Genomic DNA, 57,671 nt, shown 5'->3' on the forward strand with positions numbered 1-57,671 from the left:
TTCTATCATTTTCTCTAGACGTTTTTCACGTGTTTTTTCTTGTTTCACAGAAAAAAGATTACGTGCCCAATCTTTTTGGTATCCAGGCGTTAAACTTTGATAAAACTTAAGTTCATTCGGATGATTAGCTAATAATGCTTCAACATCTTTAATTCGATCTGCATAATCGGCAACACATTGACTCATAGCAGATGTTTTTGTTGTTTTTTTCTTTTCACGTTTTAAACCAACAACAGTAAAGACTTCATCCATACTTACCATTCGTGCAAATTTAATATCGCTTTCTCCCACATAACCATCTTCTCCAACGTTTAATGCCGGAAACATTTCATCACGGTGAATAAACGTACTATAACGCGCATTACCTTTTTTCGGATATGCGAAGAATACGTAACCTTTTTCAATTAGTAATTCTTCATTACTAATAATAAAATTCGTTTGTTTCACCATTTCATCAAGCGTTTCTACAAATATAAAGATAGCATCGTGTTCTTTTGAGAATGCAGTTTCTTTACCTGTAAAAATGTCATAATCACTTGGTTCGTTAATAATGACCATATTTGTATACTTATTAAGTTTCAATTTATCAATAACTGACATAATAATCTTCCTTTACATTCAAAATTCATTGTACATACTTTTTCGTACTGTTCTAGTGTATTATATGTATTAAGAAAATCAAACTTTAAATCGTATTATTCTGCTGCAAAAGAACATAATTCTTTACTAGATGGGGTGGTTTTATGCCATATGTAATCCGAGATGAAGGGCTAGTTTTACAAGGGGATGATGGAAAAGGACCAATTTTTCATACATATGAAGAAGCTGAGGAAACATTAAAAACATTAACTATACCGAAGTTTCCGAAATATATTAGAAGAAAACCATTTACACCAAAAATAATAAAGATAGCCGCTTCTGAATAAGAACCGGCTATCTTTATTATTCATAACTTAATAGCAAATAAAGTATATAAAAACTCTTTATATTGATCTTCTGTAATTTCACGCTTAGTTTTTTCCCCATGAATAATTTCGGTTAAACTTGTATTCGTTAATGAAATATGGCCAGAGTTCGTCAACTTTACTGCAATTGGTCCTTTATTAAAAATAGACTTCTCATCTTCTATCACTCTTCTTTGAACATCATTTACTACTATCTCATCAATAATATGTTTATAAAAAGCATGACAAACTTTCCATTCTCCAGCAGCATCTATTCTTTCTAAAACATAATTTCCTTTATTCGTATCTTTCCGTCTCACCCGGTACGAACCATTTTTTGAAGAAACCGACTCGCCAGTAAAAGGTACAGGAACAAGAGGTACTAACGAAGCTATACCTACATCAATTAAATACTGTACATTATCATAAGTTAAAATAATTGTTATATGGCCATCCTCAAGTGCCCATGTATTTATATCGTTTTTATACACCGTACCTAATGCCAGTTGTACATCATAGCCACAGTCTCTTAAGAAATAGTAAAAAAGAGTATTTAATTCGTAGCAAAGTCCACCACGGGAACTAGTTAAAATTTTCTCTCGTAAGTTTTCCAGAGAGATCTGATTCGTATTTCGTGCTATAACATCTAAATTCTCAAATGGTATAGTATGCGCAAACGAAAAGAGTATGGTAGGTAATTCTTCAAACGTTACATCATTACGTTTTTTAAGATTTAATCTTGTGAAAAGCTGATCTTGTAAACTTGTCATATTTAGCACCCCTTAAAAATTTATAAGTTTAAATAATATATGCTGATTGTAAATTTTAAGGGGCACTGTAACAATGTACATTTCATTTAACTGTACCGGTACAAAAATTACGATTCACATAGGAGGTGTCATTACACATGTTTTTTGTAATCACTTCTTTTTGGGGCAAATCAAAAGCTACGAATATAAATTTAATAGTTTATCTATAGGCAAATTATTACTATCACTTAAATCAACAAAATATTGAAGTTGCCACGTTTGGCTCTTTTTAGCTTGATTACTAACAGTGGTATCCCAAACAGGATAAATTCTCATTGCCATTTTCCCTGTTTGACTTTGTGTTCTCAATATTTTTTCTTTAAGAAGAATCTCTTTAGGAAAAATAAATTGCCCTAGTTTATTATCAGCAATACAAGTGATTACTAATAAATCAGGAGCAGCTTCATAAGAGAAAGCTCTATTTCGCATATTTTCATCTTTCTCCCAAAAAGAAACAAATTGACCAATTTTATTAGGTGTAACTTTTGATTTTCTAAAACGAATGGTTTTGTTATTTAAGTGGAATAAACATCCGGCATATTCTGCGTTTTGCTTTTCTTCTTTTAGATTCGTAATCATTAAGTTGTTAGGTTTGTAAACTATATTATTTAAATTTTGGATTATATTATTAAAATTGTTCAAAAAAACTCCCCCTTTATTCATCTCTTAGTTTACCACAAACATCAGTTCTTCTATATCGTATATAATTATGAACTAAGTGAAATGGGGGGATTTAGCAGGATATAATTATTACTTTAATGTACTTAGTTTTTCAATTGCTTGTTGTTCAGTTGCTAAGTAAAAAATGTCATTCCCTTTATTACATTCATAAATAAAATCTTTTAAGCTTTTACTAGTATACATAGAGAAATCTCCAACAATAGCAATCTTTACCTTGTAGTTTATAAACTTTTGAAGGATATCGCCCGCAAGCCGTGTTTTTAGGTCAAAGAAATCTTCACTTATTAAAGATTTATGGATAATAATATGTTTCGCATCTACCTCATATTGAACTGTTGCCATAGTATCTAATGCAGACTGAACATCCGATATTAATACCTTATCGTTCCCAATGACCGCAATATTGATTCCATCGATTACTACTTTCTTTATTTCCATAGTCCTCCCCCTTTATAATTTACACAGTATGAGTAAAATTGTTTTACAAAACTTCGTATTAATCATAGATTAAATTAGCCACAGCTATTAAAATGGCCTCTATTTTTTGTTGTAAATATCTATTTTTTCTTACTAATACGGTCAATGAAATTAATGATAGTTTCTCTTTTTTTGTATTTTTGAATATATATATGGAATTACTTTTACTTGTTATAAAAATATTGTGGTGTAACATAACTTAACAAACTATCCAAAGTGTTAATCTCGGCATATGGTTGTATTTTAGTAGTATTCTTGATTTTCTGAGGGTTAAACCACACACCTTTTATATTTGCATTTTGAGGACCAGCAATATCCTTTTCTAAGTCATCCCCAACAAATAAAGTATTTTCCGGTTGTAAATTTAACTTATTTAATGCTAGTTCGAATATACGTTTATCAGGTTTACTAAATCCCACTTCTTCAGAAATAATGATTGTTTCAAAATACTTATTTAAATTCGTGTTAAATATTTTAGCTTTTTGCCTCTGAGTTGAGCCATTTGTTATAATTCCAACTTTAAAGTGCTTCTTTATTTGATTTAAGAAATGAATAGTATTTTTGTCTATTGAAAAACATCTAGGGAAATTATTATTCCAAAAATCTTGAATGTAATTGCGTGGCAATCTATACTTCGGCGTGAATTCATCAAACAATGATTCTAAAACTGTCGTTTTATTACTTATGCCATATTCTCTTTTATCGTATTTTTAAAATTTCTGTAACATGTTGCTTTTAGCCGCACCATCTACATTTTCATAACACTTTTCTAAAACAATTAAAAATAATGCCTCTACTGCTTTATCCCTATCAAGTAATGTATCATCTAAATCAAACAGCATCGCTTTATAACCCATCAAATAATTTCACAACCTTTCTAGCATTATATAAATCTTTCCAAGTTTGTACCTTTAAAATTTTGGTTCAGCAAGAACATTGTTATGTAGTGATTAACGATTAAATAGAAACTAGATGAAAGAAATCCAAAGTTCTCGGCGCACACTCTAGTATTACAGTAGCTTCTTCTATATTGAAATTCCCTTTCCTCTTTTGGTAAAGAAGCAAAAGTATATTTTCACAAATTTTAAGAAGCTACATACAATTCACATTAGTATACATTAGTTTTTCGTAAATATTAATCGTACATCAATTCATACGATAAGTTTTTTAAAGCAATTATTTCTCCATAAAAAAGTAATATAGCTAATAATATTTTTTAGTAGTAAACGTCCTATGAAGTTTACTACTGTATCTCCACATAAACTCCAGATAGTACGGCTATAATGACTACCAGAGGTGATATTATGAAAAACTATCATATTCTCGTGGTAGAGGACGATCAAGAAATTCAGGAATTAATTAAACAATTTTTAATGACACAGCATTATACAGTGGTAGTCGCTTCAGATGGACTAGAGGGTATGACACAATTTAATAAGCAATCATTTGATTTAATTCTTCTAGATGTCATGATGCCCAATCTTAATGGGTTTGAAGTTTCTAAAATGATTCGAAGTCAGTCAAACGTACCAATTATTATGCTAACTGCGTTGGAAGAAGAGGAAGATCAAATGAAAGGATTCGACCTTGGGATCGATGATTATATAACAAAGCCCTTTTCATTTCATGTTTTGATTAGACGAGTCGAAGCTGTACTTAGAAGAAGTTATGATAAAAATGTAAATAATCATTTGATATTTAAAGAAGTGCGTATCGATGTGGATGCATATAGAGTATATGTAAATGACGTTGAAATTATATTAACGACAAAAGAGTTTGAAATTCTACAACTACTATTTCAAAATGAGAGAAAAGTACTTACAAGAGAAAATATCGTAGAGAAGGTTTGGGGGTACGATTATTTTGGAGAAACACGAATAATTGATACACATATTAAAAATCTACGTAAAAAATTAGCTATCCCTTATATTAAAACAATAAAGGGTATTGGTTATAAAATTGATGAATAGTATTGTGAAACTCATGAAGATGAAGCAAATTACTTACAAACTCTTTATGACTACATCTCTCATTTTGTTATCCTTTGCAGTATTGATTTATTTAACTTTATACTTCTTTCTCCCTACGTTTTATGAGCAATATAAAACAGATCAACTTCAAACAGGGATAAACGAAATCATTGATAAATCTAAAAATCTTACGTTTCAAGATGCGATACCACTTTTTGATGAATACGCAAAAAAAAATAATGCGATGCTTTATCTTCAAAATAAAGAAGGAGTAATTATTTACTCTCCTTCATTTTCTTTTATTCAAAGTGGTACGCAAAAAACAGTAGTTACTAAAGCAACACGATTCGAGAATGCAAGTACCCTTAGCAATTCATATAACGCTACGAAACCAATTCAATTTCAAGATGGTAGTTTAACGCTTGTAGTGTTTGCTACATTTCAACCGATTGATGAAGCTTCACAGGTTTTAGTACGCTTTCTCCCCTATATTAGTATCATTGTGCTCGTTATTGGTATAGGGAGTGCTTATTTTTATTCCAGGTTTATTACAAAGCCACTTATTTATATTAATGAAGGTGCACAAAAGATGGCAAATTTAGATTTCTCCGAAAAAATTGAGGTTCGCTCTACAGATGAGTTAGGAGAATTATCTAATAGTTTGAATGACATGTCTATTAACTTGCAACAAGCTATGTTTGATTTAAAAAAAGCAAATGAACAATTAAAAAATGATATTGAAAAAGAAAGAGAAATAGAAACAAAACGCAGAGAGTTTTTTGCGATTGTAGCACATGAATTAAAGTCCCCTCTTACTGTAATGAAAGGATACTTAGAAGGAATGATATACAATATTGGCCCTTATCAAAATCGCGATCAATATTTAAAGAAGAATCATCAAATTATTGAAAGTATGGAACAATTAGTTCGTGAAATTTTAAGCGTATCGAAATTAGAACAACACACCTTCAAACTAAAAGTAGAGAAAGTTAATCTTTCAAAATTAATAGGGACAATTACAAAAGATCTCGAATTTTTTGCTTCTCAAAAAAACATCGAAATAATAAAAGAAATTGATTTTGGCCTTGCTATTTATACAGATTGTGCCCTTTTAGAAAAAGCATGTAAAAATATTGTCCATAATGCGGTTATGTATTCACCACATAATGAAAAAGTCTATATAAAGTTAAGTGAGGATTCTAAACAAAGTCAAATCGAAATGCAAATTATAAATACAGGTGTCAATATTAAAGATGAAGAGATACAACAAATTTTCAAACCATTTTATCGAATTGAAAAATCAAGGAATCGAAATACTGGAGGAAATGGTTTGGGGCTATATATTGTTAAACAAATTCTTGAAACGCTAGATATAAAGTATTCAATAAAAAATATGGAACATAGTGTACAATTTTGCATGAGTATTCCATTATCTAAACACAAAAACAAACAAACTCTCCTTTAAATAGGACGAGTTTGTTTGTTTTTGTGGTAAGTATAAACTTATTAACAGGTTTTTCGTTTAATGATATATATTGCTTCTTAAATGGTAATTATCATAAGTGGTGACAAACTGTATTCAATTTACATATTTATCTTTTACTATAACAGCAAAAACGAAATTCCGCTTAGCAGCAAATTAGATTCTCTTATTTGAGATGCATTTCATCTATGAAACTGAAAAGGAAGATGAAAAATGCATATTTCCCTCCATTTTTCAGATTAATTTAAAATTCTTTTATGGTAAGCTATATGTAAAGATTAAACATAAAACATAAAACATAAAACATAAAACATAAAGGATGATTCGTATGCAAATAAGGCCACAAGTAAGTGAATATAACTCCTATTATGCAACGTATACCAACTTGGTATCAGACGGAAATATCATACATATTCTAGAACAACAAATGAAGGAAACGAATCTCTTATTAAAGGAAATTTCTGATAGTGAGGGACTTTTCCGGTATGCTCCTACTAAATGGAGTATAAAAGAAGTAATGGGTCATATAGCAGATACAGAACGGATTATGGCGTATCGATTGCTATCTATCGCTCGAGGCGAGACAGCAGAACTTCCAGGCTATAATGATGATATGTATGTTCTTAGAGCTGCTTTTGATAAGCAATCTATGCAAGATCTTCTTGAGAATTTAATAGTTGTTCGCCAATCTACCCTGTATTTACTTAGAAGCTTAGATAAAGAAGCTTGGTCACAAAGAGGAAATGCGAATAATTCTGAAGTTACAGTTCGTGCATTAGCATACATCATTGCTGGTCATGAGCTTCATCATCTTCAAATTATAAAAGAACGTTACCTTGGTTCTGATGTATATCCAGCAACTTAATATTTGAAGAAAAAGAGTCCTATTTATGTAGGGCTCTTTTTCAGAATTTATAACGGATTAGCGCTTAGAACCATGGCAATTAAATGTCTTTATTTATAAAATTCACCACATAATATATATGTTATCCCCTCTTATTCTGTACATAATTTTATTTAGGCTGATATACTATAAACACAATAGTTCTGGAAAGGTGATGATATTATGTATGAACAACAAAATAATAGAGATAGAGATCAAAAAATGATGTTTTCTATGCAAGGAGTTCCCACAAATAAAATTAACATGAATCAATTACCTAAATGGATTAGTATTTTTGGCTATTGTGCCTTTGGTTGGATGATAGTATTTAGTTTAATTATGATTGTAGGTTTGATTCTACAATAACTATACAGATACACAGGTAAATGGGACAGCATTTAGATTATATATCTAGGTATTGTCCCGTTTTTTATGTGTAATTATCCCATGATAGGTAACCAATTATAATAAAAAGAACTTGTAGAATATCCTACAAGTTCTTTTAAAAATATTATTAAAACGGGAACGACAAACTATTTTAACATTCAGTACAGGGAGACCATTTTGATTATGGCTTGATTTTATTATAATTCAAATATAAGCTTTTGAAAGGTCTAGTTTTTGAAAAATATGTGAATTAAACAGCTACGATGTTTATATTAGATTTCATTTATGACTAACTTCTTCTTACTTAAATACACTGCACGATCTGATTTTTTAGCAACCTCCTGTGAGTGAGTCACAACAATAATGCATTTATTCTCTTTATGTGCAAGTTCTTGAAACAGTTCTATTATATCCATTGCGGTTTCCTCGTCGAGGTTTCCTGTCGGCTCATCTGCAATCAGTAAATCAACATTACAAGATAGTGCTCGAGCAATTGCTACACGCTGTTGTTGTCCACCGCTTAGTTGCAATACGTTTCGTTTCGCTTCAAGTTCTGTGAGTCCTACCCTCTTTAATAATTCTAATGCTCTTGCTGTTTTATTTTGCACTTTAACACCTGTAATTTCCATTGCTGTTAAGACATTTTGAAGAGCGGTCATATAGGTAATTAAGTTATAAGATTGGAAAATTACAGATACATTTTGATTACGGTATCGATCCAAACCAATTTTTCTAATATCTTTGCCATTATACAGTACATAACCATTTTTAGGGACATCCAGTCCACAACCTAAGCTCAGAGTTGTGGTTTTACCAGAGCCAGATGGTCCTAAAATCGTGTAGAAATGTCCTTTTTGAAAAGAAAAGTTAACATTATCTAGTATCGCTACATTTTTCCCATTACTTTCATAATAATAATCCAAATTTTTAAACTGTAAAATCGTCTCCATATCGAGCCTCCTCATTCATCTTTTAAAAGAATTTGTTTTGGGTTTAAACGTAGAATAGATAATGCTGGAAGAAGCGTTGCTATTATAGCAATACCTAGTCCAATCCCCCCCATTTTCCCTACATCTTCTCCTGTTACACTTACATCAATTTTATCAATTGGATCTTCTTTTTGATTTTGTAGAGTACCACCAGGTCCAGCCATCATTACAGTACCATGTTGCGAGGTATCTGTTTCTTCGCTCGCAGTAGCAATTTCATTCGAAAGTAAATTATCCCCGATATATTGAGAAACTTTAGCTCCTGTTGTTATGGATAATCCAAATGCTAAAATAGCGACACATACTACTTCTACTACGAACTGTGCCATCAGTTTCCACTTTTTCTCTCCAATGGACAATAGAATTCCCATTTCTTTACGACGTCCTTTAATTGATAGCATAATGATTAATCCTAAAATAATCGCACCTGCAATCGATACAATATAAATAATCATTTGAGAAGTCGAAGAGATATTTTCGATAGGACCAATCATTTGCTTGTACAATGAATCATGCGCATCTAATTTATAATAATTAAAATCAATATTAGATTTTTTTGCTTCTTTTTTAAATGCATCAATATATTGTGGGTCATTCAAGAAATACACGACTTGAACACTACTTATACCTTGATCCACTTCTAATTTTTTCATAGTTGAATGTGGCATATATAGTTTATTAGCCGGATCCATTATAGGAGGAGCCTGTTGACTCATTGCTTGCTCATTGGTTTCGTAAATACCGATAATTTCAACCTCAAGGATTTCCTTCTTATCCCCTGATTGTACTTTAACTTTGTCTCCTACTTTCAAATTGTTTAATTCCGCTAATCGTTTTTCCATTAAAGCTACATTCTGATCCTTCATTTGCTCTGTAATTGGTTTTCCATCAATGATTTTACTTTTTCCGTTTTTAAAGCTTTCTTGTAATGCAGTCTTGCGAACTCCCTCAATCATAAAAGAAGCATTCATATCTATTTCTGTACCAGAGCTTGAACCGCCTCGCACAGCCGCCATTCCCGCTTTACCTTCTTCTTTTCCTTCTGAAGCTCCTACTAGTTTAAGTCCATCAGAAATACCGAAAGTGTTAGCTATGTAATTATAGTCTTTTACATACTTGTACTTTGCTAATTGATCTGTTTCTTTTGTATCGAGCTGCGGCGGATTTGGCATTTCTCCAGTTTCCTTAGCTTTTTGACCTAATTTGTCGAAATCAAGACCTAAAGTAACATCTGCACCAAGTTTTTTTCTTGCAGCATCCGCTGCTTTTTTTGATGCATTTTGGATTGTGAAACCTGAAAGAACCAAATTTGTAACAATCAGAAAAACTGCCATCAAAATTAACGATGTTCCTATCCTTTTTTTCATACTGAGAATTGCTCGTTTCATAAAATTCATTTTTTCTTACCTCCTTGATATCTTGTATTCTATATAGGTTATCTAGAGTTTATATGGAGCTAATCGGTAGTTTAACTAGAGATATAAGGAGTTTATGTGTAGTTATTTACCTGTTTCAGAAAAGCTAGAACACAAATTCAAAAACGCAGCCGTTTTTGAATATTGGTAAGGAGTTATTCCGTTTAATAAATTTATATAAAAGAAAAGGTTAAGATTAATTTAATGTATGTAGCACAAAAAATATTTACTGTGTAATTTCTATACAATAAATATAGAGAAACCTATTTGGATATCTATAATAGGGATTTTAATATAGTTACTGTATCTCATACAAATCACGTCACTTTAAAAGGTGCATCTTTTAATACGAAAATAAGCAATTTAATATTCTTTTATATGAATAAGAATATTAAATTGCTTTTTAGATTTTAGTATAATTTATTTATAGTTTTATTTTATTGCAAGCTTTATAATATGATATGCAAATTTATCACCTACTATTAGGAAAAGAGAATATTTTATAATTAATTTACACCATAAATTTTGTCCATGTTTTAAACAATATGTATTTTGGAGGAGGTTAATTTGATTTTTTCAAAACTCATTGATCGGTACGCCTTATATGATTTACACAAAAAAAGAAGTGTAGCGTTTCAGTATACTTCCCTTTCTAACACTTCATTAAATATAAAGGACATAGAATCTTTTTATAAAGTAAAACCATCACATATTCATTTTGACATTAAGCATTCAAAACAGGAAAAGGAATACATGGCTGGGCAATTCAAATATAAAAGCTCAGTTCAATCCGGTGATTCACGCAACGACTCTGTAACTGGGGAATTATTCTTACATAAAAATGAAAATGCACCTCATGTTATCTTTGTTCACGGTTGGAGAATGGATTCTAACGAACGTGTGAAAAGAATATTCCACGATCATATGACCAGCCTGAAGTGGAATATGTATTATTTCACTCTACCCTATCATTTTGAAAGAAAACCCGATCAATCCTTTTTCAGTGGAGAGTATATGGTAAGTGCAAATATTGAACGAACAGTACAAGCAACTAGACAAGCGGTAGCTGATTTAAGAGCTTTGATTAAATGGATTAAAGCAAATAAAAATGGTCCCCTGATTCTAATAGGAATTAGTTTAGGTGGATTTATTACTAACTTAACCTCTCTTGTTGAAGAAGAAATTGATGTGTTAGCATCCATTTTCTATGCAAATCGACTCTCTTATTCAATTTGGAATACAACTCCAGGTAAATTTATTAGAGAAGACTTGGAACATCATGGTGTAACGTATGATGATTTAATAGATTATTGGAAAATCACTGAACCGAGTCAAGCATTACCAAAAGTAAAAAAAGAAAATATTTTATTAATTTCAGGTAAGCACGATCTATATGTGCATTCTGAGGATACAGACTACTTGTGGAAATCTTGGGAAAGGCCTACACGATATATTTATACATGTGGGCATGCCGGGATAGTTCTTAAACGTAAAAAAATTGCAACTGATACTATTAATTTTATTCAGAATCGATTGAACTCCCCACATTTATCCAATGACAGGTCTTAAATTGTGAGATTACTAAGTAAGGTGTAGTACCAACATTCGTACACTAAGATTCTTTCAACATAAAGATTGTTGATAACTTGTACGTGTCAGTATGCTGGTGTTACTTTAAATACAAAGAGCATGTTTTAAACAAATGATAATAACATGCTCTAAACTTATCTATTTATTTTTATTTCTTACAGATATCTATAGATAATATTGAAACATCCCATGTATTAAAAAGTGTTCCCTGCAGTGCTTTTATGTATCGATCTGCTGACTTCTGAACAGCAAGGTCCACATGCTTTGACACGACTCGATGAAAAGCATTATAAATACGGTTGAATGGTAGCCCTTATACTATATCCGTCAGCTATTTTACTTTACTAGCAGTGGATGTAGATAACTGTACATGAAACTCACTCACTGACAGTTGGCAATCACTTGAAAAATATCACCTGTTAGCAAAATGTCTTAATATAATTTCCACCTTTCCAGTGTAAAACAGTTCTTCCTTTAAAATGACCTCCAAGACGATTTAATGTAATGACATTTGTTAATTCAAAAGACTCACATACTTGTATACTCAAAATCCCTTTGATTTGTTTTTTGATGGTAAAACATGTTTCTCTACTCTTTCATATAGAGTAAGCAACTTCTTGATAGAAGAAAATTTCGGTACTAACCAATACGAAAATAACGCTGAAACACATCCTATTAAAGCCCCTATTGCAACATCAAAAGGATAATGAACTCCTACCCAAATACGAGAGATCGCTACACAAAATGCAAGTATAAGCCATAACCACCCAATCTTTTTACGAACAAGCCAAAATGAAAAACAAATCGAAAAAAAGAGAATCGTATGGTCACTAGGAAATGAATTATCTATAGCATGATTGACAAGTTTATTAACATCAGGCAATACTGCAAACGGTTGATAATTCAATTGAAATTTCCCTGCTATTTTCCCGATTACCTCAGCAATTACAAAAGCAACCAGCGCTTGAATAACCATCATTCTACTTTTTCTGGACCCAGTAAACCAATAAGCTAAAATAATTAAAGCAAAAATATATACCATATATTCTGCCAAAAATACCACAGCTGAGTTTAGGAATGAATATTGTTTACCTAAATCATTAATTGCTCGAAATATATCAATATTAAATTGAGAAAAAGACATTTCAAATCCCTCCTTTTTAGTAAGGTGTTTTACTGATTTCCATATACTTTCATTACATAAATAGTTTTGGTTATTGTATCTATCTAAAAATATCAACCTCTTATGACATCACTTTCTTCTTTTTCACTTTAATAAAAAAAGAAAAAGGAAAACATCGAACTTTCTTACAAACATTCATGCATTCTTACAGTTTTGTCATTTTCTTGTCATTTTGTAAATAGGTTCATCGTCTTGCCTTTTGCTACTTTCAAGAACTCTTATATCTACAATTATGGAAACCCTAATTTCACATGAAAAAGAGAAGAACCTTGGTGAGTTCTTCTCTTTTTGTTTATTGAATTGTAATATAATTACAGTATGTGAAATTATATTATTTTAACTTTAAAACAAATGAACTTAATGCAGGAACTTTAATTTTATTGTCATGGACAACATAAAGTGGTTTACTTCCCGCCTGCTTCCCGTCTACTAGTACTTTCCAAGGCCCTTTCGATGGAAGTGTTATTTCAACCGCTTCTCTATTTGCATTGTGAGCCACCGTAAAGTATTCATTTTTATTCCCCTCTATTGTATAAGCTACCGTATTTTTCGGGGCACCTATAAATGAAACTTGTGTTTTTATTTGCGCTGCAGATGTCATTCGAAAAGCTGCGTATTTTTTGCGTAAATCTATTAATCCCTTCATATAATCTACTTCATTATTAAACGTTGCACGGCGCAGCCAATCCATCTGGTTAATTGAATCTGGAGATTTGTAACTATTATGATCACCATATTTCGTACGCATAAACTCTTGCCCTGCATGTAAGAATGGAATACCTTGTGATGTTAATAAAATCGAAGAAGACAATTTGTGCATTTGTTTTCGCACTTCTTCGTTATCACCTGAATTAGTCAACTCAAGTTTATCCCATAATGTATGATTGTCATGCGCTTCCACATAAGTTAGTACCTGTTCCGGATCTTGATAAGTAGACGAATTTGTATCGTAGTCAATACCTGCTGTAATGCCTTTTTTAATACGATCTTCCATGTTTTGCTTTCCATTTACAAATCCATTTTCTTTCTCCTCAAATACACTACCTTTCAATCCATCACGTATATCATCGTTGAAATGTGCAATCCCTTTCATTTTCTCTGCATTTTTTTGATTTGCTTTCAACTCAGCTGCAAGAGGTGTATTTAAATCCCAGCCTTCTCCGTGTAGTATAATAGAAGGGTCAATTTGATTCACAGCTTTACGTATTTCATTCATCGTTTCATAATCATGAATACCCATTAAATCAAAACGGAATCCATCTAAATTGTATTCTTTTGCCCAATATGTGACGGACTCTACCATAAACTTCCTCATCATTTTTCTTTCTGAAGCAGTATCATTTCCTACACCGGTTCCATTTGCAAATGTTCCATCTTCATTGTAACGATAATAATAACCTGGAACTAACTTATGGAAATTAGATTCAGCAGCGTTATACATATGGTTATATACTACATCCATCACCACTCGAAGATTATTATCATGTAGTGTTTGAACCATTTGCTTTAATTCAGTTATTCGCACAGTCGGCTCATAAGGATTTGTAGAATAGGAGCCTTCTGGAACGTTGAAATTTTTAGGATCATATCCCCAGTTATATTGCGGTTCATTTAAAGTCTCTTCATTTACAGAAGCATAATCAAATATCGGTAAAAACTGAACGTGAGTAACACCGAGATCCTTTATATGATCAAGTCCTGTTTTTACACCTTCTGGCCCTTTTGTTCCTTTTTCTGTTACACCTAAATACTTCCCTTTCTGTTTAATACCACTTTCAGGTTGAATGGAAAGATCACGTACATGTAACTCATAAATAATAGCATCTTCCGGATTTTTAAATTTTGGCTTTTTGTTTGCTTTCCATTTTTTCGGATTTGTTTCTTCTAAATTAACGACTGCACCTTTATCCCCATTTACAGAAGCAGCACGCACATATGGATCAACCGCTTCAGTCCACTTATCACCAATTTTGACCTTATACGTATAAAAGAGCCCTTTTTGGTTCCCCTTTAGTTCTGATGTCCAAGTTCCCTTTTCACCTTGTTGCATGTTTATTTCAGTACCTATTTTATCGTTCCATTTTTTATATGTAACTAACTTCGCTTCGCTTGCAGTAGGAGCCCATAAACGGAACTTTGTATGTTGCGGAGTATATGTATTTCCTAAATCGTTACCACCATAATAAAATAAATTATCAAATTCTTCGCTACGAATGACTTTACCAATTTCAGTATTCGTATCAGCTAAGTTTTCTATTTTAACTTTGTATGTTTGTTTTAAATCAATTTTCTGTTCCGTAATTATTTTGACCTTATTAGTAATATCGCCACTGTTTATATCATAAGGAGTAATATTCTTAATTTTAATGCCTTCAATTTCAATTTTCTTTTCCTTAATATTAAACGGGACATTAGTCGTTACAGTAATTTCATGGAGACTATCAATAGTTGCTTTTTGAATTGAGAGATCCGATGAAGGCTTAGAGTTATATACTTTTTCATCACCCGAAAGGATCCATACTTCAGCACGACCGTCCTTTATATTTTCAATCCAACGATCCCCACCATCTTTTTCCCATTCATTTGTTCGAACTATAAATCCTACACGATTATAGTCACCGTCTATTTTTATCTTAGCGTATTTTCCAAATTCATCTTCACCAGTAAATTGATAAGATGTACCATTTGCATTTTCTCCCCATAACCAAAGATTCCAGTCTTTTGTATTTCCAAGCTTTTCTTTGTAATGAATGATAATTTCAGTTGTTTTCGAATTTGAAACTGCCTTCACACTCTGAAAGGAGAAAACAGATGATAACATAACGATTAAAGTAAGTAATAAAACTGTTTTGTTAATTAATCTTTTTGTAATTTGCATCACATACACCCTTTCTTCAAATATTACTAACGATTTATTATGCTTACACTGAATAACACTGCTTAAATTAATCTAGAAATCTCTTTTACTTCACCTCCATATCGGCTATTTTCACGTATGTATTTCAATGACCTTTTAATACGAAAACGTTTGCATTAGTACTTAAAAAAATAGATTTGTTTATGCCTTCATATATTTGTAAATACTAAAAGATCAGGGAAAACATTTTAAAGCAATCGTTTGTTATCGCTTTCATTTTATAGACTTTCTATCAAGAGGTCAATATATTATTAATTTTCTGTTTTTATATATTTTAAACCTTATTTATTTGTCACAACTTCTTACAGATAAAGTGCCTCATTATTGCTTAGTCAGTTTATTTTCAACGATACATTGCCACGTAAAAAACAGCTAATATCCTTAAAATGACATTAGCTGTTTTTCATAATGTATTAATATATGAATGATAACTATATTTCTAAATTACTTAATTTTTGCTGCATCAAATGCTTTTTGAACTGCTTGAACTTCAGCTGTATTCGCACCATATTTATTAGTTGCCACTCGAATACATGCTGATCTCAATTCTTTGAAATTAGAAGTCATGTTTAACTCATCTGTATTTGCATAATAGAAAATATCAAACATTTTATCTTCACCAATTCCTTTAACAGTTACTCCGTTATGAGTTCCGCCTTTTGCAATCAGATACGCAACTTTATTAATAATACTTGAATTAAAATGAACACCGCCTTGATCCCATCCATTAAAATCGTTAAATTCACTGTAATCATCTGGATAAGGCACTCCAAGTGAAGATGGAACAGAAGCTGGGTTTTCCATATCACGGAAAACAGATCCCGTTTGTTCTCCCATTGTCCAGTTAAAGTTTCCATTATTTACGTATTTCTCAATAGATGTTCCCATAATATCAGATAGCGCCTCATTAATCGCACCGGATTCCCCGTAATATTCAAGATTAGATTCGCTAGAAGTAACAGCATGTGTAAATTCATGTCCAGCTACGTCATATGCTTTAACAATAGGATCGCCATATACAAGCATACTTCCATTATTAGCACTTAATGCATTCTGCCAATTTTTCGGATCATTCGTCTCTTCAGAATCCCAAGCGTGTACAACTGAAACTACCTTTTGTCCCTTATTATCAAAGCTATTACGCTTGTATTTATCTTTATAAAAATCAAATACTTTTGTTGCTAAGTAATGAGCACTTACTGCTTTTGGATCGTTAAATGTTGCCGAAGTACTTGTCGCTAATGTACCAGGATAATAGCTTTCTTCTTTAGTAATATCTCTGTAATTCACATCATATGTTTCAATGCCTTGCCCTCTTGTATAATCAGCAAGAGCATATTTGCCATTACTTTGTTTAGATATACCAAATGAACGATTAATACCTAAATCATCTTTTCCTGTTCCGGTTAATGATGTAAGACTGCTTTGTTTACTTTTCTTTAAAGCTCCAACTAGTTTGTCACTGGCCTTTAAGTTAGATTCTTGTACCATATTTTTTAACATATCACCATTTTGTGCATTTACTAAATAAGTACCAGAAACATAGTTTGGTGTTGCAGCTTCAAATTTAACTTGGTATGCATTTTTAGCTTGTCCATTATTTTCATCAACAAAAATAACCTCTTTAACTTCTGGCTCAGTAATAAACTTGATATCATTCCCGTACTTCGTATAAATAAATTGTTTTGCTTCATCTTTTGATAGATTAATAGGTTTTTTCAATTCTTCTTGTTTTAAATTTTGCGCGCTATCACCTGAAACACTTTTAATAACACCCTTATTATCTACGTGTGCAGTTAATTGATGTCCATATACTTCTTTTCCTTCGTATGTTTGCTGCATACGCACAAGTGTAGTTCCATCATACGAACCACGTTTTTGAAGGACTTTATAATCTACTCCTGCTTCTCCATTGACTTGTTTTTGGGACAGAGCTTGTTCTGTTTTCTCCTTAAGTGCATCCTTTACTACATTTTCTGGTGCCTTTTGTGACGGCTGTGTAAGTTCACCCGAACGGAACGATTCCTCCTGAATTTGAACTTGTAGTTGATCTGTTTCCTCTGCATGACCTACCCCATATGGTGCCACAGCTGTTAAAGCTAATCCTGTTGTTAATGCTACCTTAGTTAATGTCTTTTTGTTTTTCATTATTTCACCTCGTATAATTTTTGAAATAGAAAGCTTGTACAAAGTATACTGTCTATTAATGTCTAAAAAAAGAGAAAATACACAATTTATGTAACATTATGCAAAATTACATAAATTGTGGTCAATATTATAAATAATGAACGGAACACATATGTACATTAATTTGAATAAAAGAGAGTCCTTATAGGTGCTCACCCAATTGGTTAGTTATTAATTCTATATTCATTGTAATAAAAGTATACTTACCTCTAAATAACAACATAAAAACCCACTCTTTACTATTGTAAGAGTGGGTTTAATGTTATTAAAATAACAATTACTATAAGAAATTTTATAATTTATATTTTTTTAGTAATCCTACTAAGTTTTTTGTAAAATTCACCTTTTGTCTTTACATGATTAAACTGATTTGGATTAATATTTGCTTTTTGTGAGAGTAATATAATCTCTTCTTTTGAAATTGAGTCTTTCGTATTTATAGATGCTATATTTGTGTATTTTCCGTCTTCTGTTTTTGGAATTTCTAAAATCCCTTTATTCACAAGATCAACTACCGCCTTATGCTCTGAAGAATGTAAATCTACACCAGTAATTTTCCAATTATGCATAACTTTTGGTGTGTATACACCGTTCTTTACCTCTTTTAAATATGTAATAGCAAGGTTACGAATGGTTCCGCCTGTTTCTCCAAATGCATTCTCTTGTTTAGATGACCAAATTTGTTCAAACTTACGCCCCTCTAAAGCTCCACCTTTTGCCTGAAGAGCCTCCATTCTATATGCATTCATTCCCAACGTCATAACATCGCTCATTTTGATTGGTTTGTTTGTACGAATAGAGCGTAAATTTGTAATTCTGCTTCCATATGGTTTTGTTAAGTCAATTTCGTATTTTACGCCTCCAAAGAAATCGTTCGTACTGTATTTAGATGCACGGCGGGTTTTATCAAAGCTAACGGTTACATCTCCGGCACGAGATGAGTTAAAATATCCTGCTGCCCATTCCATATAGTCTTTTAAATCTTTTCCAGAAATCTTATATACTGTAATTTCTCCCAAGGCATATTGGTAATTGTACGCAATATCTTTTTTCTTAATAGGGCCTGTATCTAAACGGGCATAATCATTATCAATTTGATGGGCTACTACATCTGCTTTACTGTAGTAGAGCATAACTTCATGAAAGAAATCTGATAAAGGTGTTTCTTGAATCTGAACACTTGGAATACCCTTTATTTCATTTTCAGGAACAAGATTTCTACCCTTTAATTGAGCGACTACAACATTTGCATCTCCTCTCGCATATTCGTGAAAAGGTGTTAATGTTTCTTCAAGTGTAGGATCGGATAATATCGTTGTCCCATCAGCATTTTTTACAGGTATAGCGGTAGCAGTTTTATTTTTTAAAGCCAACTTCCCATCTTGCTTTGTAAAAGTAAGGTCAATACGTGAAATATGTGTTCCATATTTATCTGGTTCTGTAATAATTACGCCATTTACAACTTCTTTTTTTACAAGTTTATGCATATGAGCCGCAAAAATAGCACTTAGTTCCGGACAAGCATTTGCAATATCTTGAACACCAGTACCAGGGATACCATTCTCATTTTCTAGTCCCATATGCATAACTCCTACCATTACATCTACTTTACCTTCTAATTCCTTAATTGCCTTTTTCGTCTCTTCTACCGGATTTTTCACCACTAAACCATTTAAGTGATCTGTCCCTTTTTCAAAATCACTAATCATTGGTGTATTCATACCAATAATCCCAACTTTAATTCCACCTTTTTCTACAATTGTATATGCAGGAAGAAAGCGCTCTCCATTTTCCTTGTAAATATTTCCTGCTAACGTTTTTCCCTTATATTGCTCACTAACTTTTTTCAATGTATCTAATCCAAAGTTGAATTCATGATTTCCAAATGCCCAGGCATCATATCCCATTGTATTCATCGCTACCATCATTGGCGATTGTGGCTTATCGTTGAATAATTCTACTGAGTTTCCTTGAATTGTATCCCCGGCATCTACTAATATGGTATTTGGATTTTCTTGACGGACCTTCTTTATAACCGTATAAAGCTGCGTCAAACTTCCACTCATATTTGCTCCATCAAGCGCATAATCCCAAGGCATAAATCTACCATGAATATCTGCAGTACCTAACAATGTAATATTAACTTCAGATTCCTCAGCCTTAGAGATAGATGGTTTGACTATTACTGCCGTTCCAAGCAGTAATAAAATTACAAAGTAACATACATAGTTCTTCCATTTCATTTTTTGCATAATAATAATATTTCTCCCCTTTTTGTACTTTCATAAAGTTGCTTGAACTTTAAAAATGTAACTTATTATTCAGGAAACTTCAACTACAAAAGATAATTTTGAAGGTGGTTCTGTTGCAAAAATAAAGAGAATAAATTGCATACATCCCCTAACAGAATTGTATTTTATCGTTTTCTGACAGAATACTCCTTCCTTAAGCGTGTGAAGTGTACTTTCAAAAAAATAACCCCGCTCTTCATTTAAGACGGGGTTACACTTATACAGAAAATCGGATAGTTTCATATTTTCTTAAGCTTATTGGTCACTTTCAACTAATTTCATTCTATTTTTGTTTTCTTCTGAATCAATATGAATCAACCGTTTCCCCTGTTTATAATACGTATCAATAAATAGGGAATAATTTTTACTTTTCAATTTCACAAAGCAATTTTATCTCTTTTATTTGTGAAATATGACGCTGTTCATGTAAATAGATCAATTCTATCCACTGATCAAGGGATAATTCTCCAAGAGCTGGATGCATCACTGATTTTTTCGCTAATATAGACTCATCTTCTATTGTACTCAGGAAACGCATCAATTCTTTTCTTGATTCGTTTAGCATATTGAGCATTTGCTCCACTTCAAATGGTTCTATACTTGGTTCAATCATTTCTGGAGCTATAAACTTTTTCGTTCTATCTAATAAAATAGTGTGAATTTCTTTACGCTCATTTTGGGTACTATCTAACTTTTTTAACCCTGAGGAAATAACTGTTATCACTCTCTCATCTAATAAAACTAAATGATGACAAACTTGTGCAATACTCCATTTATCCTTATCTGGTTTCCTATTAAATTGAGCATCACTCAACAAAGTAATTTCCTCAAATAATTGATCTCTCGTTTCATAAAACTTGTCATTTACAAATGTATCCATGTGGATTCTCCTTTCATTGCAACCTACATACTTAAATTTCTACGCTAGAGATATTATCTTCAAAAAAAGTTTTTCTTTCACTACTATTCCAATTTTATTTTAAAGCCACAAATGAACTTATTTGTTTTTTTATATCTTTTTAATTGGCACAAATAAATCAACCTTTAACTTTCCGTCTAGATCTTCAGCAACATTATTTAAGCAAAACTCTAAATTATCTCTATCATAATCTGCATCATACTCACTATTTGGTAGCCACTCTACATACATGTATTGATACGCTTCACTTAATTTATGAGGTTCATCATAGAACTGGTATAGACCATATGTACCTCCATCTAATTTTTTAAATTGCACATCATGATACTTTTCTTTATCGAAGTTTTCAGGAATCGTAACACATGCATCATGCCGGCACTTATGACTTGCAACAAGTTCAGGATTATCCAATGATATTCCGATAAATGATTGCTCTGGTGGATACAGTTTATTTTCAATTGACCAATTCAGTAACTTTCCCCAGTGATCTTGCGGTTCAAAGTAGCTACCAGTTCGTCTTATATACGCTACTTCTAATGGTGGTAATTTTTTTATAACAACTTTCATTTATATCTTCTCCCCTATAAATATGTACACTGTTTAATTAGCTTTCTTTAACATTTATTCCTTCTTAAATAAAAAGAATTCTCTAATCATATAAAGTGAAACTTTAATCAGCGGGAGATGAATTTGAATTGAAATATAATTGATTACTATTACTACTAAAGTAGTATGTACTTTCATACTTTTATTTGATTTTACATTCTTTTTAAATCGATATATTAATTGTAAGAAAATAAAAAGGTGGAGGATTTTAATTGATTAAAGGAATATACGAAGCGCATTTACCAGTGAGTAATTTACAACAATCTATCGAATTTTATGAAAAACTAGGGTTGAAGTTAGCCTGGAGCGATGAATCAACAGCATTCTTTTGGATTGAGGAAGGGAAAAGTTGGCTAGGATTATGGGCGGGCTCTGAATACGAAACAAAATATCATCCTTCTTTACGTCATATTGCATTTAGAGTTTCCTATGAGGATTTAAAAGAATCATTACATTGGTTACACTCACTTCAAATTAAAGCTGTTCCGTTTGGGAGTAATGAATCTATTGAACCCTTTGTCCGTCCACATCAAGGTAATGCATCTGTTTATTTTATTGATCCAGATGGTAATAGCTTAGAACTTATTTGTCATATTGTTGTACCTAACGCACTAAAACATATAACTGATAAATTATCCTTTAAAGATTGGGAGACGCTATTAGCTGACACATTTGAATGAATATTAGTTATAAATCATAATGGCTCGCTTTTATTTTTATAACATGTATAACAATCTTGAATAATAATGTCCTATCAATTTATCATTAAATAAATGTAAAAAATGACCCTATTTATTCATTTTTAATGCGTATGTATGTACATTTGTTAATTTATTCGATATATTATGGGTATTGAATGATTACGTAAAGTGTATAGGTCGCTTATATAACACCTTATATTTTTATATCCGTGAAAACTACAAAGTGTATGAAAATCCATTTGTCAAATGAATTTAGTGCGGAAGGAGGTTTGTGGTTACTTCATAGGGTATAATAATCAGTTTTTTACTGATAAAAATATAGGAGGCGACATAATGTTTCGTACGATTTCAAATTTCATGAGAGTAGCTGAGATAAGAAGGAAAATCCTTTTTACACTAGCGATGTTAATCGTTTTTCGAATTGGCACGTTTATTCCAGTTCCTCATACTAACGCAGAGGTATTAAAAGTACAAGATCAAGCTAACGTTCTAGGTATGTTAAACGTATTTGGTGGAGGAGCATTGCAACATTTCTCAATCTTTGCTGTAGGTATTACACCATATATTACAGCTTCCATCATAGTACAATTACTACAAATGGATGTTATACCTAAGTTTTCGGAATGGGCAAAGCAAGGAGAAATGGGCCGTAAGAAATCAGCTCAATTCACTCGATACTTTACAATCATTCTCGCATTCATACAGGCCATCGGAATGTCTTATGGCTTTAATAATATAGCAGGTGGACAATTAATAACAGATCAAAGCTGGACTACATACTTATTTATTGCGACAGTTTTAACTGCAGGTACTGCATTTTTACTTTGGTTAGGCGAACAAATTACCGCTAACGGAGTTGGTAATGGTATTTCGATGATTATCTTCGCAGGTCTCGTTGCCGCGATTCCAAATGTTGCAAATCAAATTTATTTACAACAATTCCAAAATGCTGGCGATCAGCTATTTATGCACATAATAAAAATTGTTTTAATTGGACTCGTAATTTTAGCGATAGTTGTTGGTGTTATTTACATTCAACAAGCTGTACGTAAAATACCGATCCAATATGCAAAAGCTGTTTCAGGAAACACTCAATATCAAGGAGCAAAAAACACTCATTTACCGCTTAAAGTAAATAGTGCTGGTGTTATACCAGTTATCTTTGCTTCTGCATTTTTAATGACGCCGCGTACAATTGCGCAACTTTTCCCTGATTCAAGCGTATCAAAATGGTTAGTTGCAAATCTTGATTTCGCACATCCAATTGGAATGACACTTTATGTCGGTCTTATCGTTGCTTTCACATACTTCTACGCATTTATTCAAGTAAATCCTGAACAAATGGCTGAGAATTTGAAAAAGCAAAATGGATATGTTCCTGGTATTCGTCCTGGTAAAGCAACTGAACAATATGTAACTAAAATTCTATACCGTTTAACATTTATCGGTGCAATTTTCTTAGGTGCTATTTCTATATTACCGCTCGTATTCACGAAAATTGCTACGTTACCACCTTCTGCTCAAATTGGTGGTACAAGCTTACTTATCATTGTCGGTGTAGCACTAGAAACTATGAAGACGTTAGAAAGCCAGCTTGTAAAACGTCATTATAAAGGCTTTATTAAAAAAGTGAATTAATTATCAAAAACACAGTTGGTTATTTTTCCAACTGTGTTTTTGATTTTATCAGTCCTGTAATATACAGGGCTGTTGCTTTATTAAACTACATCTCCTTCTCTAATAACCGCCCTTTTTTGAAATAAGTCCGTAGTGTTGAACGATTGGCCAAAAATACACCAATCAATATAAGACAAGCCCCCATTCCCATTGTAGGATTTAAAGGCTCTCCTAAAATGATATATCCCACAATTATTGCAATTAATGGTGATACATATAACCACGTCGATGGAAATATTGGATTTGTTTTTGATAAGAGCCAGTAATATAATCCGTGTCCACCAATCGATCCGATAAATATGAGATATAAAATAGGCCATTGCACACTCCATGAAGTTAATACGGTTACATTTGGTTGTTCTACAATAATAGATGCGATTAGTAGTAAAATCCCTCCATAAAACATTTGAATACCGTTAATAAGAAATGGTGATACATTTGATAAATCTGACAGTATTTCTTTCGAACGAATAGAGCCTATTCCGTAAAATAGCTCCCCTATAACTAAAACAATACAAGCAATACTCCATATGAAACTTACTTGTTGATGCATTCCTGGTAAAGAAACAAATATAACACCTATTAGTGCAATAACTAAAGCAACGAGTTGTTCCTTTTGTAATTTCTCCCTATTCCTCTTTGCTTGTATTAATAAAATCATCATTGGTCCCGTAGCAGAAAGAACAGCAGCTAATCCCGAAGAAATATATTGTTCTGACCAATATAAACTTGCGAATGTCATAAATGTTAAACAAAATCCAGCATACATAATACGTTTTGAAAATATATGTGGCATAATTTCTTTTCGCTTTAATTTAAAAATAATCATAAGGATTATACCCGCTAAAAAGAAACGAATTCCTGCTGAAAACAACGGTGGCGCTCCTGCTTCAATTCCAATTTTAATCGTTAAAAATGTTGTCCCGAAAATAATACATACTAAAATGTAATTAAAAATGACCATTTTACTTCCTCCTTTTTACTCTTAAAATGAGTATAGAGGCTATGGTGTATAACAGTGTATCGGTACATATAACAGTTACTTCAAGTTGTAGTTGATTCCCTATATATTTTCCACTTTAATTAAATTAAAAAGAAAAATAGGTGAACCTATGAAGATTGTATTGCGTAAAGAATCAAACATACCGTATTACAAGCAAATATATATGCAAATTGTTGAAAGAGTACAAAGTGGTATGCTTTCACATGGTGAATCCCTTCCTTCTTTACGTTGTATGGCCACAGATTTACAAATCAATGTATTAACTGTTCGTAAAGCTTATAAACAGTTAGAAACGAAAGGGTATATACGCATCGAACAAGGAAAAGGTGCTTACATATATAAACGTGTAAAGAAAGATTTCAAACCGATACCGTATAAATGGCAACAATCAAGATCTATTAATGTTATGCGTTCTCAATATGCAATGAATAAACACCGTAAATATTATGATTTTTCACAAGCAATTCTGTATCCCCGTCTGTTACCAAATCCATTTTTGGCAGACGAAATGCATAAATTGCTGGATAAAAATCCGATGTTGTTAGCAACTTATGGGCCAGTTCAAGGCGATTATGAATTGCGAGTTGAAATAGTAAATTACTTATATGAACACCAGAATTTAGTGACAGACCCATCTCAATTATTAATTACAAGCGGAGCACAACAAGGAATTGATTTAATTGCTCAAACATTATTAAAACCTGGAGATATCGTATTAGTAGAAAGTCCATGTTACAGTGCCGCGCTTGATGTTTTCATCAATAAAGGTGTTCAAATCATTCCCGTTTCTCTTGATAATCATGGAGTTCGCTCCGACTTAATTGATGATATTTGTCAAAGTAAAAATCCCGTTTTATTGTATACGAATCCCACCTTTCAGAATCCGACAGGTACAGTAATGAGTAAAGAACGAAGAATGGAACTTATAGAACTAGCGGAGCTATATCAATTTTTTATTATTGAAGATGATTCTTTCGGAGAAATATATTTTGAGGATGCTATAGTCCCGCCCCCAATCAAAAGTTTTGATAAGGATGGCCACGTAATATATATAAAAGGATTTAGTAAAACGTTAGCACCAGGACTGCGTATCGCGGCACTTATTGCCGATGGTCCTATTTTTGAATGGCTATATGCAGTAAAAGGTTCAATGGATATCGGTAGTCCTTTATTAACACAAAAGGCACTTCTACCGTTTTTACGTGCAGAACGTATGAAAAACCATTTAGAAAAATTACGTACAGCTTTACAAATGAGACGTGATTTAACAATTGATATATTATCGCCATTAAAAGAACTACACTTTGAAATACCAAATGGAGGTTTTAATTTATGGGTGACACTGCCTGATTCGATAGATCCCTTTACCTTATTACAAAAAGCAAATGAAGTAGATGTCTCTTTTTTACCAGGAACAGCTTGTCTATTAAACTACGAAACAAATGATAACCAATTAAGAATTAGCTATTCAATGTTAAACGAGAAAGATATGGAAATTGGATTAGAGAAATTACATGATACAATACGAAAAAGTATTTGTTAGAAGCAATATCACATTAGCCAACAATAAATAATACCCGCAAATGAAAATGTATAGTATGGGATATTATCTATTGTTGAGCTTTTTCGTTATTCAAATCTAGTTACTCTATAAGCTGTAATCTTTATTATCATTCCACTTTAACTACAATCTTTCCTCTAACATGTTGTCCTTCACTCAAAATATGAGCTTCTCGAACTCCTGCTTCATTAAATGGCACCACTTTACTTATGATTGGTTTGATTTTTCCGTTTACAATTAAAGCTGATAATTCTTCTAATTGTTTTCCATTTGGTTTTAGCCATAAAAATCCTGATTTTATTCCTTCTACTTTTTGTAGTGGTTCATGAACAATGGAAACTAGAACACCACCAGGTTTAATAATTCGAAAACTTTTTTCTTGCACTTCGCCACCTATTGTATCTAACACAATATCAAAATCTGATACTAGTTCTTCAAATTTATCTTTTTTATAATCAATAACGAGATCCGCTCCTAAAGACTGTAAAAATTCTTTATTTTTACTACTAGCAGTCGTGGCAACAAAAGCTCCAAATGATTTTGCGATTTGGATTGCCAAACTTCCAACGCCACCAGCTCCAGCATGAATGAATACACGGTCATTCTCTTTTATTTTTGCGTAATCTACAAGACTTTGCCACGCTGTAAGTCCTGCAAGAGGAATAGAAGCTGCTTCTTCGTAACTAATATTATTAGGCATATGTGATACTAAATCTAATTGTACTGCAATGAATTCAGCATAAGATCCGCTTCCTATATTTTCAGGTTTCGTAAACACTTTATCTCCTATATTGAAACACTCTACATCTTCTCCAACTTCTTCAATAACTCCAGCTACATCTAATCCTAAAGTGATTGGAAATGAAAAGCGTAACTGTTCTTGTAAGTCACCTTTTCTTATTTTCCAATCAACTGGATTAACAGATGTTGCATAAATACGTATTAATACCTCATTATTCTTAACAACCGGTTTTAAAACTTGTCTTTCTTTCAATTCTTCAACACTGCCATATCGATCAATAACGATTGCTTTCATTTCCTCTCCTCTCCTCCTTGCTGTTTATTTTAATAACATACAATTATTTCTCAAAATTTTTTGCCTTGAATTACCATATACTTATTTTTGGGGGTAATTATGCAAAAAGCATTATAAAGTGAAACTTTAATCATTCCTCACCAACCGGGCTCTTACTGCCCGGCAAATAGCGGGATGAATTTCAAAAAGAATCTTACACACATCTTAGAATTATTCAAAACTGTATTATTAATTAAATTCAAAAGAAATGGGGCTAACTTTATGAGTGAAAAGATATTTAAAATAAACGGTATTGATATATGTACAGAAAGCTTCGGTAACTCTAATGATCCCGCTATTTTATTAATTATGGGAGCTACTTGTTCAATGATATATTGGGATGAAGAATTTTGTGAACAGTTGGCGAACACAGGAAAATTTGTTATTCGCTTTGATAATCGCGATGTTGGACGCTCTGTTACATATGAACCTGGCACTTCAAATTATTCAGTAACAGATATGGCTGAAGATGCAATCGGGGTATTAGACGCTTATCATATTGATAAAGCCCATCTTTTTGGTATGTCATTAGGTGGTATGATTGCTCAAATTGCCGCTGTAAAACATCCCGAAAGAATTTTGACGCTAACTTTACTAGCGACTAGTGTAATAGGATCTGATAATAATACTCGCGATTTACCCCCAATGGATGAAAGGATTTTAACACATCATGTAAATGGCACAAGTATAGATTGGACAAATAAAAATGATGTGACAGAGTATTTAGTTTCAGGATCCCGTCTATTATGTGGATCAGAACGAATATTTGATGAAAATAGAGTTTATACACAAGTAAAACAAGAAATAGAACGCGCAAACAATTTATTAAGTATGTTTAATCACGCTTTACTTCAAGGTGATGATGCATATGAAGGTGTACTTCACTCCATACAAGCACCAACATTGGTTATTCACGGAACAGACGATACAGCACTCCCATTTGAACATGGCCTCGCACTAATTGATGAAATTCCAAACTCAGTACTATTAACTCTTAAAGGGGCAGGCCATGAAAACCATCCAGATGACTGGGAAAACATAATTAACGCTGTTTCTAAACATACATCTAAAATTTAGATAAATAACTAATGGAAGGGGGCACAAATTGTGCCCCCTTCTAGTTACAAACAAAAACCCATCACTGTATTCGTATGTATAGTGATGGGGACTTTTTATATTTTTCTATGTTTAAAAAAATGGACAATCTAATTGATCAACAGATTCCCATAATTTTTTTTTTGCATTTTCGGTGGATGTATTTGTGTCTAGTGTCATGTTTTTAAAAGGGTTTACTTCGACTTTTAATAAGGATGAAGGCTCCACATATAATGAGAAAACATGGCTGCTTGGTAAAGCTTTTGAAACGTCAATATCTCCAACTTGTTTAAATAGTTGCTGCGCAGCAAAAAAGAAGAAATTAGTTGGATTTGATTGTTTATTCAGCCACGCAAGCATTTCAGGTGATACCGATTTATGAATATTGATTTTTACTCGATCACCACGTTTATATCGCCTAGATCGCATACTTCCACCAACTAACTTATCGTTAAGTTTGTAAATCCTAACTCTTTTTGCTTATGCTCTCTATATTTTGGCGAACAAGTATAAACTAATAATCCTCGTGCATTTGTAAATAACGGATTATCTACAAAGATTACATTTTTGAGTCGTCCTTTTTGCTTTAAAATCATTTTTAAACTGTTTTTAATAATTACTGCACCCCCGCCATAAATAAACACGTATGGATCGTCTTTCATATCATCAATTTTATTTATAATATCTGTTGCAACACGTGCTGCTAAACCTAATAGCGCTGGCTGTGATTCCTCAACTAATAAGGTATTTCTCGGATGCTTATCATTTAAATAAATTTGATTGAATTCTGTAATACTATCAATCGTTTTAGTTGGATACTTCCGGTTCCATCTCGTAATGATTTGTAGTAACGTCTCTTTTACACCATAAGATAAACCTTTACTTAGTTGCGGACGGAAATTCACCCCTAATGAAACGACTTCTTCTGTCGTCCCTGCACCAATATCAAAAGAGAGTAGAGTTTTATCTACAAAATCAATTTCAGAAACTTGATTTTGCTCACATTCTATTTTATGTTTCACAACATTTCCTTCTTCATCGTATACAATGCCCCACGTACCAGAAGCGCCCTCAGGCAGGCATTTACAATACTCAATTGAAACATTAATTGTCACATCGCGTCCGTTCGGATAATGGAAAATAACCTTATGATTTCCCATATAACGTTTTGCATTTTCAGCAGCTATTTCTTGTGTAATAAGCTGCATAGGAAGAGCGACAGATAAATCATAACGAATATTAATATGGCTAGAAGTTGGACTTTGACGCATAGCGCTTACCGCCAAACCTGATAGTATTGTAATAACCATTAACTCATCCGTTGACTTATTCGATTTCTTCTCTACCTCAGTACCTTTTAATTGATCTTGAATAACTTTTTCTCCAACGATGTATCGTACATTATTTAGCATTAACGATGGCGAACTTATAGTCACATCAATGTGGTTTTCTAATTCAGATAATGAAACATCTACCTCATCTAAGAGTCCTGTAGGCTCACCTATATATAAAGAATAAATACTCGGAATAAAAATAGGGTCTTGCCCTTTCACCATTAACTTCAAACCGTTGTTTCCTGCATCTGCACCAGCTTTTAAAAGTATAGACATAACTACCCCCTAAATTAATCTGACATCCCTTCCAAATATATGCGAGCCCATTCTTTTACATTCAAATGTATTGTAATTTTTTATTTATCATAAAAACAAAATATTGCATACTTACATATTGTGTGTAAAAAGTATTTGACATGACACTTTTCCAATTTTATACTTATATTTGTAAAGAGTTTTTTACAATCGAGGGGGCAATTATTTATTGAATACTAAAAAAACTATTTTTATAATCATTGTTTTAGCATTAATTGCAATACTAGTACATGGCACATATAAATACATAACTGAAGGTTCTATTTTAGGTGGTACGATTTTTGCTATTTCGTTAATACTTAGTAATTTAATTAATCACATTACTTGGGGAGATCCCCACGGTGTGTCAGAAGAAAGTCAAGATGAGATGGGACAACAAATTACATATAAAAGCTTTAAAATTGCGTATTTTGTGCTTGTAGTTGTAATGTTCCTTTTATTAATCTTCTCCGAAGGATTTTCTATGGGGGCTAATTTAGATGGAGTAAAAAACCTCCCCCTGTTCATCGCAATTTGCTCTTCATTCTTTATTTATCCTATTGTCGAACTCATAGTTGCAAAACAATATAAGTAAAAAGATGAGGTTTTCTACATGTAGAAAACCTCATCTTTTTATATTTACATACTCTCTACAATTGCTTTTAATTTATTCACAGTCCGCCAATTCCTAACTGTAGCTGGTGTATTTAACTTCTGAAACTGGTTCATTAATTTAGAATTTCGAATGCTATTTTTGAAAAATAAATAAACGACCTTCTCATCTATATAGCAATCTTCAAGTTCACTTTTAAATGTAAGCAATTGACTACTCTCTTCTTCAGAAAGTACATTAGCTAAAAAAGCAATATGAACACTTTCTCCTTCTAACAATGAATGAACTTCATATGGACATTGTTTAATAATATTTATAAATTCATCATGTGTTCTTAGCATGACTGGAACATCGAAATCAAATTCTTTTTTTATTTCAGATTGTATTTGGTCCTTTAGAAAGTTTATACCTTCCTCAGATTCGAACACAATATTACCACTTTGTATATATGTTTTCACTTGTTTTAACCCTATTGATTCAAACACTCGTTTTAAATCAGCCATTTTGATTACTTTATGGCCACCGACATTGATTCCTCTTAGTAATGCAATATAAAGTGTCATATTATCCCCCCCCACAGTAAAATGAACTTATCAATTGAATCGGTTTTCCCACTCATATTTCTCGGATATTTGTTTTAATTCTTCTAACATATCATGAATAGATAATACCTCAAATAAAATAATAGATTCACTTGAAAAATGGTGATGATAATGATTTGGTTTATAATCTTTTAAATCATTTTTATAACTCCAAAATTGCTTGTCTAATTCAGCAATAAGTTTGAAATGTTCCTCATCAATTTCATTACAACGGTTTCTCAATATAGCAATTATAGAATGAATTGTTCGTTGTAATATTTCTCTTTCACTTTGTGACCAGTCACAAGTCTCAATTGATACCCGAGCTAAATTATCTATATGGTAAATGATTTGCTGTAATATATGAAGTTGCTTCTGCATCGTTAAAAAGCTTCTCATTTCCTTCTTTGTATGTTGATGATATTTCCAATCTTTCTGCTCATATTGAACAAATTGTATCGCCTTATGCAATAATAAAGTCAATTTAGATAAATCCTGAGCAGTCTCCTTTTTCACACCTTTTCCTGCAACTAATGCAGGAATCCATTCTTCCATAATATTTGCTGTTTTAGCAAATAGATCCTCTGTACATCCAAAAATCATTTTCGTGTAGTGGGGTGGAAAAATGAAAAAATTCACTAAAGTAGATACTATAATACCAGTAGATGTAGTAGCTAAACGAATTAAAAATGCAGTAAAATAATGATTTGCCGTAATTGGAATCATTGCTACGGCAGTTAAAGTTGCAACTAAAGTTCCCGCATGTAACCTTAGTTTTTGACATGTAACGATCGTAAACATTGCAGCTAATGCATAAGAAATTGCTTGGTGGCCTAGGAAAAATGTGAAAGTCATGGCATATGCCGATCCAATTGTTGAGGCCGGAAAGCGAATAAGTCCTTTTTTTATTGAGTCTGTTGCAGTTGGTTCAATTGTAATAATTGCTGTTATTACAGCAAAAATAGTTGGGATGTTAAAAAAATCACAAACTAACACTGTAAGAAAAACTGCAATCCCAGTTTTAATCACTCTTCGTCCAACGATATTCCATTTTCTATCTTGATTCATTTTTTATATCCTTCATTCCTGTTTCATTTTATATACATATATTATATATTGTTAAAATAAAAAAACCTACTACTTGAATATTCAAGAGTAAGTTTTCTATCTCATTATTTCATTATAGGTAAATGCATTATTATTTGTTGGCCAATTGGTCCCATTCTTCTAAAACCTTTATCTTGGAAACCAACTTTTGCATATAAATTTTGTGCAGGAATATTTCTTTCATTCACAGCAAGTACAACTTCATTTTTTATTGGAAAATAACGTTTTACAAACTCTTCTAATAATAACAATGACTTTTTAGCGAATCCTTTTCTTTGTCTATTGTGATTAATAGAAAATGACGTTAAAAGTAAAGCATCCTCATTATCTGTGAACTCCTTTACTCTATCTTCCGTTTCCAATGCGAAAAGACCCACCGGTACCCCATTGTGATCTAAAATAACAATCACATTTTTTGTATAATCACTTTTTGCTTTCTCCAGTAATGCGCTTGGATCTGATGTAAACTGAACTTGTTCACTTGGTAAAGTAAATGTTTGTATAACTTCTTTATATTTCTCCTTATACGGAGCTAATTGAATTTCCCCTGTGTGTATGTTCATGCTAAACTCTCCCATTTTTTAGCTTATTAACTTATACCTTGCTGTGCTTTTGAATGCACTCTTCCATCTAAAAAGGTAATTTCAACAAATGAATTTGGATCGTTCCCTTTCCAAGCAAAAATTTGTTTAATTTGTGTAGAATGCTCTACCCCTTCTTCTATAAGTAAATCTCCTTCAAAACCAATTAAATCTTTCACTTCTGTATAAGTCATTCCTTCATTTATACTCGAGAAATGATTTATATTGATAGACTCTTTCTGTTGCCTTTCCATCACAGTAGAAGAAGTTGCTGTTTGGTTTTTCACTTCTTTTCTCTGTTCACACGCTGTCATACTGAAACCTAAGCATAAACTAAACAATATACATGCGCTTTTTTTCATCATAACAGTTGTCCCTCCCATGATAATTAAACCATATATTCCCTTAAAAATAAACTGAATATTTAATATTATATTTAAAAACCTCGTACAATTAAGTACGAGGCTAATTTCATTTATTCAAATGATTATTTGATTGATCATCCTGTTCTTTTCTTAACTCTTGTTCTTCATCTTTTGGTAATTGTTTATCATTATCTTTAATTGGATTCGTTTCTCTATTTTCTATCATATCATTTGGAACTTGTGGCATTACTCGGCCCACAATAGCGGCTAATTCATCTAGTATACCTTCACCTGTTTTTCCTTTTTTAATTTGCTTTCCGATTTGTTTGAGGCGTTCATACGTATCAACATCTGCTACAACGACTGCATTAGCACCGTCAGGGTCATTTTTTAAACTTTCTGCAACAGAGTATTTAATTGATTCAACTCGAGTTCGATCAAGTTTTGCTTTTACATCAATACCTACAATAGCATATTTTCCAACAACGACCGCTGTTGCATCATTCACACCTGGCACACTTGCTGCTAAAGATGCTAAATGATCTGCTGCTTTTTCATTTGGCTTATTTGATTTATTCGTATAATTAACATTTTTCATTGAAACATTTTTTTGTTCCGGCTTTTCGTTTGGATTGTCTTTTTTTCCAATACTGCATCCAGTTATAACGAAGCAAAGCATCAATATATATATTAGAGTTTTCATTATTTTCACCACTTCACTATTAAGGTTTAATCATAAATTTTTTCAACAGCTTGCATTTTCTTTACCTTTTCCTCGGCCCCGCTATTAGCATTAATGAATATTTGGTACGTATCTTTTCCTAAAGTGCCTACAAATTCATAGCAAAGCACTTCATTATGCAAATCATTGACTACTAAAGCTTTACGTTCTTCCATGACTTTTACATCCGGATTGATTTTCTTTCTTGCTTCTGCTGCAGTTAGCTTTGCCGATGGAACTGTTCGCTTTTGATGTGACGCTAAGTATTCTTTTGCGGAGAACCCAACGATAGAACCATCATCTAAAGCAATTTTCATTTGGATTGCTTCTGGATAAATTCGTACTCCATTTTCATTTACTACATACGTAAATACACCAACATTATCATATTGAGAGCTATCATAAAGCTCCATATTATTAAACTTATGTTCCTTTAAAAATTTTAAACCTTTACTACCTGCATCGTTTAAACTAACTTTCTGTTCTTTAATTTCGCGGTTATTCATAACCCAAATTGGATATCCGCCTTTTCCGGTAATATCCATATAGAACTCATTGTTCGTTGCTTCATCTTTAATTTTCACACTATAGAAGGATTCTTTCGCACCTTTTCCACTTTTCTCTACATCTACTTTTTCATTTCCTTTTAAATTCAAAAACGATTTGGCAATTTTCGCCGCTTCATCTTTAGAAATTGCCTTTCCTTCCGCTTCAAATCCGCCTTTTTTATTTTTTTGCGCACTTGTAAAGGTCGGTCCGAAGTTTGTAGAAGAATATGATGTTACGTTTTTCTCTACAGTTTTCAATCCATCAATAATTGTGTTATCTGCTGGATCGCGATTTGATGCAAGTGCCATTTCTACATCCATCCAGCGTAAATTATTTTTCAAAACAAGATGTTGTACTTTTCTTAGTTCATCTTGTATATTTCCTGCATTTGAATATAAAGTTTGTAGCGTTTTATATTCTTGCTCATTTAACGGCTCTTTTTCTAAATCACGAATGGCTGCACGGTAACTGAAATCACCGATATTCGCTAAAAATTCTTCCGTTTTATTAAATGGCATTAATGTTAAAGGTAGTTGTCCTACATCTGAGCGAGCTTCAGATGTTAAACGCCATACATCCGCTAATGCAGGTGATAAAGATGATCGTGAATTCATCGCAAGTGTTGTGCCAATTTTATCGTGTAATAAATCGACTTCGTATGCTAAATCATGGAATGCACGTTGATAGCTATTTTCCGCTCGAATTAAAACCGCATTTTTCTCTTGGTGCTCTTTATAGCCCCAATAGCCTGTTCCTACTACACCGACTGTTAATAATACAATGATAATACCTCGTAACATTGTCCCACCTCCGCTCTATTTACAGAAAATATGTTTACCGATTTTTTTAATTTGTGGACGAGTCCAAATCCATTTACTAGTCGCAGTATCTGGATTGAAATAATATAAAGCATTTCCTGTTGGATCCCATCCGTTAATCGCATCTAAAACTGCTTTTTTTGCTGTTTCATTTGGTGTTAAATATATTTGTCCATCGGCTACCGCTGTAAATGCTCTAGGTTCAAAGATTACACCTGAAACAGTATTTGGGAATGACGCACTTGTAACACGGTTCAAAATAACAGCAGCTACTGCAACTTGTCCTAAATACGGTTCACCACGTGATTCTCCGTATACTGCGTTTGCCATCAGCTGAATATCATTTTGAGAATAACCGTTCGGAACATTTGTCCCTTTATTTTGAGGTGGTTTATTCTCTTGTGCAGTGCCACCACTATTTCCTTTATTCGTTGTCGTTCCTTTATTAGCAGTTGATTTGTCATACTTCGTTGCCTTCACGAGCATTTGCTTCGTTTTAGCTCCAGCTAAACCATCAACGGGTAATCCAAATTTCTCCTGAAAATTCCGAAGTGCCCAATATGTACCCCATCCGAAAACACCATCTACTTTTCCCGTATAAAATCCGTTATATTTTAAACGAGATTGCAGTTCAATGACATCTTCGCCCGATGCTCCTCTTTGAATGACTTGATTAGAAAATGCTTCTACATTCTTTAGTTGTATACTACTGACCATTAAAGACAGTCCTATGAACGCAAGTAAAACCGCTATTTTAAACATAGCTTTTTGGCGCATAATTTTCCCTCCTTAATTATGTAAATGATTTCTTGGTTATGTTTTGTAAAAGCCTCGCTTTTATGTAAAGAAGACAAAAAATCCAAACTAATATCGTAGAAAGAAAATGTAAACAATATAAAAAAAGGATAAAAGGAGTTCATCATGAAGAATTTGTTAAAGCGTGTCGCACTCGTCCTTCTGTTCCTAACAACATGTTCAAATGTATATACAGGCTCATCAATTGTTCAGGCGCAGCCGCCGTATGCAAAATGGGGTAAGCTTGCTGTAGAGAAAACGAAAGAACAGTACCCAAAAGCAGAGATTATTGATTACCTTCATATAGGTAGAAAACCAAAAACCGTTCAAATAACAGTTGAAAAATTCAAATTGTGGCTACGTGAAGACGGAAAAGAATATGGTGTTTTTGTTGATGTGGAATTTGAAACGAAGACGGAGAAATTTATTAAAATGTCGTTTCAGAAGACGAGTAGATAAAATGAAAGAAACCCGGCTATTTAGATTCATAACAGCCGGGTTTCTTTCATTTCTAAAATTCTTTTCTAAAATATCGATTCCCTAAAAATCTTACCAATATACAAATAGTGCCAATTACAACTGCTATCCCTATACTGTATAAAAGTACTCTACCATATCCACCTATTCTCGGATCTAAAAATGGATAAGGATACCAATTCACGATTGGACCACGAATTAAGCTATATACAACGTAAAAAAACGGGAATAAGAGCCAACTTGAAGCTTGTTTCCAAGCGATTTTCTTATTTGGTGGATTTAATATCCAATCTAAAAGCATAGCAATTGGCATGATATAATGTAACACCGTATTTACCCATGGTATTGCCGTTTGAAGTGATTCTTCTAACCCTCTTAATAATAAAAAATAAATGAGTCCAGTCGTAAGTATGTATACCGTTGCTGCACCACGAAGTATACTAAACTGTTCTGAGCGACCAAATGTAGCTGTTCCGATACTGCTTAAAAGGAGAATACATGCAACTAAAATGTTACTTTCGATCGTAAAGAAACTAAAAAAGTTAACTGGATTAAACGGTTTCACTTGTGCCCTAATTATGAATTGCGTAATAATGGCGCTACATACTAGAAGACTTAAACAGAATCTAAATAAAGATAAAATTTTTTCATCCTTCATACATTCCCTCCTTTTCTTATATATAATTAGAATTTCCCTGTACATGCTCAATAAATAATTTTAACGGAACGAGCCCACGTTTTGGCATATGACTACTTATAATAGCTACTATTTCTAACTGAGGAATGATAACGATGTATTGTCCGCCGTATCCCATAGCGAAATATATACAATACGGTATGTGAAATCTTTCGTTATGTAATACCCACCAGTGATATCCATATGCGCCGACATGTTCATATGTTTCAAATTGCGCCCTACTTGATTCTTCTAACCATTTCGCTGATACAATTTCTTTTTCATTCCAATATCCATTTTGCAAACATAATTTTCCTAATTTTAATAAATCGGTAGATTTCATTTTCATACCGAAGCCACCTACATATATACCCTGCGGATCTTGTTGCCACTCGTATTCGTTAATTTTTAATGGATCAAATAAATATTTCTTTGCAAACCGCTCTGTCGACATTCCAGTAGCTTCTTGAATAATATAGCTCAGTAAATGAGAAGAACCTGAATTATAATTCATTTTTGTAGCAGGTTCTTCAATTATTGGCTTTTCTAATATGTACTGTACCCAGTTCTCTGATTCTACAAAGTCATTTGGGAATACTACTCCATTCCCAAACTCTTTCCAGTCCTCACCAGTAGTCATTGTTAATAAGTGATATAGCGTTAAATCATGTTTTTCCCCAGGTACATTTTCAATCCACTCTGTAATTGATGTATGTATATCATTTATATAGCCCTTATCAATTGCAATACCAATTAATAAAGATACGATACTTTTTGTAATCGAATTTATTTTATATAAGTTATTTGCACATTCGGGTGTTTTATAATACTCCGTTGTTAATTCCCCTTTTTGATAAACAAGAAATGTATTCACTTTTTTCTTTTCGAATTTATTTTCTAGTTGCTTGAAATCCAAAAACTTTACCTCCATTTAAATAGTTACTCCATTTATTATATCTTGTTCCTTCATTTTAAACATAATTGTGCTCAAATAAAAATAAACCTGTCAGCCATAATGAACTGACAGGTTTATTTTTATAATTTCGTACGAACATTCCAAAGCTCTGGGAAGAATTGTTGATCAAGTACTCGCTTTAAATAAGAAACACCGGAGGATCCACCTGTACCCATTTTATGTCCAATAATTCTTTCTACTGTTTTCATATGACGGAAACGCCATTGTTGTAGCCAGTCTTCAATATCAATCAATTTTTCAGCAAGCTGATATAAATTCCAATATTTTTTCACATCCGCATACACTTCCAACCATGCTGCTTCTACTGTTGCATCTTCTTCATAAGGCTGCGTAATATCACGGTTTAACACATCTTTATGAATAGGGAATCCTTCTTTTACTAATGCTTGAATCGCGACATCATATAGACTTGGTGCATGTAGCGCTTTATGAAGTCGTGCATGTAATTCTGGATCCTTTTCATAAATTTTTAATGCGTGTGGCGTTTTATAGCCAAGTGCATACTCAATCATACGATATTGATACGATTGAAAACCTGAAGCTTGACCGAGTGAATCACGAAACTCAATATATTCTGATGGTGTTAATGTCGCAAGAATATCCCAAGATTGAATAATTTGAGACTGAATTTTTGATACACGTGCTAACATTTTAAAAGCTGGTTGTAATTTATCTTGTTTAATAGATTCAATCGCCGCATTTAGCTCATGTAAAATGAGCTTCATCCAAAGCTCACTTGCTTGGTGAATAACGATAAATAACATTTCATCATGATGGTCCGATAATCTTTTTTGAGAAGATAGTAAACTATCTAATTGTAAATACTCCCCATACGTCATATTCTCTTTAAAATCCGTATGAATCCCTTTTTCCATAATTACTTTTTCATTTTCTTTCATATTAGCCAAACGCCCCTTTTATATGATTCTACTTATATTGGTCTAATAACGGCTCGAACTGGACTTCCATCTGCATCAGTTAATGCAAGTGGTAATGCAATAAGTTCATAATCACCGTCTGCTACATGATCTAGTACGACATTTTCTAAAATATGAATTCCATGTTTAAATAATTGATGATGCGCTGCTAATTCTTTATCATCTAGCGGATCAACTGATGGTACATCTACTCCGATTAAACGAATACCTTTCTCTGAAAGAAACGACGCTATGTCTGCACGTAAATGAGGGATCACCTCTGGAAATTCTTCAGCTTTTCCATGTGAAGATGTACGTAATAATAATCGTTCTACACCTTCTAAATGAAAGCTTTCTAATTCCTTTTTCCCGATGCTTTCAAGATTAGAAACGTCAATAATCCGTGCTGGGCCAACATAAACTTGAACATCTAAATCCAATACTTTCTTTCCATCATTATCAAAATGAAATGGTGCATCAATATGAGTGCCTGTATGAATACTCATCGTTAACTTTCCGACATTTACTGAGCCACTTTCTTCTTTTGACCATGAAACTTCATACGAGAACGGTGTGTCTCCTGGCCACGTTGCAATATTATTATTTAGCGGTTGTGAAATATCAATCCACTCTGATGTTTTCATATTTATGCCACAACCTCTCGCTTATTTTCAAACTGCTTATACTCTTCATTTTTCATAATTTTCTTTAATATTTGTACAGATTTCCACACTTCTTCGTATGTGTTATATAAAGCGACCGGCGCCAGTCTCACCCCATTTGGCGCTCTAAAATCTGGAATTACTCCATTTGCTTTTAGTGCTTTACATATACGTGCTGCTTCTGCATGCTCTAAATAAATGTGCCCGCCTCGTTTTTCATCCTCTAATGGATTTCCAATTGTAAATTCGAAATCTTTTAATTCATGTCCAATTAAATTCAGCATGTATCTCGTAATATGTAAAGATTTTTCACGTAAACGTTCAATACCAGCATCTTTGAAAATTTCAAGTGAACCAATTAATGGTGCTGTACTTAAAACGTGCGGCGTACCAATTTGATAAGCACCTGCATGATCAGCAGCTGTTAATGTATGCTCCATATCAAACTGCTTATCTTTTCTAGAACTAAACCATCCAGACAACCCTGGTAGTCTATTAAAATGTTTATTATTCACATAAATTCCTGCAACGCCACCCGGTCCTGCATTTAAATATTTATAATTGCACCAAACAGCAAAATCGACATCCCAATCTTTGAAATGATGCGGAATAGATCCTATTGAATGGCATAAATCAAATCCGATATGAATGCCGCGTTTATGAGCTTCCGTTGTTAAACGTTTCATATCCAGAATTTGACCACTTCTATATAAAACAGAAGGTAATAAAATTAAAGCGATATCATCTTCCATCGCATAAATAATATCTTCTTCAGAAAGTGTTCTACCATCTCGGCTTTTCACTCTTACTAAATGCTCCTCTGGATCTAATCCTTTTAAACGAATTTGACTTTGAAGTGCATAAATATCTGATGGGAAAGTTAATTCATCCGCAAGTATTTTTGTACGTATTCCTTTTGGTTCGTAAAACGTCGCAATAACTTGATGTATATTTGTAGTTGTAGAACCGGTTACAATAGTTTCTTCCGGTAAAGCACCAATAAGAGGGGCTGTAAGTTTACCTAATTTCTCTGAAAGGAAAAACCACGGGTGCTCACCTTCTGTCCAGCCGTCAATGCCATACTCTTTCCACGAATCTAGCAACGTAAGTAATGATTTCTCTGCTCTTTTTGAAAGTAGCCCTAATGAGTTTCCATCTAAATATATAGTACCTTCTTTTTTATAGAATTCAGTTTGAAAATCTTTCAGTTCATCATGTTTATCACATTCAAGCGCATACTCATAAGTTGGTTGAAATGGTTCTTTATACATGGTGTCACCTTCTCTTAATTTTCTTTTTATTCTAACTAATTGAAATATATCACCTTAATTGATACAACGTCAATGATATTATGTCAGTTGACTTTATATATGAACTTCTTTTACAATACAGTTATATTTTCAGATATTTCAGTATAAAGAGGTGATTCTTTGAAAAACTCTACTCTTTCATCAAGAAAACACCGCTCCTTAGAAACGAAGAAGAAACTATTACACTCTGGTTACACTATTTTTATAAATAATGGATTTCAAAAAACGACAATTACACAAATTATTAAACATGCAGAAACTGGTTATGGAACAGCATATGTATACTTCAAAAACAAAGATGATCTCCTAATTAGTTTAATGGAAGATGTTATGAATCAATTTTATAATATTGCTGAGCGCTCTTTTTCTCCACAAACAAAAGAGGAAGCACGTATAATGATCCAAAATCAAGTTAGAGCATTCCTGCAATTAGCAGATGCAGAACGCGCTATTTTGCAAGTTGTAGAGGAAGCGATAGGATTATCAAGAGAAATACGGCAAAAATGGGATGAGATTCGGGAACGTTTTATAACAAGTATTAAACAGGATATTACTTACTCTCAAGAAAGTAGATTAGCACAACCTAATTTAAATAAAGAGATTGTAGCACGCGGTTGGTTCGCGATGAATGAATCGTTTCTTTGGACTATTACGCAAAATGATAAAAAGATTAACTTAGAGGAAATTGTGTATACGTTAACGGAGATGTATACAACCGGGTTATATAAATAGCACACCTTCAATAAGTAAGGTGTGTTATTTTACATCTATAAAAATATATTATCTGGGTATGGTAGCGCTAAAGTAGGCTTTTCAGAAAATGAGAAATATTGTAGTTTTAAAGATTCACCATCTATCGATTTCAGTTTTCCACTAGTAATTTCACATTCAAACACAACAACAATATATTCTACTTGATCGCCATTCGGATATATATGGCGGAACCTTTCCCCTCCAAATACCCCTTTTTGTTTTTTTACTCGTACTTTCAATCCTGTTTCTTCCCATACTTCCCGAATTACTGCTTCTTCTGGAGTTTCCCCAGGTTCAATTGCTCCAGCCGGCAAACTCCAATATTCTCCGCCAGGATATTGAAATAAGATTTCTCCCTGCTCGTTTTTAATAACTGCAGCTACACTTGGCATGAATATTAGTTCATAGCCTAATTGCTCACGGATTTTTTTATAATATAGCGACATCGACATATAATTCTCTCCCACCCCAATAATAAACAACTGTATTTTCTGACACCTATTGTATAATAATACCAATAGCAATTTCTATATAGAAAGGATAAGAAAATGACCCCAGTACAACTAGTAAATAGCTTTCTATCATTTTTAGGTACGACAAAACAGCCTACTAGCTTAAAGTTTTTAAATGAGCTTATTAAAGCTCATCAAGAAAAAATAAAATGGGAAACCCTTACTAAAATAATTGACTGGGAAAAGGGTAATGAAACAGGTAATTATTTTCCTTCCATTGAGACATACATAAACCGTATTACAACAAAAGGTCTCGGGGGTACTTGTTGGACGCACTCAATTGGATTCCATTGGTTATTATCAAATCTTGGTTTTAATATTCATTATATGTATATGGATCCCGGACATTTATGCTTACGGGTTAACTTAGACCAACCTTATTATGTTGATGTTGGTTATTGTGCACCTTTATTCCAAGCTTACCCACTTTATGAATCATTTCAAGTAAGTAATGTAAGAGAAACTTTCACTTATGAAGTCTCAAATAATAGGATTAAAATTGCTAGAAATCCAGGTCCAGCAAAAATCTTACATACAGATCCAATACATTTATCAAGTATGAAAGAATTCGTTAAAAAGTCTAACGATTGGCATACATCTCCTGTATTAAAGAAAATTCAGATTTCCGGTTATATCGATGGTATTCCAACTTCTATTAATGATAATGTTTTAAAACGATATTTCCAAGGTAAGAAAAGAGAACAAATCATTACATCTTCTGAACTTAATTATTGGATAACAGAAAGATTTTGTGTTGATAAAGAAATATATGAAAGAGCTATTGAGATTTTCAATGAAAAATCTTCAAACAGTAAAAGCGTTACTCATGAGATTGAGTAACGCTTTTACCTTAATATATTTTAATATTAATCTTCTTTATGATAAGCAGCTTCTATACATTCTGCTAGACGTTCCATTTGTTCCATAGTTAAACCTCGTGAAATCCAACCTGTTAACTTATACATCATTTTATAATAAAAATTACTAGGTTCATATTCTGAAATTAATGTTAGTGCTGTACCTTCCTCATCTTCTTCTAACATATAAGTCATTGCTGAATATCCTTGCTTCATTTCACTACCAAGTGAAATAATATGCGGTGTATCGTATTCAAGAATTTCTACTTCTGCCTCGAATATTTTCTTACCGACTTTTTGAACAGTAATATATTTATCTCCTACACGTGGATTCTCTTTATCCATATTTGAAGGATAGCGATTTTCTATTATAAACGTATTCCATTCTTTTATTTTTTCATCTTCTATTATATAGTCACATACAATATCCATTGGTGCTTTTATTACTATTTCAATTGCAAAACTCATTATACTGCCCCTCTCAAATACCCTATCCATTTCTATTTAACTAAATCATTATGCCATATTTTATATAGTGAAATACAAGTGGAATTTTAACTTTTATTGCGAGAATGTTTTTCGTAATAAGAAAATCATGAATAAATAATTTAAATACTTATTCATGCAAAATGTTTTACTAACAATACAACAATTAAATATAATGCAACGAGTAGTCAAGCGATGTCCATACTTTTATTTTCTTTTTTTAAAAAATTTTGCACTCCTAAACTAACTAACATAATCCCTATAAGCGTTTGTAAAATTAGCATACTCTGTTCCGAAACAGCATTCCAACTATAAATGGAATACCCCATTACAATAATTGCAAGTACAATCGTTAAGATCCTATTCATATGAAAATCCTTCCTATAAAAAAAGAAGCCACTAAGTTTCCTTAGTGGTTTTATTAACAATTTATATTTAGTAAAATTACTTTTTATGAGTTTGATATAAGTCAAAAGAATTTCCTGTCCAATATAACTACGTATGTTAGCCCACTTCTTCTTTATCCAGTCTACTTACAATTCCAACTATAAATTTATATTCAACCCTCCTCTTCTTATCTTTCTTAAACCCCTCTTTCGTATCAAAAATAAAACAAGTTTTCCGAAACCAAATACGTATGTATAAAGACTCAAAATAAATAGGTTTTATAATTCCTCGTTCTTCAAATTCAGTTCCATCTTTATTTTCAGTTTCCGTTCGAACGAACCACCTATTCCCGATTCCAATTTCAATGTACTTCACACACTAACCCCCATTAGGAAATTTCCCTTCTAACAATTCTATTATTTCCCCGGTAAGCGCACATTCCGACAGAACATGAGCCCACAAAGAAAAAGTAGATTACAAAAATCTACTTTATAACTTATATTTTTGCATTCGTTTATAAAATGTACTACGGGGTACATCTAATAGTTTTGCAGCTAATGAAACATTTCCGTTTGTCTTTTGTAATGCTTCAATCATGCTATCACGCTGTATTTTTTCGCGAAAATTCAATGTATGTTCGGTTTTATTTTCAACTTGTAACTCAAGTTGTTGTTGATTTCCCATCATTGTTTGTATCAAAAAAGCGACTTGTTTTTCGCATATTTCCCGTCCTTGCGACAAAATGTAAATGCGTTCTAATGCATTTACTAGTTCTCGAATATTTCCGGGCCATGTATGTTGTAAAAATTGATTACAAATACTCTTCGGAAATACAACATTCCAATTCTTCCGTTCGCAAAAGTGTTGTATAAAATATGGAATATCCTCTTTTCTTTCTATTAACGATGGAACATATAGTGGATAAACATGTAAACGATAATATAAATCTTGACGGAATTTCCCTTCTTCTACTAACCTTAGTAAATCTTTATGTGTGGCAGTAATAATACGAATATTTACTGGTACCTCTTTTGAACTTCCTATTGGAGTTATTGTGCGTTCTTGTAAAACACGCAATAAGGCTACTTGCATCTCTGGTGGTACTTCACCAATTTCATCTAAAAATAATGTTCCTCCATTCGCTTGTTCAAATTTCCCTTTATACCCTTGACGTCGCGCACCTGTAAACGCACCTTCAGCATAACCGAACAATTCACTTTCCATTAATTCTTTAGGCAAAGAACCACAATTAACAGCTATAAAGGGCCCGTCTTTTCTTGGACTATTTTCATGAATCGCTCTCGCGACATATTCCTTTCCTACTCCTGTCTCACCACATACATACACACTAGCATCAGTCGGTGAAACAAGCTTAATTTCTTCTAGTGTGTGTTGAAATGCTTTGCTTGTCCCGGTAACTCCTGGAAAAGTAATTCCTTTTATAAATGTGAAAGCAGAATATGTATTCATTTGTTTGTTTTCCTTTAAATACATACATTTCCCGATCATTCTTTCATTACTATATACCGGTATCTCTAATTTAGTTTCCAATCCATGGTGCACTAAATCTTCAAGTTTCATTCTTGACCAATTAGTTACTCGTTCCCGAACGCTCTTACTCGCAGAAACGATAACATCACGATGATTACAAATAACTACTTGTTCATCACTATCAATGACATCTAAAAAACGATGGATTAAGTGTAATTCATTTTGATGAACTCTTATGCTACATTCACGTTCAATCGCATGTGCAATTGAAGTTACCATACCGAGCATATATGGATGTGAAAATTCAATTGGACAGGAGAAATCTAGAATACCAATTAATTTCCCGTCATCGTTATGAATGGGAGCAGCCGCACAACTCCAGCTATGAGATGCCACGGAGTAATGTTCAGTACCACTTATCATAATAGCTTCTTCAATTTCTAGCGCTGTTCCTATTGCGTTTGTCCCCACAGCTGCTTCCGTCCATTTTACACCTTCAATAAAATTAATATGTTTCGCTCGCTTTAACGTTTGTTTATTTCCACTTAAGGATAGAACATAACCATCTGGATCGATTAATAATGCCATCATTTGTAGTTCATCAATGGTTTTTCTCAAATTTTGTATTTGGGGTAATGCTATATCAAGGAAAATTTCACTCTTTTTCTTTTGTTCTCGAAAAATATTAGAAGACAAAACTTTCTGACCTTTATTCATGTGAGGATTAACATTAGCCTGTTTACATCGATGCCACGATTCTGAAATTCTTTGATTTATGCGATTTGAATCAAGAACACCTTCATTAACAAACTTTTTCCATGCATGTAAGTAAAACGGTGAAGCTAACATTGTATCATCTCCCTTTTAATTGTTTTGGAGATTTATAAAACATACTTTTATTATAAAACTGAATAAAAGCGTTTTCAATACAACTAGCAATACGACACAAATATGTTAATAATTTGAATATCCTAATGCACTTCTTTATTCTTTTTTAGTAGCACTATATTTTGTATAATGGACGCAAACAAAATACATAACCAAAACCACTTTTGTGGATTACCATTTATAAAGAAAACAATCACGGCTATTGCAAATAAAATAGCGGATGCTAAACTAAAATATAATTTTGTTTTAATTTCTATTATCCCTCACCCCTCTGTTACTTTACAGTACATACTAACTCTTCATTTTTCATCTCTACTATGTACTCCTGTAAAACATATTCTTTCCCGCCATGGTTTTCATACCATTCATGTATTCTTTTAATATGCCTCTCGTCACTTCTAATTTTCGATTCTATTTCATTATACTGTTCATAACTATCATATTCCCATATGGCAAATACTTCATACGTACCATTCTTATTATCTTTCATCCAGCGTCCTATTAGCCTAGAACCATGCTTTAATTGATTAGGTAAGTTCGTATTATTGAAATGATCATTAAATACTTCTATAAATTCATTTTTCACTACATAGTACTTCCTTCTGTAAAACATACTTCTTCACCTCTTTCATGAAAAGTATTAGTAAATCTTCCCATCACTACCGTATTATAATACTTTCCATCCGATAGTCTTTTGTCATTTTTCAAAATGCCTTCTACTTCAAAACCTAATTTTTTATAAAGATGAATAGCTTTCTCGTTTGTCTCTAATACTTGTAAAGATATTTTATTCACTGCATTTTCGTCAGCCCATTTAATAGATTGTTGTAATAGGCTCTTCCCCATTCTATATCCCCAAAACTCTTTTAAAATGCAAACGCCAAACTCCACTTTATGAGATAATCTCTTAAAATTTGATCCTTCACATCTTGAAAATCCAACAATTCGATTGTGCACTTCTACAACTAAAAAGAGATTCTTCGTTTCTTCACTATCTGTTTTTATTATTTTTTGAAACCCTAGGTCATCTATAAATCCCTCTCCAGCATCTCTATCCATATTTTCAGTTTCTCCATCAATCTGAACTCTAATTTTCGATAACTGCTCAGCATCTTTCTCAGCTGCAGAACGAATTGTATAAGTTAATCCATTTATATAAAACTCTTGCTCTTTTACAATCATGTCAAACTCCTTTCAAATGAATATAATGGCGCTATTACAACTTGTTTACCTTGTTTCTCAAAGTCCTGAACAGTTTCTTTACTAGCCTCTTCGTCAGTTATAATAATGTCAATTTCTTTTAGAGACTCTCCTCTTATAAAACAATCTATTCCAAGTTTATTATGCGGAACTAAACAAATATTTCTTCTAGCAATTTCACTTACTCTTTTACTAAAATAAGCAACTTCAGGTGTTGCAGTACTAATACCTTGTAATGAAATGCCTCCACCTGTAGAGAAATAAAGATCAATAGAAAATCTACTTATCAATTCAGAGGCAAATGTATCAGTAATATTCCCTGAAGGTTTTACTTTTCCGCCAATTAAATACGTATCAATATTCTTATATTCTCGTAGATAACCAGCTATTTCTATAGAATTCGTAATAACCGTAAATGATACTTCTGGTAAATATTTCAGCATCGCATTATGAACGGAAGCCCCACCAATAAAAATTGAATCACCTTCTTGTATATAAGATACCGCAACTCTTGCAATTGTGTCCTCATATATTGAGCTATCACTATAACGTTTAGCTGGTTCCGCAGCTAAATTTCTCACTCGCGTAAGTTCAATTGCACCTCCGTGCGTTCTTTTTAATAAACCATCCTTTTCCATAATAGACAAATCTCTTCTTATAGAATCAATAGACATATCAAATCTTTCCGCAAGATCCTTTGCGATTACTCTTCCATCTGTATTAAGTAGTTCTAAAATTTTCTCTCGACGTTCTTCAGTAAACATGTTATCACCACCGTTATTGAAGATTCAGAAACTTAAACTTTATTTTAATTATATGCATGCCTCTTCCGTTTTACAATATTTTCAATTCTTATTTATTCCGTTTTATACAGTCTTCTCCCTCTTTCTATCCTGTTAACTTGACAACCAAATAAATATATATCTGTATATTACGCAAAAATACTTTTATTCACCTTCCTATTTATGTAAAATTATTCCTATATTTTACTTTTTAACACAGAAAGGGATTACTATGAAATCATTAATCAAAACGACATGTACAGCATTATTATTTACTGGAATATTGACAGGATGTAATAGCAATACTACATCAAAACAAGAAAAGAGCGCTCTCGAAAAGAATGCAATGCACTATGGAGAAATAGTTAAAAATGAATACTATAGAGCGACAGTTGAGAATGCAAAGTTTGAAAAAATAGACAAAGAGCGGCGCCTTACTACTCGTGTTATGATTAATAATGTTCGAGACGATGGACAAACTATTGATCTTTCGGAAATAAAATATTTCATACAAGATGAAAAAACTGGTCAGAAATATGAAGGTGAAGCTCATCCGATAGATGACGAGCACTATAAAAATGTTCCACACGAATTCTCTTTAACTACTGACATTGTGTTTGAACTGAAAACTTCACCAAAAGATTTAAATAATATGTATTTATACATAGATAGCAAAGCAGCGCCGTTAACAGATACATATTGGAAGCTTGATAATTTAGTATCTAAATAGAAAGACCAGTCTTACATGACTGGTCTTTTACATTCATACATTTAACTTTCATTAACACTTATATTCATTTTCTAATAACAACTTGAATAACATCAGCTAAACCAGTGTGCCCTTTCCCTTCAATTCGCTCTTGTTCGCCATTAAAGAAATGAATTACCTTATGTTCTTCACACCAAGTAAGGATATCAATTGGATCATACAGCATATCAACATCTTTTGGTCCACCAGTACTATAGTTTATTTGTTTTTTTGAGTAAACTTCAAACATAATTAAACCACCAGGCTTTATCGTTTGTATCATTTTACCTAATATCATTTTTTTATAATCATCATGAAAATGTCCAAATACCATAATTGCTGCATCATATTCATTTTCTGGCAAACTATCCGCTAATAAATCTACTTTTTTTGTATGCACGTTTACGTTATGCTTCTCTGCCAATTTTTTTGTCTTCTCTAATCCATCTTCCGAATAATCAATAGCTATTACTTCGTTCCCTTGTCTTGCTAGAAATACAGCATTTCTACCTTCTCCCTCCGCGAAAGCTATTACTTTATTGTGATTTGCTAAACGAAATGCTTGTTCTTTAATAAATGTATTAGGTTCTTCCCCGTAAAAATATTCATCTGATTTATATCGATCATTCCAAAATTTAGTCATCATCTTCTCTCCTTCTTCATATCATTTTCTAACTACAATTAAAGATATCAAAGAGTCTTTTTATCCTTAATTAATTTAAAAATAAAAGCAGATTAAAAATCCACTTTTATTTTTTTCGCAAGATCTACGATTTTTTGATTTCGTAACTCTTCTTCCATTTTCTCTTCTGCTGCAAGCATTACTTCATTAATTAAACATCCAGGTTTGTCATGTAAACAACATTCAAACAATGATGTTTTACCTTCAATTGCATGTATAATATCTAAAAATGAAATATCTTCCCAATTCTTACTAAGCGAGTAACCGCCCTTTGGACCAGATGATGAATGTATCATCCCTTCCTTCGTCAACTTAGTTAGTATTTTAGACAAGTACGTTGGTGAAACATTTTGCATTTCTGCTAATTGGTGAACACTAACTAACTTATTTGGTGTAGCCTTTGCCAGAAAAAGCATTGTATGAAGAGCATAATTTGTAGCTTTAGAATATTTCATAGTACAGCCCCTATTGTAGACTTCATATATCTACAATAACTTTATTTTTTTATTATGTCAAACGTTTGTAATGCTCCATAAAAAATTATTTCTTCACAAGTAATACATCTGTCGCACAAATCGTCACTTCTCTAAATGGACAGTCGAATAAAACACCTAGTTCAAAACCATCTTCAGTAAGAGCTATTTCATGATATAACCACCAAGCATTTTCAAAGTTTTCCGGCATAGAACACTTTGTTACTCCTATAAAGGTTACTTCAAATTTATCAAATTCACTAAAAGTACCACTGCAATCTAATACGATAGACAAAGTATCTTCTGACTTTCTCTTTACTACTTTAATTACACTGTCGTGTAATGATGTCTTGTGTAACTGAACGACATTTGACGGAAGTTTTTTCTCAATGGAATTAAAATATTCTACGTATGATTGATCTAATTGTGCCACTCTTTTCTCATAATCTGTTGACCACTTTCGCATACGTTTTTTCAGTTCACCTGATGGGTATTCTGAATTAGTTGTGATGTTTTGTATAATTGAGTATATCGATTCAGGAAGGAACTTTAATAAATCTATTTTCCTTTTCTCAATTTCCTCCTTTAAACTTTCTATATCCATTTCCGACCATTCTTTTATAGAATCTATAAAACTTACAAATTCTAAAACTTGCATTTCTTTATACCAATCTCTTGTAAAATATTTCAATGACACCTCTCCTAAAACATCTTTACATCCAGTAAAAACAATATATCCACTTATTATATCATTCCAATAACCATTCTTTCTAAAGAAAAAATGTAAAACTGTAAATATTCCGCCTATTATTTCTAAAACTTCAGAATGTTTATAAAATTATAAAATTAGAATACATTTTAGCTGTACAAGATTCACCTGTACAAAAATTCAAACAAAAAGGGATGGTTATATGTTGAAGAAATTAGTAGCAGGGACATTAGTAGCGGGTTTTGCACTAACTGGAGGACTAGGTGCGGTAAGTGCTGAAGAAAAAAGTAACACAATTAAGTCATTTGATTATTTAAAAGTGGATGAACAAAATGTTAATTCATTTGCAAAATTAAGTGAGCAGGATAAGAAAGATATCCAAATTACTATGGTATTACCAGAGCAAAATGAAAATGGAGATTGGCTAGCTTATGGTTTTACTAGCCGTGAAACATTAGATGCGTATATTGAAAAGGATAAAAAAGCAATTAAAAATAAAATTAATCCTTTAGGTAGCGGTGCTGGTAGTACTGATTTTTATGAACATAAAGATAAAGGTGGACAATATATTTACTGGAGTAGCGGCTTTAAAAACTTACCATCTAGCTGGAATGACAGAATTTCTTCTGTAAGTACAGCGTCACCTTCTGCAAGTTATTCAACTACACTTTGGGAGCACACTTCAACACAAGGATATGGAAAAGGCGTTTTATTTAAACATGCTGATTGGTACGGTAAAACTGCTAATTTAGCTGCTGATTGGAACGATATTACTTCAGCGATTGAAATTAAATAGTAATAAGATATTTAATTTCTTCTATAAAAATTCAAACCACTATTCTCTCTTTCATTTAGAGAATAGTGGTTTATCATATTTCTATTTAAGCATGTACAGCATGTCCTACTGCTTGCATTAACGCTTCATGAATCGCCTCAGATAAAGTTGGATGTGCTGCAATATAATCTCTCATTATATCAGCGGTAACTTCTGTATGAATCATTACGGTTCCTTGACCAATAAGTTCAGTTGCATGAGGACCGATAATAGAAATCCCTACAATTTCTTGGTATTTAGGTTCTACAATGACTTTTACTTTACCTACTTGTTCTCCTAAAATAAGAGCTTTTCCGTTCGCTGTAAAAGGAAATTCTCCGATGAGAATATCACCATATTGTTCTCTTGCACCTTTTTCACTTAACCCTACACTAGCTATTTCTGGAGCTGTGTATATACAACGGGGCACAGCGTGATAATTTACTTTCACGTCTTCTCCGCTTGCGTGTAATGCTGCTGTCGTTCCTTCATGGAAGGCAACGTGAGCAAGCTGAATTCCACCGATTACATCACCAGCTGCGTAAATATGCGATACGTTCGTTTGCATATGTTCATTCACAGAAATCCCTTTATTTGAAAACTGAACCCCTGCCTTTTCTAATCCTAATTGTTGCACTCGTGGTTTTCTTCCTACAGAAACAAGAACAAATTCTGGAGTTACTTCGTGAGTAATTCCCTCGTACTCAAATGAAGCTTGCTTCTTATAGTTATTTAATCCTTTTAAAACTGCTCCCGTAAAAATTTTCACACCATCTTTTTCTAATTTCTCTCTTAAAATATTCGCGATATCTTCATCTTCACCAGGTAGTAATTGCGGTGCCATTTCAACTATCGATACTTTTGTGCCAAGTCTACTATAAATACTTGCAAACTCACATCCTATTACACCACCGCCAACGATTAACAATGAAGATGGTACACTCTCAAGAGACATGGCATGGCTACTATTTAAAATCCATTTTCCATCGAACGGAGCGAATGGTAATTCTGTAGGTTCGGAACCAGATGCGATAATAAAGCTCTCTCCATCAACTACTTCTTCTTTATTTCCTTGTACAACTCGCACACGATGATCCGTTTCGAATTTCGCTTTTCCTTTTACAACTTTAATTTTATTTTTCTTCATTAAATATTGTATTCCTTGGACGAGTTGCATTACGATTTGTGATTTTCTCGCCTGTATTTGATCCCAATCAATTGATATACTTCCTGTATTAAGCGTAACTCCATAATCATTCGCTTTTCTCACAATGTCATGTATTTCAGCACTTTCTAACAGTGATTTCGTAGGCATACAACCAACATTTAAACACGTTCCGCCAAGTTCAGCTTCATCAATAAGAGTGACACCTTTGCCATTTTGAGCCGCGGTAATTGCCGCTACATAGCCAGCTGGTCCGCCTCCAATTACAACTAGTTTACTCATTCTCTCACCTTCTCTTTATAAAAGAATTGTTATAGGTTCTTCTAAATAATGTTTAATTGTGCGTAAAAATGCAGCTGCTGGTGCACCGTCTAGTACACGATGATCGAATGTTAAACTTAAAGGTAACATACTACCTTTTTTTAATTTTTTCCCTTTATATACAGGAACATGTTCAATTGCGCCAATACCTAAAATGCCAGTCTCAGGTGTATTTAATACAGGTGTGAAATATTCAATACCAAAGCTACCTAAATTACTAATTGTAAATGTCGTTCCGTGCATATCATCACTACTTAAGCTACTTGCTCGCGCCTTTTGTGCCACATTCTTAATCTCTTTAGACAATTCTACTAAAGATAAATTATTTGCAAAGCGAATAGCTGGAACGATTAACCCTTTTTCTAATGCGACTGCCATGCCTAAATGCACATGTTCAAATTGATGAATTGCATCATCTATATAAGCGCTGTTCATTTCTTTATGCTCTCCAAGTGCTAATACAGCAGCACGCGAGACAAAATCCGTAATGGTTAATTTATTATCATATCTTTTTTGTACAACTTTCGCTATTTCTTTATGTAAAGCAACTAAATCTGTTACATCTACTTTCATCGTTAACGTTAATTGTGCGCTATTTTTTAAGCTTGCGTGCATACGATTTGCGATCGCTTTACGCATACCAGTAACAGGAATCACGTTACTTTCTTCTTGTTCAGATATTTCCGGAACGATTCCTCTTACCTCAAGTGCTTTTAATACATCTGCCTTTGTAATCCTTCCGCCAGGACCTGTACCAACTAATGCCTTGATATCCAGATTTTCAGACTTTGCAATTTTCTTGGCTACAGGTGAAATTTTAATTCTTTGCTTCGATACTTCTTTCCCATTTGCTTCTTGATTTTGTACATTTTGTACTTCTATATTAGATGTTTTTTCTTCTACAACATGTGTGCTTTCCTGCATTTCTACCTTTTCATTCGGTTTACCGATGTAGCAAATTACAGTACCAGGCGGCACTCCTTCATCTTCACTTACAGCTATATCAAGTACCGTACCATCAGCTGGCGCTTCAATTTCCGTTTCAATTTTTTCTGAATTAATACTAGCAATTAGTTCTCCTTTTGCTACATTATCGCCTGCTTTAATATTCCAGCTCGTAATAATACCTTCTTTCATCGCCATACCTAACTTCGGCATTACAACTTCTACAGCCATGTCTCTCTCTCCCTTCTCATCGTTTTATTACACATGTAATAAAGATTGGTCTCCAATCATTTCTGATACAGTTTCAATTACTTTTTCTGGTGTTGGCAAATACAACTTTTCAAGTGGTGGTGAGAACGGAACAGGTGTATGTGGTGCTGTAATTCGTTTAATAGGTGCATCTAACAAATCAAAACCTTTATCCGCTACAATTGCCGCAATATCTGTTGCAATACTACATCTAGGATTCGCTTCGTCAATGACGATAAGACGATTTGTTTTTTCAACAGATGATAAAATAGTATCTTCATCAAGTGGTGATAAAGATCGTGGATCAATTACTTCTACTTCAAGCCCCTTTTTCGATAATTGCTTTGCAGCTGCAAGCGCTGTATGAACTTGCTTTCCGATTGCGACAATTGTTACATCAGAACCTTCCCGTTTAATATGTGCTTTTCCTAATGGAATTGTATAGTATCCTTCTGGCACTTCACCTTTCATATTGTAAAGTGTTTTATCCTCAAAGAAGATTACTGGATCATCATCTTCAATTGCCGCTAATAATAAGCCTTTTGCATCATACGGTGTGGAAGGAACAACAACTTTAATACCTGGTATGCTCGTAAATAATGCGTACAAACTTTGTGAATGTTGAGCTGCTGCACTAAAACCAGCGCCATGCATCGTACGTACTGTAACGGGTACTTTTGCTTTACCTCCAAACATATAACGGAATTTCGCACCTTGGTTTAATACTTGGTCAAGACAACTACCGATAAAATCATTAAACATTAACTCAGCTATCGGACGTAACCCAGTTGCAGCAGCTGCCATCGCAGCTCCCATATAACCCGCTTCAGAAATTGGTGTATCCAATATACGATTTCGGCCAAACTCTTGTACAAGTCCTTTCGTAACACCAAGAACACCACCCCAAGCTTCATCATCTTGCAGGTGATCAACTTGTGCACCTCCTGCAACATCTTCACCTATTAAAATTACATTTTCATCACGACGCATTGAGATTTTCATCGCTTCATTAATTGCAGTTGACATACTTACTGTTCTAGTCATAATTTTTCACCCTCCTCTTATTTGTAAGAAACGTATACATCTTTTAATAATTCTTCATCGTCTGGGTATGGACTATTTTCACTAAATTCAATGGATCTTTGTACTGCATCATCTACTGCTTTTTCCATATCAACAAGTTCAGATTCTGTTAATAAACCTTCATGAATTAAATGCTTACGGAAATTCACAATTGCATCTTTTTCGTTTAAATGTTCTTCTTTTTCTTCTGATGTTTTATATGTTTGCGCTTCACCTTCGAAATGACCATAATTACGATATGTCATACATTCAATAATTGTTGGACCATCACCCTTACGCGCACGTTCCACTGCTTCTGCAGCAGCTTTATATACAGCTAGAAGATCTTTTCCATCTACTTGAACACCTGGAATATTATAAGCTTTTGCGCGATCAGCGATAGAATCACAACTTGAAGCATATTCAAATGTAGTTGCTTCACCGTAACCGTTATTTTCTGCAATAAAAATAACTGGTAACTTCCAAATCGCCGCTAAATTAACCCCTTCATGGAATGTTCCTTCATTATTTGCTCCGTCACCGAAGAAGCAAACACTTACATCTTTTGTTCCTTTATATTTAGCTGTTAATGCTGAACCGCAAGCAAGTGGGAAACCCCCGCCTACAATGCCATTCGCACCAAGCATTCCTTTATCTAAATCGGCAATATGCATGGAACCGCCTTTACCTTTACATAATCCTGTCGCTTTCCCGAAAAGTTCAGCCATCATACCATTTAAATCACAACCTTTTGCGATACAATGTCCATGACCTCTATGTGTACTTGTAATATTGTCACTATCCGTTAAGTGGGCACATACACCAACTGCTACCGCTTCTTCACCTGCGTATAAATGAACGAAACCTGGCAAAACGCCTTGCGCGAACAATTCATGCACCTTATCTTCAAACTTACGAATCTCTAACATTTTTTCGTACATCCAACGAGCTTGTTCTTTCGTAATTTCATTCCCTTTACTTTCAGTTGTTTTTAACATGTCCAGCCCTCCTATTTTCTTGTTCGTCTTTTATATTGCAAGTACCGTGCCAAATTCTAATCCTTGTTTTAATAGGTTTTCTCTATCTTTTAACAATAAAAAAGTGGACAAAATGAGATGTTTGTCTCGTTTTGTCCACTTTTGTTCCCTTAATAAGAGAATTGTTACTTTATTCATTATCAAAGCTCTTCTGTAATTTTCGGATGTAAATAATTTGACCAATATGATATGCATTATGAGTTGTTACATTCGCTAGCACTTCCCACCACTTTGCAGAAACAGGAAATCCCACTACATCACTTTCAACCTTTTCTTCATTTATGAGATTTTGCCATTGTAACAGTTTTTCTAGTAGTTTTTCCCGTAATTCATCGAAAGTTTGATTATCTGAGAGCATAAAACTTTTGTTATTATCTCCTATAGCGGGTACTGCATTCACATTTGATTCTTTATACCTAGTTTGCCACGTAGAGTTCCAATACAGTAAATGTTGTACGATTTCAGCTATACTATTACTCTCTTCATTCGGT

At 33.0% G+C, this 57,671-nt stretch carries 60 protein-coding genes and 2 pseudogenes (2 of these 62 running past the window's edge); 16 read left to right on the top strand and 46 right to left on the bottom strand.

Going from position 1 to position 57,671, the window contains the following annotated elements; genetic code table 11:
• On the bottom strand, positions 1-600 hold the 5' portion of the coding sequence (locus V7S45_RS13305) for a YdeI/OmpD-associated family protein (protein ID WP_088344335.1). The gene continues 54 nt to the left of window position 1, outside the view; only the first 600 of its 654 coding nucleotides appear in the window; it begins with the start codon at positions 598-600; its stop codon lies off the left edge, out of view.
• A gap of 143 nt (positions 601-743) precedes the next feature.
• Here V7S45_RS13305 and V7S45_RS13310 point away from each other — a divergent pair, with 143 nt between their 5' ends.
• Complete coding sequence (locus tag V7S45_RS13310; protein WP_088344333.1) at positions 744-926, top strand: hypothetical protein; 183 nt, start codon at positions 744-746, stop codon at positions 924-926.
• A gap of 20 nt (positions 927-946) precedes the next feature.
• Here the strand turns inward: V7S45_RS13310 and V7S45_RS13315 are convergent, their stop codons facing one another.
• The 4 genes and pseudogenes from V7S45_RS13315 to V7S45_RS13330 form a co-directional block, all read right to left on the bottom strand.
• Entirely contained in the window at positions 947-1,714 is a 768-nt protein-coding gene (locus tag V7S45_RS13315) for an arylamine N-acetyltransferase (protein WP_242278194.1), read from the bottom strand.
• Between the two features lie 177 nt (positions 1,715-1,891).
• Positions 1,892-2,395, bottom strand: a complete 504-nt coding sequence (locus tag V7S45_RS13320) for a mep operon protein MepB (protein WP_001058863.1) — start codon at positions 2,393-2,395, stop codon at positions 1,892-1,894.
• A 108-nt stretch (positions 2,396-2,503) separates the two neighbouring features.
• Positions 2,504-2,872 carry a DUF4180 domain-containing protein gene (locus V7S45_RS13325; RefSeq protein ID WP_075677098.1) on the bottom strand — a complete coding sequence of 123 codons (369 nt, stop codon included), beginning with the start codon at positions 2,870-2,872 and terminating at the stop codon, positions 2,504-2,506.
• Between the two features lie 203 nt (positions 2,873-3,075).
• Positions 3,076-3,768, bottom strand: a pseudogene (locus V7S45_RS13330) (HAD-IA family hydrolase).
• A gap of 447 nt (positions 3,769-4,215) precedes the next feature.
• On the opposite strand from V7S45_RS13330, the gene V7S45_RS13335 reads away from it, so the two are divergent.
• The 4 genes from V7S45_RS13335 (at position 4,216) to V7S45_RS13350 (ending at position 7,613) form a co-directional block, all read left to right on the top strand.
• Positions 4,216-4,881, top strand: coding sequence for a response regulator transcription factor (locus V7S45_RS13335; protein ID WP_000800727.1), 666 nt, complete (start codon positions 4,216-4,218; stop codon positions 4,879-4,881).
• 13 nt (positions 4,882-4,894) lie between these two features.
• Positions 4,895-6,346 carry a HAMP domain-containing sensor histidine kinase gene (locus tag V7S45_RS13340; RefSeq protein WP_033695141.1) on the top strand — a complete coding sequence of 484 codons (1,452 nt, stop codon included), beginning with the start codon at positions 4,895-4,897 and terminating at the stop codon, positions 6,344-6,346.
• Between the two features lie 346 nt (positions 6,347-6,692).
• Positions 6,693-7,229: a DinB family protein gene (locus tag V7S45_RS13345; RefSeq protein ID WP_001167132.1), complete on the top strand. Its 537-nt coding sequence runs from the start codon at positions 6,693-6,695 to the stop codon at positions 7,227-7,229.
• 201 nt (positions 7,230-7,430) lie between these two features.
• Positions 7,431-7,613: a hypothetical protein gene (locus tag V7S45_RS13350; protein ID WP_000273239.1), complete on the top strand. Its 183-nt coding sequence runs from the start codon at positions 7,431-7,433 to the stop codon at positions 7,611-7,613.
• 293 nt (positions 7,614-7,906) lie between these two features.
• Here the strand turns inward: V7S45_RS13350 and V7S45_RS13355 are convergent, their stop codons facing one another.
• On the bottom strand, positions 7,907-8,584 hold the full coding sequence (locus V7S45_RS13355; RefSeq protein WP_000447856.1) for an ABC transporter ATP-binding protein: 678 nt from the start codon (positions 8,582-8,584) through the stop codon (positions 7,907-7,909).
• An 11-nt stretch (positions 8,585-8,595) separates the two neighbouring features.
• Positions 8,596-10,020 carry an ABC transporter permease gene (locus tag V7S45_RS13360; RefSeq protein ID WP_342761900.1) on the bottom strand — a complete coding sequence of 475 codons (1,425 nt, stop codon included), beginning with the start codon at positions 10,018-10,020 and terminating at the stop codon, positions 8,596-8,598.
• A gap of 585 nt (positions 10,021-10,605) precedes the next feature.
• Between V7S45_RS13360 and V7S45_RS13365 the strand changes: the two genes are divergently transcribed.
• Positions 10,606-11,607: an alpha/beta hydrolase family protein gene (locus tag V7S45_RS13365; RefSeq protein ID WP_000577717.1), complete on the top strand. Its 1,002-nt coding sequence runs from the start codon at positions 10,606-10,608 to the stop codon at positions 11,605-11,607.
• Positions 11,608-11,776: 169 nt separating this feature from the next.
• On the opposite strand, the pseudogene V7S45_RS13370 reads toward V7S45_RS13365, so the two are convergent.
• The 7 genes and pseudogenes from V7S45_RS13370 to V7S45_RS13400 all read right to left on the bottom strand — a co-directional run.
• A pseudogene (locus tag V7S45_RS13370) lies at positions 11,777-12,158 on the bottom strand (hypothetical protein); the annotation flags it as partial.
• Between the two features lie 14 nt (positions 12,159-12,172).
• Positions 12,173-12,772 carry an undecaprenyl-diphosphatase gene (locus V7S45_RS13375; protein WP_342761901.1) on the bottom strand — a complete coding sequence of 200 codons (600 nt, stop codon included), beginning with the start codon at positions 12,770-12,772 and terminating at the stop codon, positions 12,173-12,175.
• Between the two features lie 370 nt (positions 12,773-13,142).
• Positions 13,143-15,689 (bottom strand): type I pullulanase, encoded by a 2,547-nt coding sequence (pulA, locus tag V7S45_RS13380; RefSeq protein WP_088344321.1) that lies wholly within the window; start codon positions 15,687-15,689, stop codon positions 13,143-13,145.
• Positions 15,690-16,172: 483 nt separating this feature from the next.
• Entirely contained in the window at positions 16,173-17,876 is a 1,704-nt protein-coding gene (locus V7S45_RS13385) for a M4 family metallopeptidase (protein WP_088344319.1), read from the bottom strand.
• A gap of 338 nt (positions 17,877-18,214) precedes the next feature.
• Positions 18,215-20,167 carry a 5'-nucleotidase C-terminal domain-containing protein gene (locus V7S45_RS13390; protein WP_001171089.1) on the bottom strand — a complete coding sequence of 651 codons (1,953 nt, stop codon included), beginning with the start codon at positions 20,165-20,167 and terminating at the stop codon, positions 18,215-18,217.
• Between the two features lie 403 nt (positions 20,168-20,570).
• Positions 20,571-21,086 carry a DinB family protein gene (locus V7S45_RS13395; RefSeq protein WP_000379366.1) on the bottom strand — a complete coding sequence of 172 codons (516 nt, stop codon included), beginning with the start codon at positions 21,084-21,086 and terminating at the stop codon, positions 20,571-20,573.
• A gap of 129 nt (positions 21,087-21,215) precedes the next feature.
• Positions 21,216-21,692, bottom strand: coding sequence for a GyrI-like domain-containing protein (locus tag V7S45_RS13400; RefSeq protein WP_000869612.1), 477 nt, complete (start codon positions 21,690-21,692; stop codon positions 21,216-21,218).
• A 251-nt stretch (positions 21,693-21,943) separates the two neighbouring features.
• On the opposite strand from V7S45_RS13400, the gene V7S45_RS13405 reads away from it, so the two are divergent.
• Together V7S45_RS13405 and secY are read left to right on the top strand one after the other, a co-directional pair.
• Complete coding sequence (locus tag V7S45_RS13405) at positions 21,944-22,411, top strand: VOC family protein (protein WP_000589640.1); 468 nt, start codon at positions 21,944-21,946, stop codon at positions 22,409-22,411.
• 354 nt (positions 22,412-22,765) lie between these two features.
• On the top strand, positions 22,766-24,070 hold the full coding sequence (secY, locus tag V7S45_RS13410) for a preprotein translocase subunit SecY (protein WP_088344317.1): 1,305 nt from the start codon (positions 22,766-22,768) through the stop codon (positions 24,068-24,070).
• Between the two features lie 85 nt (positions 24,071-24,155).
• Here secY and V7S45_RS13415 read toward each other — a convergent pair whose 3' ends face one another.
• Positions 24,156-25,073 carry an EamA family transporter gene (locus tag V7S45_RS13415; protein ID WP_088344315.1) on the bottom strand — a complete coding sequence of 306 codons (918 nt, stop codon included), beginning with the start codon at positions 25,071-25,073 and terminating at the stop codon, positions 24,156-24,158.
• 148 nt (positions 25,074-25,221) lie between these two features.
• Between V7S45_RS13415 and V7S45_RS13420 the strand changes: the two genes are divergently transcribed.
• Positions 25,222-26,655, top strand: coding sequence for a PLP-dependent aminotransferase family protein (locus tag V7S45_RS13420; RefSeq protein ID WP_088344313.1), 1,434 nt, complete (start codon positions 25,222-25,224; stop codon positions 26,653-26,655).
• A 127-nt stretch (positions 26,656-26,782) separates the two neighbouring features.
• Here the strand turns inward: V7S45_RS13420 and V7S45_RS13425 are convergent, their stop codons facing one another.
• The gene (locus V7S45_RS13425; RefSeq protein ID WP_000644580.1) at positions 26,783-27,709 is read right to left on the bottom strand and encodes an NADP-dependent oxidoreductase; all 927 of its coding nucleotides are present in this window, start codon (positions 27,707-27,709) and stop codon (positions 26,783-26,785) included.
• Between the two features lie 261 nt (positions 27,710-27,970).
• Here V7S45_RS13425 and V7S45_RS13430 point away from each other — a divergent pair, with 261 nt between their 5' ends.
• Positions 27,971-28,825 (top strand): alpha/beta hydrolase, encoded by an 855-nt coding sequence (locus V7S45_RS13430; protein WP_342761902.1) that lies wholly within the window; start codon positions 27,971-27,973, stop codon positions 28,823-28,825.
• A gap of 111 nt (positions 28,826-28,936) precedes the next feature.
• Here the strand turns inward: V7S45_RS13430 and V7S45_RS13435 are convergent, their stop codons facing one another.
• Both V7S45_RS13435 and V7S45_RS13440 read right to left on the bottom strand, forming a co-directional pair.
• Complete coding sequence (locus V7S45_RS13435) at positions 28,937-29,272, bottom strand: hypothetical protein (RefSeq protein WP_001257760.1); 336 nt, start codon at positions 29,270-29,272, stop codon at positions 28,937-28,939.
• 11 nt (positions 29,273-29,283) lie between these two features.
• The gene (locus tag V7S45_RS13440; RefSeq protein WP_000025622.1) at positions 29,284-30,453 is read right to left on the bottom strand and encodes a ParM/StbA family protein; all 1,170 of its coding nucleotides are present in this window, start codon (positions 30,451-30,453) and stop codon (positions 29,284-29,286) included.
• 208 nt (positions 30,454-30,661) lie between these two features.
• Between V7S45_RS13440 and V7S45_RS13445 the strand changes: the two genes are divergently transcribed.
• Positions 30,662-31,066, top strand: a complete 405-nt coding sequence (locus V7S45_RS13445; protein ID WP_001093141.1) for a hypothetical protein — start codon at positions 30,662-30,664, stop codon at positions 31,064-31,066.
• Positions 31,067-31,110: 44 nt separating this feature from the next.
• On the opposite strand, the gene V7S45_RS13450 is transcribed toward V7S45_RS13445, so the two are convergent.
• The 7 genes from V7S45_RS13450 to sleB all read right to left on the bottom strand — a co-directional run bounded on the left by V7S45_RS13450 (position 31,111) and on the right by sleB (position 36,583).
• Positions 31,111-31,647, bottom strand: coding sequence for a DUF1697 domain-containing protein (locus tag V7S45_RS13450; RefSeq protein WP_088344307.1), 537 nt, complete (start codon positions 31,645-31,647; stop codon positions 31,111-31,113).
• A gap of 30 nt (positions 31,648-31,677) precedes the next feature.
• Positions 31,678-32,733 (bottom strand): aromatic acid exporter family protein, encoded by a 1,056-nt coding sequence (locus V7S45_RS13455; RefSeq protein ID WP_025688723.1) that lies wholly within the window; start codon positions 32,731-32,733, stop codon positions 31,678-31,680.
• A gap of 104 nt (positions 32,734-32,837) precedes the next feature.
• A complete protein-coding gene (locus tag V7S45_RS13460) occupies positions 32,838-33,350 on the bottom strand; it encodes a GNAT family N-acetyltransferase (RefSeq protein ID WP_342761903.1) in 513 nt (170 codons plus the stop codon).
• 11 nt (positions 33,351-33,361) lie between these two features.
• Positions 33,362-33,718: a hypothetical protein gene (locus V7S45_RS13465; RefSeq protein ID WP_000976446.1), complete on the bottom strand. Its 357-nt coding sequence runs from the start codon at positions 33,716-33,718 to the stop codon at positions 33,362-33,364.
• A gap of 106 nt (positions 33,719-33,824) precedes the next feature.
• Positions 33,825-34,421 carry a YhcN/YlaJ family sporulation lipoprotein gene (locus V7S45_RS13470; protein WP_000854053.1) on the bottom strand — a complete coding sequence of 199 codons (597 nt, stop codon included), beginning with the start codon at positions 34,419-34,421 and terminating at the stop codon, positions 33,825-33,827.
• A gap of 26 nt (positions 34,422-34,447) precedes the next feature.
• On the bottom strand, positions 34,448-35,788 hold the full coding sequence (gene ypeB / locus V7S45_RS13475; RefSeq protein ID WP_342761904.1) for a germination protein YpeB: 1,341 nt from the start codon (positions 35,786-35,788) through the stop codon (positions 34,448-34,450).
• Between the two features lie 15 nt (positions 35,789-35,803).
• On the bottom strand, positions 35,804-36,583 hold the full coding sequence (sleB, locus tag V7S45_RS13480; protein WP_001249063.1) for a spore cortex-lytic enzyme: 780 nt from the start codon (positions 36,581-36,583) through the stop codon (positions 35,804-35,806).
• Between the two features lie 144 nt (positions 36,584-36,727).
• On the opposite strand from sleB, the gene V7S45_RS13485 reads away from it, so the two are divergent.
• Positions 36,728-37,060, top strand: coding sequence for a DUF3889 domain-containing protein (locus V7S45_RS13485; protein ID WP_000793375.1), 333 nt, complete (start codon positions 36,728-36,730; stop codon positions 37,058-37,060).
• Positions 37,061-37,112: 52 nt separating this feature from the next.
• On the opposite strand, the gene V7S45_RS13490 is transcribed toward V7S45_RS13485, so the two are convergent.
• From V7S45_RS13490 to kynU, 5 genes are all read right to left on the bottom strand, one after another.
• Positions 37,113-37,736, bottom strand: a complete 624-nt coding sequence (locus V7S45_RS13490) for a Pr6Pr family membrane protein (protein WP_259592221.1) — start codon at positions 37,734-37,736, stop codon at positions 37,113-37,115.
• A 16-nt stretch (positions 37,737-37,752) separates the two neighbouring features.
• Positions 37,753-38,670 carry a serine hydrolase gene (locus V7S45_RS13495; protein ID WP_259592219.1) on the bottom strand — a complete coding sequence of 306 codons (918 nt, stop codon included), beginning with the start codon at positions 38,668-38,670 and terminating at the stop codon, positions 37,753-37,755.
• A gap of 119 nt (positions 38,671-38,789) precedes the next feature.
• The gene (kynA, locus tag V7S45_RS13500) at positions 38,790-39,629 is read right to left on the bottom strand and encodes a tryptophan 2,3-dioxygenase (RefSeq protein WP_000661957.1); all 840 of its coding nucleotides are present in this window, start codon (positions 39,627-39,629) and stop codon (positions 38,790-38,792) included.
• A gap of 32 nt (positions 39,630-39,661) precedes the next feature.
• On the bottom strand, positions 39,662-40,291 hold the full coding sequence (gene kynB / locus V7S45_RS13505; protein ID WP_000858074.1) for an arylformamidase: 630 nt from the start codon (positions 40,289-40,291) through the stop codon (positions 39,662-39,664).
• A 2-nt stretch (positions 40,292-40,293) separates the two neighbouring features.
• The gene (gene kynU / locus V7S45_RS13510; RefSeq protein WP_000276302.1) at positions 40,294-41,580 is read right to left on the bottom strand and encodes a kynureninase; all 1,287 of its coding nucleotides are present in this window, start codon (positions 41,578-41,580) and stop codon (positions 40,294-40,296) included.
• A 159-nt stretch (positions 41,581-41,739) separates the two neighbouring features.
• On the opposite strand from kynU, the gene V7S45_RS13515 reads away from it, so the two are divergent.
• Complete coding sequence (locus V7S45_RS13515; protein WP_063245486.1) at positions 41,740-42,351, top strand: TetR/AcrR family transcriptional regulator; 612 nt, start codon at positions 41,740-41,742, stop codon at positions 42,349-42,351.
• A 35-nt stretch (positions 42,352-42,386) separates the two neighbouring features.
• Here the strand turns inward: V7S45_RS13515 and V7S45_RS13520 are convergent, their stop codons facing one another.
• On the bottom strand, positions 42,387-42,824 hold the full coding sequence (locus tag V7S45_RS13520) for an NUDIX domain-containing protein (RefSeq protein ID WP_342761905.1): 438 nt from the start codon (positions 42,822-42,824) through the stop codon (positions 42,387-42,389).
• Between the two features lie 96 nt (positions 42,825-42,920).
• On the opposite strand from V7S45_RS13520, the gene V7S45_RS13525 reads away from it, so the two are divergent.
• Positions 42,921-43,724, top strand: a complete 804-nt coding sequence (locus V7S45_RS13525) for a hypothetical protein (RefSeq protein ID WP_342761906.1) — start codon at positions 42,921-42,923, stop codon at positions 43,722-43,724.
• A gap of 26 nt (positions 43,725-43,750) precedes the next feature.
• Here V7S45_RS13525 and V7S45_RS13530 read toward each other — a convergent pair whose 3' ends face one another.
• From V7S45_RS13530 to V7S45_RS13560, 7 genes are all read right to left on the bottom strand, one after another.
• Positions 43,751-44,209, bottom strand: a complete 459-nt coding sequence (locus V7S45_RS13530) for an SRPBCC family protein (protein ID WP_342761907.1) — start codon at positions 44,207-44,209, stop codon at positions 43,751-43,753.
• Between the two features lie 206 nt (positions 44,210-44,415).
• On the bottom strand, positions 44,416-44,595 hold the full coding sequence (locus V7S45_RS13535) for a DUF3953 domain-containing protein (protein WP_342761908.1): 180 nt from the start codon (positions 44,593-44,595) through the stop codon (positions 44,416-44,418).
• Positions 44,596-44,731: 136 nt separating this feature from the next.
• Positions 44,732-44,989: a DUF3977 family protein gene (locus V7S45_RS13540; protein WP_000873841.1), complete on the bottom strand. Its 258-nt coding sequence runs from the start codon at positions 44,987-44,989 to the stop codon at positions 44,732-44,734.
• A gap of 114 nt (positions 44,990-45,103) precedes the next feature.
• Positions 45,104-46,954, bottom strand: coding sequence for a sigma-54-dependent Fis family transcriptional regulator (locus V7S45_RS13545; RefSeq protein WP_098679153.1), 1,851 nt, complete (start codon positions 46,952-46,954; stop codon positions 45,104-45,106).
• 313 nt (positions 46,955-47,267) lie between these two features.
• On the bottom strand, positions 47,268-47,606 hold the full coding sequence (locus tag V7S45_RS13550) for an NIPSNAP family protein (protein ID WP_025687589.1): 339 nt from the start codon (positions 47,604-47,606) through the stop codon (positions 47,268-47,270).
• Positions 47,579-48,175 (bottom strand): GNAT family N-acetyltransferase, encoded by a 597-nt coding sequence (locus tag V7S45_RS13555; protein ID WP_025687590.1) that lies wholly within the window; start codon positions 48,173-48,175, stop codon positions 47,579-47,581. The genes V7S45_RS13550 and V7S45_RS13555 overlap by 28 nt, the downstream gene beginning before the upstream one ends.
• Positions 48,172-48,957 carry a DeoR/GlpR family DNA-binding transcription regulator gene (locus tag V7S45_RS13560; protein WP_342761909.1) on the bottom strand — a complete coding sequence of 262 codons (786 nt, stop codon included), beginning with the start codon at positions 48,955-48,957 and terminating at the stop codon, positions 48,172-48,174. Before V7S45_RS13560 ends, V7S45_RS13555 begins: the two co-directional genes overlap by 4 nt.
• A 250-nt stretch (positions 48,958-49,207) precedes the next feature.
• On the opposite strand from V7S45_RS13560, the gene V7S45_RS13565 reads away from it, so the two are divergent.
• On the top strand, positions 49,208-49,705 hold the full coding sequence (locus V7S45_RS13565; protein WP_000838468.1) for a hypothetical protein: 498 nt from the start codon (positions 49,208-49,210) through the stop codon (positions 49,703-49,705).
• A gap of 64 nt (positions 49,706-49,769) precedes the next feature.
• Here V7S45_RS13565 and V7S45_RS13570 read toward each other — a convergent pair whose 3' ends face one another.
• The 3 genes from V7S45_RS13570 to V7S45_RS13580 all read right to left on the bottom strand — a co-directional run bounded on the left by V7S45_RS13570 (position 49,770) and on the right by V7S45_RS13580 (position 51,569).
• Entirely contained in the window at positions 49,770-50,369 is a 600-nt protein-coding gene (locus V7S45_RS13570; protein ID WP_025687591.1) for a class I SAM-dependent methyltransferase, read from the bottom strand.
• Between the two features lie 89 nt (positions 50,370-50,458).
• Positions 50,459-50,860, bottom strand: coding sequence for an Rrf2 family transcriptional regulator (locus V7S45_RS13575; RefSeq protein WP_000877650.1), 402 nt, complete (start codon positions 50,858-50,860; stop codon positions 50,459-50,461).
• A gap of 85 nt (positions 50,861-50,945) precedes the next feature.
• Positions 50,946-51,569, bottom strand: coding sequence for a DUF4085 domain-containing protein (locus V7S45_RS13580; protein WP_025687592.1), 624 nt, complete (start codon positions 51,567-51,569; stop codon positions 50,946-50,948).
• 220 nt (positions 51,570-51,789) lie between these two features.
• Here V7S45_RS13580 and V7S45_RS13585 point away from each other — a divergent pair, with 220 nt between their 5' ends.
• Positions 51,790-52,383, top strand: a complete 594-nt coding sequence (locus V7S45_RS13585) for a hypothetical protein (protein ID WP_000914443.1) — start codon at positions 51,790-51,792, stop codon at positions 52,381-52,383.
• An 85-nt stretch (positions 52,384-52,468) separates the two neighbouring features.
• Here V7S45_RS13585 and lpdA read toward each other — a convergent pair whose 3' ends face one another.
• The 5 genes from lpdA to V7S45_RS13610 all read right to left on the bottom strand — a co-directional run.
• On the bottom strand, positions 52,469-53,848 hold the full coding sequence (gene lpdA, locus V7S45_RS13590) for a dihydrolipoyl dehydrogenase (RefSeq protein WP_025687593.1): 1,380 nt from the start codon (positions 53,846-53,848) through the stop codon (positions 52,469-52,471).
• Between the two features lie 15 nt (positions 53,849-53,863).
• Positions 53,864-55,063 (bottom strand): dihydrolipoamide acetyltransferase family protein, encoded by a 1,200-nt coding sequence (locus V7S45_RS13595; protein ID WP_342761387.1) that lies wholly within the window; start codon positions 55,061-55,063, stop codon positions 53,864-53,866.
• Positions 55,064-55,090: 27 nt separating this feature from the next.
• Positions 55,091-56,125 carry an acetoin:2,6-dichlorophenolindophenol oxidoreductase subunit beta gene (acoB, locus tag V7S45_RS13600; RefSeq protein WP_342761388.1) on the bottom strand — a complete coding sequence of 345 codons (1,035 nt, stop codon included), beginning with the start codon at positions 56,123-56,125 and terminating at the stop codon, positions 55,091-55,093.
• Positions 56,126-56,142: 17 nt separating this feature from the next.
• Positions 56,143-57,141, bottom strand: coding sequence for an acetoin:2,6-dichlorophenolindophenol oxidoreductase subunit alpha (gene acoA, locus V7S45_RS13605; RefSeq protein ID WP_342761389.1), 999 nt, complete (start codon positions 57,139-57,141; stop codon positions 56,143-56,145).
• Between the two features lie 169 nt (positions 57,142-57,310).
• Positions 57,311-57,671 carry the 3' portion of a DinB family protein gene (locus V7S45_RS13610; protein WP_342761390.1) on the bottom strand. 119 nt of this gene lie beyond the right edge of the window, so only the last 361 of its 480 coding nucleotides appear in the window; the start codon falls outside the window, past its right edge — the gene reads right to left on this strand; the stop codon is at positions 57,311-57,313.

Source organism: Bacillus sp. BR3(2024) (assembly GCF_039134555.1).
In the GTDB taxonomy this organism is placed as follows: Bacteria; Bacillota; Bacilli; order Bacillales; family Bacillaceae_G; genus Bacillus_A; species Bacillus_A cereus.

What these genes read in the sequence shown, in the direction of transcription:
- V7S45_RS13435 (WP_001257760.1), bottom strand. Translation starts at nt 29,272, where the DNA reads ATGCGATCTAGGCGATATAAACGTGGTGATCGAGTAAAAATCAATATT.
- V7S45_RS13490 (WP_259592221.1), bottom strand. Translation starts at nt 37,736, where the DNA reads ATGAAGGATGAAAAAATTTTATCTTTATTTAGATTCTGTTTAAGTCTT.
- V7S45_RS13385 (WP_088344319.1), bottom strand. Translation starts at nt 17,876, where the DNA reads ATGAAAAACAAAAAGACATTAACTAAGGTAGCATTAACAACAGGATTA.
- V7S45_RS13585 (WP_000914443.1), top strand. Translation starts at nt 51,790, where the DNA reads ATGTTGAAGAAATTAGTAGCAGGGACATTAGTAGCGGGTTTTGCACTA.
- V7S45_RS13310 (WP_088344333.1), top strand. Translation starts at nt 744, where the DNA reads ATGCCATATGTAATCCGAGATGAAGGGCTAGTTTTACAAGGGGATGAT.
- V7S45_RS13595 (WP_342761387.1), bottom strand. Translation starts at nt 55,063, where the DNA reads ATGGCTGTAGAAGTTGTAATGCCGAAGTTAGGTATGGCGATGAAAGAA.
- V7S45_RS13535 (WP_342761908.1), bottom strand. Translation starts at nt 44,595, where the DNA reads ATGAATAGGATCTTAACGATTGTACTTGCAATTATTGTAATGGGGTAT.
- V7S45_RS13425 (WP_000644580.1), bottom strand. Translation starts at nt 27,709, where the DNA reads ATGAAAGCAATCGTTATTGATCGATATGGCAGTGTTGAAGAATTGAAA.
- V7S45_RS13315 (WP_242278194.1), bottom strand. Translation starts at nt 1,714, where the DNA reads ATGACAAGTTTACAAGATCAGCTTTTCACAAGATTAAATCTTAAAAAA.
- V7S45_RS13395 (WP_000379366.1), bottom strand. Translation starts at nt 21,086, where the DNA reads ATGGATACATTTGTAAATGACAAGTTTTATGAAACGAGAGATCAATTA.
- secY (WP_088344317.1), top strand. Translation starts at nt 22,766, where the DNA reads ATGTTTCGTACGATTTCAAATTTCATGAGAGTAGCTGAGATAAGAAGG.
- V7S45_RS13520 (WP_342761905.1), bottom strand. Translation starts at nt 42,824, where the DNA reads ATGTCGATGTCGCTATATTATAAAAAAATCCGTGAGCAATTAGGCTAT.
- V7S45_RS13550 (WP_025687589.1), bottom strand. Translation starts at nt 47,606, where the DNA reads ATGTTTTACAGAAGGAAGTACTATGTAGTGAAAAATGAATTTATAGAA.
- V7S45_RS13575 (WP_000877650.1), bottom strand. Translation starts at nt 50,860, where the DNA reads ATGAAATATTCTAAAGCTACAAATTATGCTCTTCATACAATGCTTTTT.
- V7S45_RS13485 (WP_000793375.1), top strand. Translation starts at nt 36,728, where the DNA reads ATGAAGAATTTGTTAAAGCGTGTCGCACTCGTCCTTCTGTTCCTAACA.
- V7S45_RS13420 (WP_088344313.1), top strand. Translation starts at nt 25,222, where the DNA reads ATGAAGATTGTATTGCGTAAAGAATCAAACATACCGTATTACAAGCAA.
- V7S45_RS13545 (WP_098679153.1), bottom strand. Translation starts at nt 46,954, where the DNA reads ATGTTAGCTTCACCGTTTTACTTACATGCATGGAAAAAGTTTGTTAAT.
- V7S45_RS13570 (WP_025687591.1), bottom strand. Translation starts at nt 50,369, where the DNA reads ATGATGACTAAATTTTGGAATGATCGATATAAATCAGATGAATATTTT.
- ypeB (WP_342761904.1), bottom strand. Translation starts at nt 35,788, where the DNA reads ATGTTACGAGGTATTATCATTGTATTATTAACAGTCGGTGTAGTAGGA.
- V7S45_RS13390 (WP_001171089.1), bottom strand. Translation starts at nt 20,167, where the DNA reads ATGCAAAAAATGAAATGGAAGAACTATGTATGTTACTTTGTAATTTTA.
- pulA (WP_088344321.1), bottom strand. Translation starts at nt 15,689, where the DNA reads ATGCAAATTACAAAAAGATTAATTAACAAAACAGTTTTATTACTTACT.
- V7S45_RS13455 (WP_025688723.1), bottom strand. Translation starts at nt 32,733, where the DNA reads ATGAATCAAGATAGAAAATGGAATATCGTTGGACGAAGAGTGATTAAA.
- V7S45_RS13325 (WP_075677098.1), bottom strand. Translation starts at nt 2,872, where the DNA reads ATGGAAATAAAGAAAGTAGTAATCGATGGAATCAATATTGCGGTCATT.
- lpdA (WP_025687593.1), bottom strand. Translation starts at nt 53,848, where the DNA reads ATGAGTAAACTAGTTGTAATTGGAGGCGGACCAGCTGGCTATGTAGCG.
- V7S45_RS13565 (WP_000838468.1), top strand. Translation starts at nt 49,208, where the DNA reads ATGAAATCATTAATCAAAACGACATGTACAGCATTATTATTTACTGGA.
- sleB (WP_001249063.1), bottom strand. Translation starts at nt 36,583, where the DNA reads ATGCGCCAAAAAGCTATGTTTAAAATAGCGGTTTTACTTGCGTTCATA.
- V7S45_RS13525 (WP_342761906.1), top strand. Translation starts at nt 42,921, where the DNA reads ATGACCCCAGTACAACTAGTAAATAGCTTTCTATCATTTTTAGGTACG.
- V7S45_RS13560 (WP_342761909.1), bottom strand. Translation starts at nt 48,957, where the DNA reads ATGTTTACTGAAGAACGTCGAGAGAAAATTTTAGAACTACTTAATACA.
- V7S45_RS13360 (WP_342761900.1), bottom strand. Translation starts at nt 10,020, where the DNA reads ATGAATTTTATGAAACGAGCAATTCTCAGTATGAAAAAAAGGATAGGA.
- V7S45_RS13460 (WP_342761903.1), bottom strand. Translation starts at nt 33,350, where the DNA reads ATGGGAGAGTTTAGCATGAACATACACACAGGGGAAATTCAATTAGCT.
- V7S45_RS13335 (WP_000800727.1), top strand. Translation starts at nt 4,216, where the DNA reads ATGAAAAACTATCATATTCTCGTGGTAGAGGACGATCAAGAAATTCAG.
- V7S45_RS13345 (WP_001167132.1), top strand. Translation starts at nt 6,693, where the DNA reads ATGCAAATAAGGCCACAAGTAAGTGAATATAACTCCTATTATGCAACG.
- V7S45_RS13375 (WP_342761901.1), bottom strand. Translation starts at nt 12,772, where the DNA reads ATGTCTTTTTCTCAATTTAATATTGATATATTTCGAGCAATTAATGAT.
- V7S45_RS13470 (WP_000854053.1), bottom strand. Translation starts at nt 34,421, where the DNA reads ATGAAAACTCTAATATATATATTGATGCTTTGCTTCGTTATAACTGGA.
- V7S45_RS13555 (WP_025687590.1), bottom strand. Translation starts at nt 48,175, where the DNA reads ATGATTGTAAAAGAGCAAGAGTTTTATATAAATGGATTAACTTATACA.
- V7S45_RS13430 (WP_342761902.1), top strand. Translation starts at nt 27,971, where the DNA reads ATGAGTGAAAAGATATTTAAAATAAACGGTATTGATATATGTACAGAA.
- V7S45_RS13450 (WP_088344307.1), bottom strand. Translation starts at nt 31,647, where the DNA reads ATGACACTTTATATTGCATTACTAAGAGGAATCAATGTCGGTGGCCAT.
- V7S45_RS13355 (WP_000447856.1), bottom strand. Translation starts at nt 8,584, where the DNA reads ATGGAGACGATTTTACAGTTTAAAAATTTGGATTATTATTATGAAAGT.
- V7S45_RS13415 (WP_088344315.1), bottom strand. Translation starts at nt 25,073, where the DNA reads ATGGTCATTTTTAATTACATTTTAGTATGTATTATTTTCGGGACAACA.
- V7S45_RS13400 (WP_000869612.1), bottom strand. Translation starts at nt 21,692, where the DNA reads ATGAAAGTTGTTATAAAAAAATTACCACCATTAGAAGTAGCGTATATA.
- kynU (WP_000276302.1), bottom strand. Translation starts at nt 41,580, where the DNA reads ATGTATAAAGAACCATTTCAACCAACTTATGAGTATGCGCTTGAATGT.
- V7S45_RS13340 (WP_033695141.1), top strand. Translation starts at nt 4,895, where the DNA reads ATGAAGATGAAGCAAATTACTTACAAACTCTTTATGACTACATCTCTC.
- V7S45_RS13350 (WP_000273239.1), top strand. Translation starts at nt 7,431, where the DNA reads ATGTATGAACAACAAAATAATAGAGATAGAGATCAAAAAATGATGTTT.
- acoB (WP_342761388.1), bottom strand. Translation starts at nt 56,125, where the DNA reads ATGACTAGAACAGTAAGTATGTCAACTGCAATTAATGAAGCGATGAAA.
- kynB (WP_000858074.1), bottom strand. Translation starts at nt 40,291, where the DNA reads ATGAAAACATCAGAGTGGATTGATATTTCACAACCGCTAAATAATAAT.
- V7S45_RS13530 (WP_342761907.1), bottom strand. Translation starts at nt 44,209, where the DNA reads ATGAGTTTTGCAATTGAAATAGTAATAAAAGCACCAATGGATATTGTA.
- kynA (WP_000661957.1), bottom strand. Translation starts at nt 39,629, where the DNA reads ATGAAAGAAAATGAAAAAGTAATTATGGAAAAAGGGATTCATACGGAT.
- V7S45_RS13465 (WP_000976446.1), bottom strand. Translation starts at nt 33,718, where the DNA reads ATGATGAAAAAAAGCGCATGTATATTGTTTAGTTTATGCTTAGGTTTC.
- V7S45_RS13440 (WP_000025622.1), bottom strand. Translation starts at nt 30,453, where the DNA reads ATGTCTATACTTTTAAAAGCTGGTGCAGATGCAGGAAACAACGGTTTG.
- acoA (WP_342761389.1), bottom strand. Translation starts at nt 57,141, where the DNA reads ATGTTAAAAACAACTGAAAGTAAAGGGAATGAAATTACGAAAGAACAA.